We start from the raw sequence: 57,671 nt of genomic DNA on the forward strand, positions 1-57,671 counted from the left end.
TCCCAACGGCGGATACATCTACTTCGGCAACGGCGGCGTCAACAACGGAACCATCTCCGCCGACACCGCCGGCAAGAATATCGAGGTCAATGGCTGGAACGCCTCCGACGCATGGTCCAACGCCGGTACCCTGCGCGCCAACGGCGGCATCCTCTCCATCAACGACACCTGGTCCAGCACCGGATCGCTGCGACTGGACGCCGGCACGATGTTCCTCGCCGGCTCCTTCAATACCGCGTCCTTCAACACCCTGGTCCGCCCCGCCGATGCCGACCGCGGAACGCTCAACCTCGTCGGCGTGCTCAACAACGCCGGCAGCACCCTGCTGCTCAACGGTGCCACCGGCACCCTCAACATCGGCGGCAACTCCACCTCCACCGGCCTCATCTCCGGTGGCACCGTGCGCATCAACAACGCCGACGGCGGCGCGCTGAACACCGGCTACGCCGGCATCTCCGGCACCGCCTTCGGCGGATCACCCTACGCCGTGCTCTCCAACGTCACGCTGGCCAATGTCGCCGGCGTGGCCAACAGTGGCCGCATGACCATCGCCGACAACGGCGACGTGCGCGTGCTCGGCGCACTCACGCTGGACAACGCCGAGATCACCCTCGCCTCCAGCGGCAGTTCGACCTATCTGCGCGGCACCGCCGGCGCGTGGTCCATCAACGGCAACGGCTCCATCCTCTTCGCCGGTTCGCACAACGCCGTGCGCGCCAACAACGTCATCGGCTACACCACCGCGCTCACCCTCGGCAGCGGCGTCACCGTCTCCGGTCCCAACGGCGGATACATCTACTTCGGCAACGGCGGCGTCAACAACGGAACCATCGTTGCGGGGACAGCGGGCAAGGAAATTTCGCTGAACAGCTGGAACTCCTCTGATGTCTGGACAAATGCCGGCACGCTGCAGCTGGCGGGCGGCCGCTTCCACGCGGGCGACAGCTTCAGCAATACCGGCCTGCTGCGCGGCGCCGGAAACTTCGACGCCAGCGGACGCACGCTGACCAATGCCGGAACGATATTCGCCGAGGGCGGCGTGCTGAACCTGACCGGTAATCTGGTACTGACGGCGAACGGAACGCTGCGCTTCGACATCGGCGGCGTCGAACGCGGGACCGGGCACGGCGCCCTCGACGTCAATGGCACGCTGACCTTCGGCGGCACGCTGCAGGTCGCCCATACGAACGGCTTCACGCCGGACAGCAGCGAAGCCTTCCCGCTCATCCGTTACACCACGCGTTCGGGTACTTCGGAGTTCGCCGCGCTGAACGTGCCCGCAGGTTTCGGCTACGACAGTTTCTACGGCGTCGGGACTTATCTGCTGGCCACCGGCGATGCGCTGCCGGGGGAGGTGAACGAATGGGTGTCCAACAGCAACGGCGACTGGAGCACCGGCACCAACTGGTCGCTCGGCTTCGCCCCGAACAGCGCGTCGATGTCAGTGCTCATCGACCGCGTCGGCTACACGCCTACGGTCACGCTCTCGTCCGGCACGTGGACCGTCGGTGAGCTGATTTCGCAGGAACACCTGACCATCAGCGGCGGCTCGCTGACGGTGGTCGACGAAACCTCGATCGCCGGCAACCTCACGCTCAACGGCAACGGACAGCTGATCACGCAGGGACCGCTCGATCTCAACGCGGTGACGCTGAACAGCAGCAGTGCTTTCACGGCGAACGCATCCGGCCACATCGCCAGCTTCGTGCAGAACAACGGCACCAGCACCTTTGCCGGCGCCGGGCTGGCCTTCGACGCGATCGACATCCGCGGCGGCACGGTCAATTACAACGCGGCACTCGCGCTGCCCTCGTCGCTGCTGCGGGTGGCTGGCCACACCGCCAATCTGAACGCCGACCAGGGACAGACGCGGATCGAGGTGGTGTCGGGTACCTTGAACCTCAACCTGAGCAGCTTGAGTTCCGACATCGCGCTCAGCGGCGGCACGCTGAACGTTGCCAGCGCGACCGCAGCGAGCGGCGATTTCGACTGGACCGGCGGCAACATCGGCGGCGGCGGCACCTTCACGCTGAGCGGCGTACTGAACGTGGGCGGCGGCAGCAACTCCTTCGGACTGAACGACACGACGCTGGTACACACCAATGCCAGCGGCAACAGCCGCATCGCCAAGACGGGCGGCTATTTCTACCTGAGCGGAACCAGCGAACTGCGTAATGCCGCCGGTGCCGTGCTGACGGTGGATACCAGCGGCGGCAACTTCGGTACCTACTACAGCAGCGGAGCAGGCGGGACCTTGCACAACCAAGGCACGCTGAACAAGACGGGCAGCGGCGCCCTCTACATCTACAACCCGACCCGCCTGCAGCAGGCCGGTCAGCTCAACCTCCAGCAGGGCAGCATCATCGTCCAGGGCGCCAGCGGTCATCTGCTGTCCGGCAACACCACACTGGCCGACGGTACCGCGCTGCAGCTCACCAGTTCGCACTCCAGCACGATCAGCGCCACGGCGCGCTTCTCCGGTGACGGTCAGTTGCTGCACGAGAGCGGTACGTTGACGCTGGCCGACGGCGCCCGCATCGACGTGGCCTATACGCAGGCATCCGGCACGCTGTCTCTGACCGGCTCGGCAACGATGAACGACGACTTCGTCTGGAACAGCGGCACCGTGCGGGCAGCCGATCTGGCCACCGCGGGTACGCTGACGCTGAATGGCGCATTCATCCAGAGCGGCAACACCACGGTCTATCTGCGCGATGGCCTGCAGATGCTGCACACGAACACGGCCGGCGATAGCCGCATCGCCAATGCGTCGGGCAGCGGCTTCAATGTCGAGAACGGTGCCGTTTTCCGCAATACCGGCGTGCTGACGCTGGATACCGCCGGCGCCGGCAGCATCATGTACATCGACCACGACTCGGGCAGCGGCGGTCGCTTCGAGAACGCGGGCACTCTGGTCAAGAGCGGCAGCGGGCGGATCGATTTCGGCAGTTACGGCTCACTCGCCTTCGACCAGAGCGGCAGCTTCGCGGTGAATGCCGGCACGGTGGAGTTCGGTGGAACATCGATCGCGCTCGGCGGCAGCATGACCATCGCCGACGGTGCTCGCGTGCTGGTGCGCGCGGGCAGCACGACCACCGACACCGGCTTCGCCTTCAATGGCGATGGCGTTCTCGCCGTCGGCGGCGGTACGCTGGTACTGGGCCATGGCACGACGGTGGCAACCGACCTCGAACTGAGCGGCGGCACGCTGTCCATCGGCAGCGCCAACACCGCCGAGGTGACCGGCGACCTGAGCTGGACCGGCGGCACGATCAACGGTGGCGGCACGCTGACGCAACGTGGCCGCTTCCTGCAGACCGGCAACACGACGGTCTATCTGCGCGACGGCACACTGCTCGACCACGTCAATTCGAGCGGTGACAGCCGCATCGCCAACACTTCGGGCAGCGGCTTCAATCTCGAGAACGGCGCCGTGTTCCGTAACAGCGGCGTACTGCGGCTGGACGTGGCCGGCAGCGGCAGCGTCATGTACATCGACCACGACTCCGGCAGCGCCGGCAGCTTCGTGAATACCGGCACACTGATCAAGTCGGGCAGCGGCCGCCTCGACTTCGGCAGCTTCGGTCTGGCCACGCTGACGCAGAACGGTACGCTGCAGATCGAACAGGGGCGCGTCACGCTGGGCGTGAACAGCACGACGGCGCCGGCTCACCTGCTCGCGGGCCACCACGTCATCGGCACCACGGGCAGTCTTGAAATCGTCACCGCCCCGGGCAACACGGTGACGGCCAACGCGACCGCGACGGCAACCTTCTCCGGCAGCGGTCCGCTGGTGATCAGCGGCGGTACGCTGATGCTGTCCGACGGCCTCGACCTCGGCATCACCGTACGTCAGAGCGGCGGCCATCTTGCAGGCAGCGGCAGCAATGAACTGTCGGGGCGCTACGAGTGGACCGGCGGCGATGTCAGCGGCAGTGGCACGCTGACCGTGAGTGGCGTCCTCCAGATTTCCGGCAACAGCTCCTTTGGCCTGGACGGCCGCTCGATGGTGCATATCAACGCCTCGGGCAACAGCAGCCTCTACAAGCCGGGCGGCTACTTCTATCTCGGCGGCAACGCCACCTTCACCAATGCCGCCGGCGCGACGCTGTACATCGATACGGCCAGCAACACCAACGCCGGCGCGTGGTACCAGAGCGGCAGCGCGGGCAGTTTCGTCAATGCCGGCACGCTGGTGAAACAGGGCAACGGCACCTTCAACTTCTGGAGCCCGATCCGCTTCATCAACACCGGCAGCTTCACCGTGGCACAGGGCGCTGTCATGGCCGACGGCTTCACGAACAACCCGGGTGTGCTGCAACTGCTGTCCGGCACGAGCTTCAGCACCAGCGGCAGCGCACTGACCAGCACCGGCACCATCGCCGGCCACGGCACGCTGATCGTCGGCAGCACCGGTCTGCTCAATCGAGGCGTCGTCGCGCCGGGCGGCGCGAACAGCATCGGCACGCTGCGCATCACCGGGCAGTACGTGCAGGGCGCCGACGGCACACTGCAGATCGAGCGCGGCAGTGCCGGCACCGACGCGCTGATCGTCAGTGGCGCGGCCACGCTGGGCGGCACGCTGGCTGTCACCCAGCTGGCCGGCTACCAGCCCACTGGGCTGCAGACCGACATCGTCAGCGCCAACACGCTGAGCGGCAGCTTCGCCAGCGTCACGCTGCCGTCCGGCTACAGCACGCTGACAGTCGGCAACCGCCACGTGCTCAGCTATGCCGGCGCGATCTGCGGCGGCGTCTGCTGGGATGGCGGCGCCGGCACACTGCTGTGGACCGACGCCGCGAACTGGACGACCGATCTGCTGCCGGGCACCACCGACCTCGTGTTCATCGATCTCGAAAACGGCGTCAATGTGCAGCTCACCGGCGGCACGCACACCATTGCATCGCTGACGACGACAGCCGGCAACACCCTCAGTCTGAGCGGTGGCGCCTTGACGCTGAGCGGCGGCGCCTCGGGGCAGGCGGCGTCCGCGCTGGCCGGCGATCTCGTCATCGGCGGTGGCAGCTTCACCGCCAACGCGCCGACCTCGATCGCCCGTCTGCTGCTGTCCGCCGGCAGCTTCGGCGGCAGCGGCGCGGTCACCTTCACCGGCACCGGTTCGAGCTGGACCGGTGGCGACATGGTCGGCAGCGGCAGTTCCATCTTCGCCGCCGGGTCGACCTTCGAATACGCAGCCGGCACGCGCAGTTCGACCCGACGCGTCGACGTCCGCCAGGGTGCGACCGTCCGTAACGCGAGCGGATCGATGACGCTGAGCGGCGGCGCGACCAACGCCGGCGTCATCGACGTCGCGCTCGGTGCCACCGTGCGCTATGGCGGCAGCGCGAGCTACCTGCTCGACACGACCGGCCAGTTCGACGGCGGCGGTCGCATCGAATTCATCGACTCGGCGATGGCCACCGCGGCGTCGACCGCACCGGCGATTGCCGACGGCAGCTTCACCGTGCGCGTGCAGGACGCGGCCCGCTTCACGATGACCGCGCCGACCTCGATCGCCAACCTCGAACTGGCCGGCAACGCCCAGGCGATTGCTCAGGCCGGCTTCCAGGCGGCGACCGTGACGCAGTCCGGCGGCACGCTGACGGTGAATGCGGCATCGGCCATCGGCCGCTACAACTGGAACGGCGGCACCTTCGCCGGCAGCGGCAGCGCCACACTCACCGGACAGAGCAGCTGGACGCGCGGCACCCTGACCGGAAACCTCGTCGTCGCCAACGGCGCGACGCTCACCCTCAGCACCACCGGCAGCGACGACGTACAGGGCACCAGCTACAAGCGCTTCGGCGCCGGTTCACTCAGCAACTTCGGCACGCTGGCCTGGCAGGAAGGCCACATCGACGTCGTCGGCGACGCCCGTGTCGACAACGCGGGGCTGATCGACATCACCGGCAACTTCAGCTTCGGCGACCGCTCGGTCGGCGTCGGCACGCTGACGCTGAACAACCTCGCCACTGGCACGATCAGCAAGAACGGCGGCGGCGAAACCAGCATCGGCACCCTCGGCATCCCCGGCGGCACGGCGAACTACGCAGTCGTAACCAACAACGGCCGGATCGACGTCGCCAGCGGCAGCCTGCGCTTCGGCATCGGCTACGCCGGCGCCCCGGGCGGCGGCAGTTTCACGCACAACGGTCAGATCGACGTGTTCGCCGGCGCGCTACTCGAGTTCGGCGGCAGCCTCACGCACAACGGCGTCACCTTCATCGACAGCGGCGCGACCCTGCGCCGCATTGGCGGCTTCACCAACGCTGCCAGCGGACAGATCGAAGGTTTCGGCACGATAGACGTGGGGGCCGGCAACACACTGCGCAACGACGGCACGCTGCATGTCGGCGATCTGTTCAACGGTGTCTACACGCACGGCACGATGCGGGTGACCGGCCACTTCGTTCAGGCCAGCGGCGGGCGATTGCTGATGGCGGTCGGCGGCAACGCGGCCGGCGAGTACGACCAGCTGGCCGTCAGTGGCAGCGCCACGCTCGGCGGCGCACTGATCGTATCGGAAGCGCCGGGCTACGTTCGCGAAACGGTGGCCATCGACCTGATCACCGCCGGCGCCGGCGTGAGCAACGTCTTCGCCACGGTGACGCTGCCCGACGCCGGTTATGCGACGGCGATTGCCAGCAATGCCTTCCGTCTCAGCTACAACGCGCTCTTGTGCGGCGGCATCTGCTGGGACGGCGGCGCCGGCACCAATCTGTGGACCGATGCCGCGAACTGGACCGGCGACGTGCTGCCCGGCGTGAACGACCTGGTGTTCATTTCGCTGGGGGGTGGTAGCAGCGTGCTGCTGAACAGCGGCTCGCACACCATCGCCGGCCTGAACACGGGCGCCGGCAATCACCTGACGATCAACGGTGCGTCGCTGACGCTGGCCAGCCTCGATTCGACGCTGGCCGGCAATCTCACGCTCGGTGGCGGTGCGCGCGTCACGCTCGGCAACGACGTCGCCGTCGATGTCGGCGGCGCGCTGAACTGGAACAGTGCCGCCACGCTTGCTGGCGGCACGCTCAACCTGCTCGGCGGCTCGACCGCGACACTGAACGCGAACACCAACGGCGGCCACCTGACGCTCAGCGGCATCACCATAAACAACGCGGGAACGGTGAATTACGCCAGCGAAGGCCGCCAGCTGCTGATCAACGACAGCACGACCTTCAACAACAGCGGTCGCTTCAACTTCACGACGGACGGCGACGTCACCGAGAACTCGGGCTTCGGCGGCAACTTCAACAACAGCGGCACCGTCGCCAAGACCGGCGGCAGCGGCAACAGCGCTTTCACCAGCTTCGTCCGCTTCAACAACCTCGACGGCGGTACGGTCGACTCGGGTACCGGCAGCCTGCTGCTGCAGACCGGCGGCGATCATGCCGGCGCCTTCAACATCGTCGGCAGCAATGTGCGGTTCAACGGCGGCGCGCACACCTTCGCCACCGGCTCCACGCTGAACGGCATCGCCAACTTCGGTGGCGCGACGGTCAATCTGTCCGGCGCCACAGTGGACGGTCAGCTCAATCTGCAGGGCGGCACGATCAACCAGGCGGCAGGCACGGCACTGAACGTCGATGGCGCGATGCGCTGGGACGCCAGTGCGACGATCAGCGGTGGCACGCTGAATCTGCTGGCTGGATCCAGCACCACGTTGCGCGCCCACACGAACGGTGGTCACCTGACGCTCAGCGGCGTCACCGTCAACAACATGGGCATCGTGAACTACGCCAGCGAAGGTCGGCAGCTGCTGATCAACGACGGCACGACCTTCAACAACAGCGGTCGCTTCAACTTCACGACGGACGGCGACGTCACCGAAAACTCGGGCTTCGGCGGCAATTTCAACAACAGCGGAACGCTCGCCAAGACCGGCGGTTCGGGCAGCAGTGGTTTCGCCAGCTTCGTCCGCTTCAACAATCTCGACGGCGGGACGGTCGACTCGGGCACCGGCAGCCTGCTGCTGCAGACTGGCGGCAACCACGCCGGCGTCTTCAACATCGTCGGCAGCAATGTGCGCTTCAACGCCGGCACGCACACCTTCGCCACCGGCTCGACGCTGAACGGCATCGCCAACTTCGGCGGCGCGACGGTCAATCTGTCCGGCGCCCGCATTCAGGGCGCATTGAATCTGTCGGGCGGCACGCTCAACCTGGCCCGGAACAGCACGCTGGACGTCGCCGGCACGATGAACTGGGACAGCGCCGCCAGCATATCCGGTGGCGGCGAACTGAATTTGCTGGCCGGCACGATCGCCACGCTGCGCGCGCACACCAACGGCGGCCACCTGACGCTGAGCGGCGTCACCGTCAACAACATGGGCACCGTGAACTACGCCAGCGAAGGTCGGCAGCTGCTGATCAACGACGGCACGACCTTCAGCAACAGCGGTCGCTTCAACTTCACCACCGACGGCGACATCACCGAGAACTCGGGCTCCGGCGGCAACTTCAACAACAGCGGCACAATTGCCAAGACAAGCGGCACGGGTCGCAGCGGCTTTGCGAGTTTCGTCCGGCTGGTCGATCAGGGCGGGAGCTATCGCGCCGACAGCGGCACGCTCGACCTGTCGGCGCTCTCCACACTGAGCGGCCGGATGGACATCGCAGCGGGGGCGCGCATCGTCACCGGGGCCCTGAGCAACGGCGGCATCATCGCCGGCAACGGTACGCTGGACCTCGGCGGTGCGCTGCTGACCAACCGGGGCGTACTGCAGCCGGGCGGCGCCGGCGCAGTCGGCACGCTGACCGTGATCGGCGGACTGCAGCAGGACGAGCTGGGCCGCATCGAAGCGGAATTCGCAGGCACGGCCGCCGGCCAGTACGACGTAGTCGACGTGGGGGGCAATACATTGCTCGACGGCGTGTTGGCGATCCAGGCGATCAATGGCGCCCAACCGACCGAGAGCATGGGGCTGGCGATGGTGACGGCCGGCGGCACGCTGGAGGCGTCGTCGCTGGCGCTGTCTGCACCCAGCGGCAACTACTCGCTGACACGGACCGCGTCGACGGTCCGCCTCGGCTTCACCACCTGCGCCATCGGCATCTGCTGGGACGGTGGGGCTGGCACGTCGAACTGGCTGGATGCGGCCAACTGGACCGGTGACGTGTTGCCCGGCCTGAACGATCTGGTGTTCATCAACCTCGCCGGCGGCGCCGACGTCGTGCTGAACGCGAACCCGGCCCTCACGCTGGCCGGTCTGACCATAGGCGACGCCAACTCACTGACGCTGACCGGTGGCACGCTGAATGCGCCGACCACGATCCTGAATGGCGGCACCTTGTCGTTGACCGGCGGCACGCTGAACTTCGGCGCCGCACTGAACAACGCCGGTACGCTGAACTACGCCGGTGGCACGCTGACCGGAAATCTGTTCACCAACAACGGCACGCTGAACGTGCTGCCCGGCAGCAGCGGCAACCTGACGACGACACGGCTGAACAATACCGGCAGCATCGTCGTCGATGCCAACCGCACGGTCGAGTTCGGCAGCGGCGGCGGCATGATCTTCGCCAACGACGGCAACGTGCAGGTGCGCAGCGGCACGCTGTCGGTGCTCGCTCACGACACCGACCTGTCCGGTCCCGGCGCCGACAGCGGCGACTACACGGTCGACGCCGGTGCCACGCTGCGCTTCCGCGACGCCTTCCGCGACTTCGGTCCGGGTTCGTCGATCACCGGTGGCGGCGACGTCGAATTCACCGCTTTCTCCGGCGGCCTGTTCAACGTCAACGGCGTCTATTCGGTCGGCGGCACCACGCGGGTCAGCGGCAATACGCTGGTCAATTTCAACAGCAACGCCAGCTTCGGCACGCTTGATCTGGCCGGCAACATCGGCGGCACCGGCACGCTGACCGTTGCCGAGAACCTCGTCTGGACCTCGGGTTCGATCGGCGGCGCCGGCCGCAGTGTGATCGTCAATGGCGATGCGCTGCTGGACGGCGCATCTCTCAACCTCGCAGGGGCGCGCCTCACCATTGCCGACAGCGGCCTGATCGATGCCGGCACCCGGGTCAACATGAGCAGCGGCGCGCAACTCATCGTCGCCACCGGCGCGTCGCTGGGCATGGGCAGCAATGCCGCGGTCGGCGGCACTGGCAGTCTGGTAAACCGCGGCACGCTCGAAGGCACGGTGGGTGGCGGCAGCTCGAACATCGGCGTGCTGCTGTCGAACTTCGGTGAAGTCAGCGCCAGTTCGGGCAATCTGGGCCTGACCGGCGGCATCGCGAATACCGGCGCCGGCAGCTTCGTCATCGGTGCTGACGCGACGATGGAACTGGGCGGCGACCTGCCGCCGGACATCTTCGACCGCATCGGCGGCGCCGGCACGCTGAGCTTCTCCCCGACGTCACAGCCGGTGATCAACCGCAGTTACGCCGCGCAGGGCGGCACGCCATTCAGTTTCAGTCTGCGCTCGGGCGCCGTGCTGACCAATGAGCCGCAGAACGGCACAGTCAGCGGCCAAGCCGCCGGTTGGATCTACACAGCGGACGCCGGCTTCAACGGCACCGACAGCGCCCGCTTCACGCTGAGCCTGGGCAGCGGCACGGCCGTGTTCAACATCAGTTTTGCCGTCACGTCGGAACCGGCCGTGACACAGCCGCAGGTGCAAGTGATCGCCACCACGCTGCTGCCCGAAGTGTTCCAGCCGCCGCGCATCGTGCTGCCGTCGACGCCGCCGCAAATCAGCGCGCCGATCAATGTCGCAAGCGTGGATGCACTGAGCGACATCGCCACCGCGTCGGGCCCGCAGTTCGACCAGCCGCTGCGCGACTTCCGCGCCAGCCGCCTGCAGTGCCGTTAAGGAGTCCGTCCATGAACGCCCGCACCCTCAACCCTCGCCTGCTCGCGCTGACCGCGGCAATCGTCGCCGCGCCACTGGCTGCGCAAACCACGCCGACGCCGGCCGCCGGCCGCGTCAGTTATCTGTCCGGCACGATGTACGTACAGACTGCCGACAACAAGACGCGCATCCTCGGTCGCGATTCGTCGATCTACAGCGGCGACGTCATCACCACCGAAAAGACCACGGTGGCGCGCATCGAATTCGGTGACGGCTCGTCGCTGGCGCTGAAACCGCGCAGCCAGGTGAAGATCGACGGTTACGCCTTCGATGAGGCGAAGCCGGAGAAGGACAGTCTGCTGTACAGCCTGGTCAAGGGCGGCCTGCGTGCAGTGACCGGCCTGATCGGCAAACGCAATCGCGAGGGCTACCGCGCGAGCACGGTCACCGCCACCATCGGCATACGTGGCACGCGCTTCGGCATGCTGCTGTGCGACGAGAACACCAAGGACGATCCGGCCTGCATCAAGGCGCTGGAAGAGGCGAAGGACGGCAAGCCGGGCGAGCCGGCGCTGGTGTTCGACGTCGAGGAAGGCAGCATCGAGGTGAAGAACGATGCCGGCAGCAAGACCTTCGAGGTCGGCCAGGCCGGCGTCGTGTCGAGCAGCAAGTCCGCGCCGCAGCCGCTGCCCGAAAATCCGGGTCTGAACGAGTCGTTGCCTTCGTCCACCGCGGCCCGCCCCGGTCCGGCCGGCATGAACGGCAGTACTGGCCTGGGCAGCGATTCTGACGCCTCCTGCACGGTGCAGTAAACGCGCACTTTGGAGAGGGCGCCGTCGGCGCCCTCTCACCCGCAAACAGCCCTTACTTCACGCCCGCCATGCGCTTTTCGAGCTGCGCCACCGGCACGTAGCCCGGAATGCGCTCGCCATTGCTGAGGAAGATGGTCGGCGTGCCGCGCACACGGTACTTCTCGCCCAGCGCAACCGACTTCTGCAGACCCGCGGTGTCGCAGGATGCAGACGCGGCGGCCGGCGCGACGTTGGCGGTCATCCAGTCGCTCCACGCCTTCTGGCGGTCACTGGCGCACCAGATCGCTTCCGACTTTTTCTGCGAATCCGGGCCGAGAACCGGCGTCAGGAAGGTGTATACGGTCACATCGTTCAGCGTCAGCAGTTCCTTCGCCAGCTTCTTGCAGTAGCCGCAGTTCGGGTCTTCGAAAGTGGCGATGACGCGCTTGCCGTTGCCGCGCACCTGCTTGATCGCGACGTCCAGCGGCAGCTCGGCGAAGTTGATCGCCGACAGCTGGTTCACGCGCGCCTGCGTGATGTTCTGGCGCGTCTTCGCGTCGAGGATTTCGCCGAGGATGAGGTAGTTGGCCTTCTCGTCGGTGTAGAGGATTTCTCCGCCGACGCGCACTTCATACAGGCCCAGATAAGGCGTCTTGGTCACGCCTTCGACCTTGGCACCGGCGCCCAGCGTGGACTCGACTGCGGCCTTGATCGTGTCTTCCGGCCCCGCCCAGGCGGTCGATGCAGCCAGTGCGCACAGCAGCGCTGCGGTGTGCTTGATGGACATGTAGTTTCCTTGTGAGGGCGCGCATCGTTGCGCGCCGGTTGTGAGTACTCAGCCGAGTGCGTAGCGTACCAGCGCATTCCTTACGACAGGCAGGCGCCGGGTCAGGTTCAGTCCGCTGTTGCGCAACCAGGACAGCGCCGGCCACTGCGGCCGGAACAGCTCGTGCAGCGCGTGCGTGGTGAGCTGCATCGCATTCACCTCTTCCGCCCGCTTGCGTTCGTAACGACGCAGAAGACGCACGTCGCCGAGCACGCTGCGGTCGGCGTCCGCCAGCACTTCGGCCAGCACGCGCACATCGGCAAACCCCAGATTGACGCCGTGGCCGGACAGCGGATGGATCGCATGCGCCGCGTCGCCCACCAGCGCCACGCTGGGCGCGACCACCTTGGGCACCTGCATCAGCCGCAGCGGAAACCCCGCTGCCGGTGTCACCAGTTCGAGCGCACCGAGCACGTGATCGCCGGCAGCGGCTACCTGTGTTGCCAGCGTAGCGGCGTCGTATTGCAGCAATTCGCGCGCGGTCGCTTCCGGCGCGGACCACACCATGGACATGTGCTGATCGGGCAGCGGCAGGAAGGCGAGCACGCCGTCAGGCCTGAACCACTGCCAGGCGGTGCCCAGATGCGGTTTCTCGCAGCGGAAGTTGGCGACGACACCCAGTTCCTCGTAATCGGTGAAGCGCGCCTCCAGCCCCGATTGCGCGCGCACCCAGGAATTGACGCCATCGGCCCCGACCACCAGCGCGGCGTCGAGTACCCGGCCATCCTCCAGCGCCAGCCGCGAGCGACCGTCGGCAACGGTCAGCGACAGCGGCCGCGCCGGACACAGCAGGGTCACGTTGGCCTGCCGCTTGACGCCTTCCCACAGTTCGCGGGCGATCAGGCTGGATTCGGCGATCCACGCCAGTTCGCCGACCCCGACGTCGAAGGCGGAAAAGTCGAGCCGCGCGCCGCGGTCGCCGAACACCTCGATGCGCGTCATCGGCTGCAGACGGCCGCTGTCCAGATGCGCCCAGGCGCCGACCGCATCAAGAAAGCGCGCACTCGACGGACTGACCGCATACACCCGCGCGTCCCAGCCACCGACCGGCCACTCGGGCATGCGCCCCTCGACCAGCGCCACCGACAACTGCGAGCGACGCAAGGCCGCGCACAGTGCGAGGCCAGGCAGGCCGGCGCCCACCACCACCACATCGAATTCAAGGTCCCGCTGCATCTGTGCGAACCCATCCAGGAGAAATCAACCCGCGATTGTCCGGCCGCTGCGCCGTCCTTGACAAGTACCGGTGTCTAAACGACAATCCGCGTCCTTTCGCGTGGTGATGTAGCTCAGCTGGTTAGAGCGACGGATTCATAATCCGTAGGTCGAGGGTTCAAGTCCCCCCATCACCACCACTCCGGTTGCAGAGAAAAGCCCGATCCGCGGATCGGGCTTTTTTTCGTCCAGCTGCCGCGATCAGGCGCTCAGCACTTCGTCCTGCAGCATGCAGTCGGCGTCCGACAGCTCGCCACGGACCTGGTCGCGCAGCATGTCGTAGAGCGCGTCGAGGTCGAGTGCGGACACCAGCGGGCGGTCGCGGCCAGTGATGATGAGACGGTCGAGCCAGCGGAAGCGCCCGGCGACCATCTCGGGAACCGGCCGGATGTCGTTCGGACCGCACTCGGTCACGCTGATCAGATCGTCCACCACCAGTCCGAGGCGACCACGCGCACAGTGCGTGACGACGACGTGACCGCGGCCGTCTGCGCGCGGCAGGTCGAAGAACACCCGCAGATTGACCACCGGCACGTGTTCCAGCCCGCCCGCATCGTCGAGCGGCAGCACGCCGGCCACCAGTCCTTCGCCACTGCCGATCCGGCGCACGCGATCGATGTCGGCGGCCTCCAGCACCCGGGCCGCACTCACCGCGAGATGCCGGTCGTCGAGGCGGAACACCGCGAACTCTTCGCCCTCGCCGGGGCGGACGCCGCTTTCGGTTTCACCCGGGCCGGCGTCCGTGTCGCGGGCGGTCGCGGAGGCCTCCGGCAGCGCCAGAGCGACGACGGCGACCAGATCGTTACGGTAATCACCGGTCGTCTTGTATTCGCGATAGCCCGCCGACAACGCAACACCGGCCATATGGCGTACGCCGTCGAAATCGATCAGTGCATGGCGGCTGGCGCCCGCATCGAGTCCGGCGGCGAGCTCGCCCAGCTCCAGCCGGCTTCCCGGCTCAAGATCCTGCCGCGTGCTGGCGACAACCCGGCCATCGCGCTCGCAGAAGGCGGCCCACACGCCGTCGCGCGCCGGCAGCAGTTCACTCAGCATGGCCCTGAACTCGCGCGCCGATTCGAACACGATGCCGATGCCGCCGACCACGCGCGTGTCGTCGCCCGGCGCGCGGATGGCCGCGTGGTAGATGTAGGTCGGCGCGTCACGATGCAGCGGACTGGCTTCGAATGGCGACACGGCATAGCTCTGCGTGCTGGCCAGCCGGATCACCGCGTCGACGACACGCCCGTCGACCTGCCGGCCAACGGTGTCGTCCGCCGCGCCGGACAGCGTGCTGGACGCGACGATGTGGCCGTCTGCGCCATATACGAAGAGCCGGTCGTACACCGTGTAGAGCCGGTTGATGTCGTCGAGCAGTGCGCCGAGCGATGCGCGGCCGCGACCGCTGGCGAGCGCCTCGCGCAAGGCTGGCGCCAGCGCCCACCAGCGGCAGTCGTTGGCGCGCTCATACAGATTGCGGTCCATCACGTCCATCATCAGCCGCGACACGAACTGCAGATCCTGCAGCGTCGACGACATGATGGTGTCGGACAGCGCGGCCAGCGCACGCGAAAACACTGCGCGCATGCGCTCGCCGGTTTCGCTGATCTGCTGCAGCATGGACTTCAGCTTCAGCGAATCGCCACGACGTCCGCCAGCCATCACCTGGCCGTTCCAGACGACCCGGTTCAGCGCGTCCTTGATCGCCCCCGCCTGCGCCTCGATGGTCGCCAGTTCGCTGCAGTTCAGGCCGGACGACTGTGCCCCCGCCCCTTGCAGCGCGACCGCCTCTTCGCGGAAGGCCGATTCGGCCGGCACCATGACATGACCGCGCCAGCCCGGGCCCGCGTAGCCTTGGTAGCCGGTCGCCTCGCAGGTGCAGGCAATGTACTCGCGACCGCCGAAGTCGATCAGCGCACCGTCGGCGCCGGTGGCGGCCTCCGGTGTGCGGCCGAGCGGTACGTGGTCGGGATCGCTGCTGGCGATGACGTGTCCGTCGGCATCGAGCAGCAGCATGACCGCCCGATCGCGCGGGCGACGGAAGGTACGGAAGATGCCGGCCATCTCGTCGTCGAAACGGAAGGACAGACAGAGCACGCCAAGCGCCCGCCCGTCGGTATCGTCGATGCGTCGCGCGTACACCAGCGCACGTTCGCGTCCCGGCAGCAGCGCGCAGCGCCCGAAATGTTCGACGTAACCCGGTGCCGCGAGCGCGCGTTCGAGCAGCGCCGGATCGCCCGCCGTCGATTCGGGCAATGCACCAATGGCGGCTCGCACTTCGCCACGCAGATCGAGCACGAAGATGGCGTCGTACACCGAGTACTTGCGGATGTATTCGTGCAGGCGCGCCTCCAGCCGCTCGCGGCCGTTCGCGTTGGCACGCAGGAAACCGCGGATGTCGTCGTCGGTGGCGAGAAAGCCGACGTCGGCCGTGCGCTCGTACAGATTGCGCACCACCACATCGACGACCGTCTGGGCCCGCGCGCGCATCTGCAGCACCACCTTGTTCACGTTCTCGGCGGCCAGCGCACGCACCAGTTCGGTCTCCAGCCTGCCGAAGGCCTCGCGCGTGCTGGCCATGGCCGGCAGGATGGTCTTGGCCTCGGCCGGGCAGACCATCTTGGCCGTGGTCTCGATCAGCCGCCAGGTGAAGCGCAGTTCGGCCAGTTCGCGTTCGCAGGCGAGCACGCTGCGCATATGGGGAAGCAAGGACTGCGGGCAGGACATCGGTCAGCTCCGTTCTAATGGTTTCGAGCTCAGAACGGCAGCGAAAAACAGAAGTTAAGCAATTGATTGAAAATCACTTTCATGGTGCATTCACGCACCACGAAAGCGCGTGAAAAGGCGGTATCCGCGGCCTTGCGCCCCTGATCAGGGCAAAAAAAAGGGCGGCCCCAGGCCGCCCCTTCTTCAGATCCGTCCGGCGGACCTGCCGACCGGCATCACTCCTTGCCGATCTGCCACTTCTCGTCCGACTGCGACACCACTTCACCGGATTCGGTATCGACTTCAAGCTTCACTTCCTTGCCGTCGGCGGTCTTGATGTCGAACTCGTAAGAGCCCTTGCCGTCCGGCTCGATCTCGTACTCGACCTCGACGATCTCGCCCGGCACCTTCTTCAGCGCGATTTCACGGGCCGCAGCCTCGTTCACCTTGGCGCCAGCGAACTTCGGATGATCCTTGGTCACTTCTTCCTCGACCTCGACCACCTTGCCCGACTTGCCGGCGCACTCGACATCCCATGCCTTGCCATCCGGCGTCTCGATATCGAATTCATAGATGTAACCTTCGCCCGCTTCCTTCTTCAGCTCGACCTTGACGATCTGGCCGGCCTTGGCCTTCAGTGCCGCCTTCATGCACTTTTCGAGACCTGCCGAGGTCTTCGGCATGTGATGTTCCGCGAATGCCGGTGCGGCGAGGCCCGCAGTGATGAGCAGGGTAGCCAGCAGGTGAGCGCTCTTCATGGTGTGTTCTCCTTTTTCGGTATGCCAGAATGGGGTCCGCAGCGTGTTGCGCTGCAGTATCCGAAGTCTAGCCTTCGCCCGGGAAAGTTTCCCGGAAGCCGTTCAGAAGGGTGACAAATTGGGATATTTTCCCGGCCATACCGGGAAAATATCCCTGTCGCCCGGCGCACTGTGTTCCCGAGTCGAACAGTGTGCACCCGCACCAATCAATCGCGTCCCCGGCCATTGCCGTTGCCATTTCCGTTGCCCGGACCGCCGCCGTGCCCACGACCGCCCTTGTCGTGCTTGCCGCCGCGGTGATCGTCGTAGCCGCCACGGCGGTGATCATCGCGGTCGTGCCGATCGTAATGCTGATGCGCGTCGTGATGATCGTGGCGCACCTCGCGATAGGCGTGACGCTCGCGATAGCGCGGCACATAGACGTCGTTGTACCAGCTGTCCTGCACGAAGTAGACCGGGCGGCCACAGGCCTCGTAACGACCGCAGTACTTGCGCCAGTTCTTGGCATGGCCGGGCGGTACGTGCATGTAGACCGGCGGCGGCAGATGCGGGCCGGACACGATGACCACCGGCTGCGGGTAGATCAGACGCGGGCGCGGGTAATAGTCGCCGATGTCGATATGGCCATAGAAGCCGGGCTGTCCGATCGAGATCGACACACCGACGTCGGCGGCCAGCGCCGGCAGTGCGGACAGGGCCAGAGCGGCAGTCATCATCATCTTTTTCATCGTCGTGTCTCCGCGTAGTGAACAGTGATTTCAACGGGTGCGGAGGGCTGGGCGCAGACTGCCACGTGTAATCGACATGCTTCAAATCGTTACCGGACGCGCGCCAGACTCCAGACCCGCTGTCACACCCTGCATTCTGGTTGTCGGCCGTCAGCCGGCTTGTAGGAATCGGCGAACCCGGGCGGCGGTGCCGGCCGACGTCGGCGACACGAGTGGCCGACCGGCAATGAGAGCGTCCGAGTTGTCAGCGATGCCGCGCGGCGCGGAAACGCGCCAGTTCGCGCGCGGTGTGCGATGTGGCGGCCTGCGCCAGCAGATCGACCGGAGCCCCGGCCGCCACCACCCGGCCACCACCGTCACCGCCTTCCGGACCGAGGTCGATGATCCAGTCCGCCTCGGCCATCAGGTCGAGATCGTGCTCGATCACCACCACCGAATGACCGGCATCGACCAGCCGGTGCAGCACGCCGATCAGCTTGGCGATGTCGGCCATGTGCAGGCCGGTGGTCGGTTCGTCCAGTACGTACAGCGTGTGCGGGTTGCCGCGGCCCCTCCGGGCATTGGCCGGGTCGTTCGGGTCGGCCGGCGACTTCGCCAGTTCGGTCACCAGTTTCATGCGCTGCGCTTCGCCGCCGGACAGCGTGGGGCTGTGCTGACCCAATGTGAGGTAACCGAGGCCGACCTCCTGCATCAGCTTCAGCGTGTCGGCCAGCTTGCGGTGGGCGGCGAAGAATTCGACCGCCTCGTCCACGCTCATCGCCAGCACGTCGGCGATGCTCTTGCCGCGCCAGACGACGGCGCGCGTTTCCGAATTGAAGCGCGCGCCGTTGCACGCTTCGCACAGCACGCGCACGTCGGGCAGGAAGGACATTTCGATCTGCCGCAGCCCCTGGCCCTCGCACACCGGGCAGCGACCGGGACCGGTGTTGAACGAGAAGCGCGCGGCGGTGAAGCCGCGTTCGCGCGCATCCTGGGTGTCGGCGTAGAGCTTGCGTATCGCGTCCCAGAAACCGATATAGGTCGCCGGGCAGGAACGCGGCGTCTTGCCGATCGGCGTCTGGTCGACTTCGAGCACGCGGCCTAGCGCGCCCCAGCCTTCGATGTCGGTGCAGCCGGTGAGCGCAGCCTTCGGGTCGTTCAGCCGCTGCGCGACGCCGTCGCGCAGCACGTCGCGCGCGAGTGAGGACTTGCCGGAGCCGGACACGCCGGTCATCACCACCAGCCGGCCGAGCGGCACCCGCACGTCCATGCCCTTCAGGTTGTGCAGCGTGGCGCCGCGTACGAGCAGCGACGGCGTGTCGTCGGCGACCGGACGCCGCGGTTTGAAACTGTGGTCCAGCGGACGGGCGAGGAAACGGCCGGTGATGGATTCCGGCTTCTTCGCCAGATCGCTGGCGTGGCCTTCGGCAATCACCTCGCCGCCGAGCCGCCCGGCGCCCGGGCCGAGGTCGATCACGTGGTCGGCGCGCAGTATCGTGTCCTCGTCGTGCTCGACCACCAGCAGCGTGTTGCCCTTGTCGCGCAGCTTCACCAGCGTGTCGAGCAGCACCTGGTTGTCGCGCGGATGCAGGCCTATGGTCGGTTCGTCGAGCACATAGCAGACGCCGCGCAGGTTCGAGCCGAGCTGGGCAGCGAGGCGAATGCGCTGCGCCTCGCCACCCGACAGCGTCGGTGCGGCGCGGTCCAGCGACAGATAGCCAAGTCCGACTTCGCTGAGGAAGTGCAGCCGACTGTTCAACTCCGCGATCACGTCGCGCGCAATCTCGCCTTCGCGGCCTTCGAGCGACCAGCCGGCAATGGCGGTCTGCAGTGCCGACACCGGCTGCGCACTCAGCTGCGCGATCGACTGGCCGAACAGCTTCACATTGCGCGCAACCGGGTTCAGCCGCTCGCCATGGCAGGCCGGGCATTCTTCCGGCTCCCCGTCCTGCCACTCGTTCCAGGTCGCTTCCTCGCCGGTCTGTTCGGCGTCGAAACCCTGCAGCTTGAGGCCGGTGCCCATGCACTTGGCGCACCAGCCATGCTTCGAGTTGAACGAAAACAGGCGCGGATCGAGTTCGGCGAAACCGGTGCCGCAGCTCGGGCAGGCGCGCTGGGTCGAATACACCTCGACGGTCGGCACCGGCGCGTCCGGCTGTCCCAGTCGGTCCAGCGGCGACATCAGGTGCAGCACGCCCTTGCCGTGTTCGAGCGCCTGCCGCACCGCGTCGCGCAGCGTGCGCTCGTCGCGTTCGTTCACGACGAAATCGCGGATCGGCAGTTCTATCGTGTGTTCCTTGAATCGATCCAGCCGCGGCCACGGCGCGGTCGGCAGGAATTCGCCATCGACGCGCAGATGGGTGTGGCCGTGCGACTTCGCCCAGCGCGCCAGTTCGGTGTAATAGCCCTTGCGGTTGATCACCAGCGGCGCCAGCAGACCTATGTGCTGGCCGCGCCGCTCGCGCAGGATGCGCGCCACCATCGCGTCCTCGCTCTGTGGCGCGATCGCGCAGCCGCAGTCCGGGCAGTGCTGCACGCCCAGCTTCACGTACATCAGGCGCAGGAAATGGTAGATCTCGGTCTGTGTCGCCACCGTACTCTTGCGCCCGCCGCGGCTGGTGCGCTGCGCGATCGCCACCGCCGGCGGAATGCCGAACACGCCATCGACGTCCGGCTTGCTCTCCGGCTGCACGAACTGGCGCGCGTAGGCGTTCAGCGATTCGAGGTAGCGCCGCTGACCTTCGCCGAACACGATGTCGAAGGCCAGCGTCGACTTGCCGGAGCCGGAAACGCCGGTCACCACGGTGAAGCGGTCGCGCGGAATATCGACCTCGATGTTCTTCAGGTTGTGCTCGCGCGCGCGGTGCACGACGATGCTGTGCGCGGCGCGGGCGCGCAGCGCGCTGTGCGCCGCGTCCTGCTGCTCGACCGGCACCACCTCGTGCGCGGCCAGCGAGAAGGTATCCACCAGGCGGTATTCCGCCAGCGCGCGCCCGGTGTGCGACGTCTCGCACCCCGTGATCTGCGCCGGCGTGCCTTCGAACACCAGCCGGCCGCCGTCCTCGCCCGCTTCCGGACCGAGGTCGATCAGCCAGTCGGCGGCTGCGATCACGTCGAGGTTGTGTTCGATCACCAGCACCGTATGGCCGGCGTCGAGCAGCTTGGCGAACGCGCCGAGCAGGCGTGCGATGTCGTCGAAGTGCAGGCCGGTGGTCGGCTCGTCGAGCAGGAAGAGTTTGCCACCCTGAGTGCCGCCCTCCGCAGAACCTTTCTTCGCGCCCTTCGCACCCTTCACGCTGGCCGCTTCGGCGAGAAAGCCGGCCAGCTTGAGCCGCTGCGCCTCGCCGCCCGACAGCGTGGGCACCGGCTGGCCCAGCGTCACGTAGTCGAGGCCGACATCGACCAGCGCCTGCAGGCCGGCCACCGCGTTGTCGGCGTGGCGGCGCAGCTTGGGTTCGAGGTCAGCCAGATCGCGCAGCCAGTCCAGCGCGTCGCGCACGGTCATCGCCAGCACGTCGGAAATGCTGCGGCCGTCGAGCCTGATTTCGCGCACCTCTGCGCGGTAGCGTGTCGCGTCGCAATCCGGGCAGCGCAGATACACGTCGGACAGGAACTGCATTTCGACGTGTTCGAAACCGGTGCCGCCACAGGTCGGGCAGCGACCCTTACCAGCGTTGAACGAGAAGGTGCCGGCGGTGTAGCCGCGCTGTTTCGCCTCGGCCTGCAGCGCGAACAGTTCGCGTACCGGGTCGAAGGCGCCGACGTGGGTGACCGGGTTGGAGCGCGCACTCTTGCCGATCGGCGACTGGTCCACCATCACCACGTCGGCGATGTGATCCAGCCCTTCGAGCGCGTCGTGCTCGCCGGCCGTTTCGGTCGGCCGGCCGTAGTGCTTGAGCAGCGCCGGGTGCAGCACATCCTGGATCAGCGTCGACTTGCCTGAGCCGGACACGCCGGTCACCGCGACCAGGCGGCCGAGTGGGATGGCGATATCGACGTTCTTCAGGTTGTGCGCACGGGCGCCGCGCAGCACCAGGCGCGGCGTGGCGGCATCGACCGCCCGGCGGGTGCCGAGCGCGGCATCGACCTTGCGGCGACCGGCCAGGTAGTCGGCGGTCAGCGTGTCGGCGCCGGCCATGGCGGCGGGCGCGCCGTCGAACACGATCTGCCCGCCGCGCGTGCCGGCACCCGGGCCGATGTCGAGCAGGCGGTCGGCGTGACGCATGATCTGCGGGTCGTGCTCGACCACCACCAGCGTGTTGCCAGCGTCCTTGAGCCGCTGCATCACGCCGATCACCCGCTCCATGTCGCGCGGATGCAGGCCGATCGACGGTTCGTCCAGCACGAACAGCGTATTCACCAGCGACGTGCCGAGCGCGGTCGTCAGGTTGATCCGCTGCACCTCGCCGCCGGACAGCGTGCGCGACTGCCGGTCGAGGTTCAGATAGCCCAGCCCGACGGTGCACAGATAGCCGAGCCGGGTGCGGATTTCGGCCATCAGTTCCTCGGTGGCCGAATCAAGCGGCGGCGGCAGGTCGAGCGCGTCCATCAGCGCGCGCAGTTTCACCACCGGCCACTGCATCAGGTCGTGGATTGAATGCCCTTCGATCTTCCACAGCGCCGCATCCGGCTTGAGCCGGCTGCCGCCGCAGGCCGGGCACGGCGTATAGGCCCGGTAGCGCGACAGCAGCACCCGGATGTGCATCTTGTAGGCCTTGGTTTCCAGCCACTCGAAGAAGTGACGCACGCCATACCAGGTACCCGGCCAGGACTTCTGCCAGCTCTTCCACTTCGGATCGCCTTCGAGCACCCACTGGCGGTGTTCAGGCGACAGCTCGTTGAACGGTACATCGAGCGGCACACCGTACTTCGGCGCCAGCTTTTCCAGGTCGGTCTGGCACTCGCTGTAGGACTCGGTCTGCCAGGGTTTCACCGCGCCACCGCGGAGGGTCTTGCGGCCGTCCGGAATGACCAGTCCGAAATCGATGCCGATGACACGGCCGAAGCCGCGGCAGGTTTCGCAGGCGCCGATCGGCGAATTGAACGAGAAGGTGGCCGGCATCGCCGGGCTGTAGGCGATGTCGCAGTCTGCACAGTGCAGCGTGTTCGAGAAGGCCCAGCGCTCGCCTTCGCCGTCGAGCAGCTGCACGTGCATGCGGCCGTGACCCAGCTTCAGCGCCGCCTCGACCGCCTCGGCGATGCGCGATTCGCCGGCGTTGCCGGCGCGAAAGCGGTCCTGCACCACGTGCAGCACAGTGCCGTCGCGCGCGTGGATGCGGGTGTAGCCCTGGCGCTCCAGCCAGCCCTGCACCTCGGCGTCGGTGAAGTTGTCGGGCACGGTGACCGGCGCGGTCACCGCCAGCCGCGGGTCACCCGCTGCGGCGGCACATTCGACAATCCGCTGCGCGATGCGGTCGGCGCTGTCGGCCTGCACCGGCTTGCCGCAGCAGCGGCAATGCAGCGTGGACACGCGGGCGAACAGCAGCTTCAGATGGTCGTTCAGTTCGGTCATCGTGCCGACCGTCGAGCGCGAGGTGCGCACCTGATTGGTCTGGTCGATCGCGATGGCTGGCGGGACGCCCTCGATGCGGTCCACCTGCGGCGCGTCCATGCGGTCGAGGAACTGGCGCGCGTAGGGCGAGAAGGTTTCGACGTAGCGGCGCTGGCCTTCGGCATACAGCGTGTCGAACACCAGCGAGGACTTGCCGGAACCGGACACGCCGGTCACGACCGTCAGCTTGCCGAGCGGGAAATCGACGTCGAGGTTCTTCAGGTTGTTCTGCCGCACGCCGCGCAGGCGGATGGCGGCTTCGGGCACTGCGGCCACGGGACGATAGCTTTTGCGGGACACGATGGACGGAATTCAGTGAGTTGGCCGCGAGCTTAGCAGCGACGACGGATTCTGCAGGCGCGGCGCCGCCGGCGATGAACCACCGACCGCGCGTCGCGGGTCGGGACCACGGCCCCGATCGCGTGCAATCAGCGTTCCTGCGGCCGCAGGAAGTCCGGCATGTCGGCCGGCGCGGCCTTCCAGAACGGCACGGTGCGCGTGGCGTCGATGTCGGCGTCCAGCCATTCGATCGGGATTGCGTAGCGCTCCTCACCCGCCGTCTTCGCGACGAAGGCGAGGATGCCGACCAGTTCGCCGGCCACGTTGAACAGGCCGCCGCCGCTGTCGCCGATGGCAAAGGGCACGCTCACCTGCATCACCGGCGCGCCATCCATCGCGAAGGTGCGGTCCAGCGCACCGACCAGCAGACGTACATCGACGCCGTAGGCGCCGTTGAAACCGAGCAGGCGGTCACCGGGCTTCAGGTCGCCTGCACGGGCGATCTTCGCCGCCGGAGCCACCAGTTCCGGCACCGACAGCACGCACAGGTCGCGCCAGTCGTCGCGACGAACCACGCTGGCCGGCTTGGCCACGTACTGATAACTGGCTTTCAGCGACTTCGCGCCGGCGATCACGTGGCAGGCGGTCGCCACCCGCTGCCCCGGCAGCACGACACCGCTGCCGATCGAGATCGATCCGTCCGGCTGTTCGGCCTGCACCCGCACCGTGGTCTGGATGGCGGTGGCGATGTTCATCGCCTGCGCCGAACAGGCGGCAAGGGCGAATCCGAGGGCGGCGATCGTTGTTCTCATAGCGGGCTCCGGTCGGCAGGCTGAAACGCTGGCTGCGCTTCCGACTGCGGCTCACGCACTTGGTTTCATCGGTGGGCGCCAATGGTATGGTCGGGAAAAATCGCGGAGAAAAGCGCATGCGGCTGACGATGAACACGCAAATCCTGCTCGGCGCACTGATCGGCGTCGGCCTTGGCCTCGCCCTCGGCGCACTGCCGGACGAGGCCACGACGCGCGTGCAGGGGCTTTACCTCGCCGGGCTGATCGGCGGCATCTTCGTCGCGCTGCTGAAGATGGTGCTGGTGCCGCTGGTGTTCTCGTCCATCGTGGTCGGCGTCGCCCACCTGCGCCAGCACGGCAACATCCGCCGCGTCTGGGTGACCACGCTGCTGTTCTACCTGCTCACCGTCACCATCGCGGTCATTCTCGGTATCACGGCGGCGAATGTATTCAAGCCGGGGGCCGGCATGCACCTCGACATGTTCGCCGACGCGCTGGCCGGCTTCCAGGCAAAGCAGCTGCCGTTTCCCGACTTCGTCCAGCAGTTCCTGACCGGTCTGTTCAAGAACCCGTTCTCCGCACTGGCCAACGGCGAAATCGTCGCGCTGGTCGTGTTCGCGCTGATCCTCGGCATCGCGCTGGTGCAGGCGGGCGACCGCTACCCGATCATCAATCGCGGCATGGAAGAGATGCAGGACCTGTCGCTGCGCATCGTCGGCGCCATCATGAAACTGGCCCCTTGGGGCATCGGAGCGCTGCTGGCCAGACTGATCGCCACGCAGGATGTCGCCTTGCTCGAAACGATGGCCCGCTTCGTCGCGGTCGTGCTCGGCACCACGCTGTTCCACGGCATCGTCGTGCTGCCCGGCCTGCTGTGGCTGATCACCCGCGTGACACCGCTGGCGCTGTGGCGCGGCGGTCGCGAATCCTTCCTGACCGCGCTCGCCACCAGTTCCAGTTCGGCGACGATGCCGATCACGATGCGCGTCACGCAGCAGCATTTCGGCGTGCGCCCCGCCACCGTCGGCTTCGTCGTACCGGTCGGCACGACGATGAACATGGACGGCACGGCGCTGTACGAAGCGGCCGCCGCGCTGTTCATCGCCAGTCTGGTCGGCATCGAACTGAGCGCCGGTCAGCAGATCGTCGTCTGCGTGATGTCGATGCTGGCTGCGGTCGGCGCACCGGGCATTCCGAGTGCCGGCATGGTGACCATGGTGATGGTGCTGCAGTCGGTCGGGCTGCCGGCCGAGGCGATCGCCATCCTGCTGCCGATAGACCGGCTGCTCGATGCGGTCCGCACCGTGGTCAACGTCGAGGGCGACATCGTCGGCAGCATCGTGGTCGACCACGTCGCAGGCGCAGACGCACCTCAAGATCCAGCGAATCTTGAGGTGCGCGCCTGAGGCGCGCATTTATGATGCAGTGCACGAACATGCCTTTGCGGTGACCGCCATGGACCCGACCCCCGCCACCTCGCCGGACGCACCGCGCCCCGGCCCGCTCTTCCCCTGGATGCGTCTCGACCCGGCGCTGCAGTTCATGCTGATGATCGGGCTGGCGGCCGTGCTGGCCCTGCTGTCCTGGGCCTTCGCCGATTCGCGCACGCCGCAGGCCATGCGTCTGGGCCTGCTGGCCGGACTGGCCGGCTTCGCCGCGACCGCCATCGGTGCAGCCCCCGCGCTGGGCCTGCGCTCGCTCGGCCAGCGCGGTTCCGACGTGCTGCTCGGCTTCGGCGCCGGCATGATGCTGGCCGCCTCCTCCTTCTCGCTCATCGTGCCCGGCCTGGCCGCCGGCGAAGACCTGACCGGCTCACGCAGCCTGGGCGCAGCGGTGGTGGTCACCGGCATGGCACTCGGCGTCTGGCTGATGATGATGCTCGACGCGATGACGCCGCACGAGCACGAGCACTGCGGCAGTTGCGGCCCGGAAACGCGGATGGGCCGCGTCTGGCTGTTCGTCAATGCCATCGCGCTGCACAACCTGCCGGAAGGCATGGCGATGGGCGTGTCCTTCTCGCAGGCGGACATGACAGTCGGCCTGCCGCTGTCGACCGCGATTGCGATACAGGACATTCCGGAAGGCCTCGCCGTCGCGGTCGCGCTGCGCGCGGTCGGCATGTCGCCGCTGAAGGCGGTGGGCATCGCCGCGCTGAGCGGTTTCATGGAACCGCTGGGCGCACTGATCGGCGTCGGGCTGTCCAGCAGCTTCGCGCTGTTCTACCCCGGTGGGCTCGGCCTCGCCGCCGGCGCAATGATTTTCGTGGTGTCGCACGAAGTCATCCCGGAAACCCACCGCAACGGCCACGAAAAAGCGGCCACGCTGGGGCTGATGGCGGGCTTCATGGTGATGATGGTGCTCGATACGACTCTCGGCTGAGGCGCGGCAACTCAGACCGTCGCCCCGGCGCTGCGTCCCGCGGCCGCCGTCGGCCTCGGACTGCACTTCAGACGACCGTCGAGAGCAAGCTCGCTCCCACAGAAACCCTTGCTCCAGCTCAGTTCCCCGGCGTCACGCCATTCGGCAGCAGCACCCACATCCTTCCCTGCTGCTTCATCTTCCCCGCCTGTGCGCCGGCCTCCGGCCCGAAGCCCCAGAAGAAGTCGGCGCGCACGCCGCCCTTGATGGCGCCGCCGGTGTCCTGCGCCATCATGAGCCGGCGCAGCGGCTGGCTGCTGTTCGGTCGCGTGGTGTCCAGCCACACCGGCGCGCCGAGCGGCACGCTGCGCGGATCGATCGCGATGACGCGACCACCCGCGATCGGCACGCCGAGCGCACCGAGCGGGCCTTCGGGCAGGCCGGGCGCCTGCTTGCCTATCGGCAGTTCGCGGAAGAACACATAGCTCGGATTGGCCGCCATCATGGTCGCGACACGCGACGGATTGGCGCGCGCCCACTCGCGTATGCCCTGCATCGACGCCTGTTCGAGCTTCAGTTCGCCCTGGTCCACCAGCCAGCGGCCGATGGACAGGTAGGGGTGGCCGTTCTGGTCGGCATAACCGACACGCACCCGGCTTCCGTCCGGCAATTCCACCTGACCCGAACCCTGCACCTGCAGGAAGAACACGTCGATCGCATCGGCTGCCCAGAACAGCGCCTTGCGGTCGAGTTCGGCGGCGCGGGCATCCAGTTCGGCGCGCGTCCAGTAGGGCACGACCTTGCGACCATCGAGCCGGCCGCGCAGCCGCATGTTCTTCAGGTCGGGATGCACGCTGGCCAGATCGATCACCAGCAGGTCGTCCGGCACGCCGTGGATCGCGTACTTGTATGCGCCGCCGCGCGTGCGGTTGGCTTTCAGCAGCGGTTCGTAATAGCCGGTGACCAGACCCTGATCGCTGCCGTCGCCATTGAGCAGTTGCCAGGGGCGGAAGAAGGATTCATAGAACGCACGCACCGCGGCGCGGTCTGTCGCATCGAGCATGACCAGCGCGGCGCAGGGCTCCGACCAGCCCGGCTTGTTCGCCACCGCGCTGCACGATGCGCGCAGCGCCGGCAGGGATTCGCGCAGATCGTCGTCGCTCCAGCCTTCGAGCGCGGCCCACTCGGCCGCCACCAGCTTCGGTGGCAGCGGCTTCGCCTCGGGAGCCGGTGGCGGCGGGCACACCGGGCAGGCGGCGCAGGCCGGGCAGGCCGGACAGCTCTGCGGAACGGGCTGCGGCGCAGGCGGACACACCGGGGCGGCGACCGGCGCCGGTTCCACACGGGGCGCCGGCTTCGGCGTGCCGGCACAGGCCGCCAGCAGCAGCGACATACAGATCAGGACACCTGCGCTGCGCAGGCGGATTTGCTGGAACATCGGGATTTATTTAGATTGGTGCGCCCGCGAGCGCCGAGTGCGCAATGATAACGAGCACCTGCCCGACAGGCGGGTGCGACGACAACGAAAGCTTCATTCCCATGTGGTTATTCCTGCTCGAAGCCGGCACCGCGCTGGCGCTTTTCCTGTTCATCCTGTGGTGGACCCTGCCCAAGAAGGAGAAGGACTCCGCCGACGACACCAGCACCACCCCATCCGGCGACAAGGAGGGTGACCGTGAGCAGCCGTGATGGTTTCGAAAGCCTGATCGCGCGTGCGCACGCGCTGTTCGACCGACTGGAGCAGATCCTGCCGCCGGCACCGGTCGAACCGGACTGGAAGGCGATCGCCTTCCGCTGGCGTCGCAGCAACGGCCGCGGCCGGCTGGAGGCGGTCGCCCATCCGCACAAGCTGCGCCTGACGGATCTGCGCGACATCGACGTGCAGAAGGCGCGCATCAAGGCCAACACGCAGCAGTTCGTCGACGGCAAGCCGGCCAACAACGTGCTGCTGACCGGCGCCCGCGGCACCGGCAAGAGCTCGCTGGTGAAGGCGCTGCTGAACGAATACGCGAAGAAGGGCCTGCGCCTGATCGAGGTCGACCGCGACGACCTGACCGACCTGCCGGACATCACCGACCTGATCGCCAGCCGGCCCGAGCGCTTCATCATCTACTGCGACGACCTGTCCTTCGAATCCGGCGAACCCGGCTACAAGGCGCTGAAGAGCATTCTGGACGGCTCGGTGTCAGCGGTGCTCGACAACGTGCTTATCTACGCAACCTCCAATCGCCGCCACCTGATGCCGGAGTACTTTTCGGAAAACCGGGAGGCGAAGCACGTCGACGGCGAAGTGCACCCGGGCGAGGCAATCGAGGAAAAGGTGTCGCTGTCCGAACGTTTCGGGCTGTGGCTGTCCTTCTACCCCTTCGACCAGGACGCCTACCTGAACATCGTGAACCACTGGCTCAAGAGATTCGGCCTGAGCGCGGCCGACATCGAAGCCGCGCGCAGCGCCGCACTGCTGTGGTCGCTCGAACGCGGCGCCCGCAGCGGCCGCGTCGCCTGGCAGTTCGCGCGTGACTGGGCCGGCCAGCACGCCGCGCGGAGCAAGTAATGAGCGAACGCAAGCAGGTGGCCGTGGCGGCCGCCGTCATCTTCCGCGACGGCGCTCAGGGCCACAGCAAAGGCCGGGAGTTCCTGCTCGGCCAGCGCGCGCCCGGCACCTTCTACCCGGGCTACTGGGAGTTTCCGGGCGGCAAGGTGGAAAAGGGCGAGGCGCCGGTCGACGCGCTGAAGCGCGAACTGGACGAGGAACTGGGCATCCGCGTCGAGCACTGCACGCCGTGGATCACGCTGACTCACGAGTACGAGCACGCGCACGTGCGGCTGCATTTCTTCCGCGTCGAGCGCTGGAGCGGCCGCGTGCATGACCACGTGCACAGTGCGCTGGCCTGGCAGTCCGCCGATGCGCTCACCGTGTCGCCGATGCTGCCGGCCAACGGCCCGGTCATGAAATCGCTGCGCCTGCCGTCGCGGATGGCGGTGACGCACGCCTTCCAGATCGGCGCTGCCGCCCAGCTCGACGCGATCCACCAGGCCTGCCGCCGCGGCCGACTGCTGCTGCAGATCCGCGAGCCGGTGCTTGACTCCCCGGCGCTCGGCTTCGCGCGAGAGGCGATACGGATTGCGCGCGACCACGGCTGCCCGGCGGTGCTGAATGGCAGCGTCGAAATGGCGAAGGAGCTGGGCGCCGACGGCCTGCACCTGAAGGCCGCCCAGCTGGCGGGGCTTGCCGTGCGGCCCGATTTCGAGTGGGTCGGCGCCTCCTGCCACACGGCGGACGAGCTGGCGCAGGCGGTTCGCCTGGGCCTGGACTACGCGGTCGCCGGTTCGGTGCTGCCGACCGCCAGCCACCCCGGGGGCGACACCCTGGGCTGGGACGGCCTTGCGGCGCTGATCGCCGGCAGCCCGCTGCCGGTGTTCGCCATCGGCGGCCTCGACGACAGCCATCTTGCGCGCGCCCAGGACTGCGGTGCGCACGGCATTGCCGCCATCCGCGGCGCCTGGGTGCTGTAAACAATGGATCGCCGCCGCTTCCTGCTGCAGTTGGCCGCGCTCGCCGCCCTGCCTTCGCGACTGCGCGCAGCGGAAACGGATTACTCGCGCGGGCTGCTGTGGGCGGTGCGCAGCGGCGACGCGCCGGTGAGCCACCTTTACGGCACGCTGCACAGTGGCGATCCGCGCGTGCTGGCGCGTGCGTCACCACTGCGCGCGCGCATTGCCGAGGCCCGTCTTTTCATGCCGGAACTGGTGACCGACGCCGAGGCGGTGTCCATCTACCAGGCGGCCAGCGTCTACGGCAGCGACGACCTGCCGCGTCGGGTCGGCCGGGCGAAGTGGCCGCGCATCGAGAAAATGCTGGCACTGCACGGCGTCGATCCGCGGGTGGCCGTGCGCCTGCGCCCGTGGGCGGCGCTGCTGACGCTGCTGCAGCCGGTGGCCGCACAGCAACCGTCGCTCGACGAAGCACTGATCACGCTGGCGCGCGCGCAGAAGGTGGCCGTGCGGCCGCTGGAGCAGGTGCAGGAACAGATCGACGCCATCGCGCTGCTGCCGGAGAAGACCCAGATCGCGCTGCTGATCGACGCCGCGCGCCGGCACGACCGCCTGCAGGCCGCCATCGAGCCGATGACCGTCGCCTGGCTGGCCGGCGAGGTGGGCGAACTGTCGCGCATCAACAGCGGGCTGATGTCCGAAGACCTGGCGCTGCGCGAGCATGCCCGGCTGTTCATGCAGTCCCTGCTCGGCGCGCGCAACGCCCGCTTCGCCGAGCGGCTGCTGCCGGAAATCCATGTCGGCGGCGTCTTTGCCGCCTTCGGCGCCTCCCACCTTGCAGGCCCCGACGGGGTGCTCGCGCGCCTCGCTGCGGCCGGCTGTCGAATCGAATCAGTGACTTGACGCTCCAGTTTTTAACAATCGTGCCGTAATCCAGACACGATGAATCGTTCGGCTGGGCATTCCGCCCAGCACGGATGCACAGGAGACGAGCCATGATTTCATTCAACCGTATGTCGGTTGTCAGCCAGCTCTCGATATCGATCGGCCTGCTCTGCGCGGTCATTTTTGTCGCACTGATTGCGGTCGTGTCGGTATCGAGCAATCGCGCTGCGATGGAGCAGACCCAGAGCGCCCTCGGCGATCAGGCCGACGCGACGGCAAAACTGCTCGACTTGAGCTACGAGAACGCACTGGCCAATGCCGCCAAGGGCATGGCCGCCCTGAGGGGAGCGCTGGGCACGGTCACCATCGACGAAGACACGGTAGCCATGGGCAAGTACCCGGCGGTGCGCGTGGCGCGTGCGGGCGGCAACGTACTGAACGGCGACGAAGCCCGGATGAAATCGACGCGCGACCTGATCGGCGCCGATCCGGCCGTGATGGTGCGCGTCGGCGACGAATTCGTCCGCGTGGCGACGCTGCTCAAGGACGCCGAGGGCCGTTCGCAGGCCGGCGTCGCGATCAAGAGCGGACCGGATACCGCGGCGCTGCTCAAGGGCGACAGCTACCAGGGCGTGGTGATGCGCAACGGGCGCTTCTACATTTCCTCGCTCGAACCGATCAAGGACGCCGCCGGTCGCGTGGTCGGCGCACTGTCCGCACGCGTCGACGTGCAGCAGGGCATCGATCAACTGTTCGAATCGCTGAAGTCCATCCGCGTCGGCGAAACCGGCTATATCCATGTGCTCCGGCCGGGCGAAAGCGCCGACGACACGACCATGCTGTTCCACCCGTTACACGCGGGCAAGACGGTGAAGGAGATCGGCAACGACACGCTGACCCGCATCATCGGCGAACAGATCAGCAAGAAGAATGGCGACCACATCTACGACTGGCCGCGCGAAGACGGCTCGCTGGCGCCGAAGATTGCGGCGTACCGCCTGTCGGACAACTGGGGCTGGATCGTGTCGTCCGGCGCTCACGTCGAGGAATTCACGCGCTCGAACATCCAGCTGCGCAATCTGCTGATCGGCATTTGCGTCGCCTCGGCGCTGATGTTCGCCGGCCTGACCTGGTGGCTGGCGCGCAGCCGGCTGAGCCGCCTGAACAAGGTGTCTGCCGCGATGACCCGGCTCGGCAACGGCGACTTCAGCCAGCGCCTCGACGTGGTGACGGGCACGACGCACAACGAACTGGACCTGATTTCGATCCAGATGAACGAAGCGACGCGCAAGACCGCCGCGCTGATCACCGCCACCGCCGAGGCGGCGAGGGCGGTCGGCAATGCGGCGCGCGAACTGCGCGCCGGATCGAGCGAAGTGGTGAATGGTTCGACCGAACAGAGCAGTGCGGCCGCCGGTCTGGCCGCCGCCATCGAGGAATTGTCGGTCAGCATCACGCACGTGGCCGACAGCGCCGGCGTCGCCGACGGCATCACGCGCGAGGCGCGCAGCGCGGCCACCCAGGGCGAACAGAAGCTGTCGAGCATGGTCGAGGGCATGCAGCGCATCGCCGCCGAAATCAGCGATGCCTCGTCGGCGGTGACCGATCTGGCCGGTCGCACACGGGAAATTTCGAACGTCGGTCGCATCATCCAGGAGATCGCCGAACAGACCAATCTGCTGGCGCTCAACGCAGCGATCGAAGCGGCGCGCGCTGGCGAATCCGGCCGCGGCTTCGCGGTCGTCGCCGACGAGGTACGCAAGCTGGCCGAGCGCACGGCCGCGTCGACGCAGGAGATCGCCAATATGGTGAGCAGCGTGCAGGCCGATGCCGACAAGGTGGTACGCCGCATCGGCGAGGTCAGCGGCCAGGTCGGCGCCGGCGTGACGCTGGCCACCGAAGCGGGCGAAGTGCTGCGGGTGATCAGCGAACAGAGCGAGCGCACCGCGGAGGCGATGAAGGAAATTGCCGCAGCGACACGCGAACAGAGCAGCGCCAGCCAGTCAGTGGCACAGGGTGTCGAACGCATTGCCGGCATGGCCGAGCAGAACGCCGACATCACCCGTCGTGCCGACGGTCAGACGCATGGCCTCGAAGTGCTGGCCGGCCAGCTGCAGGACAACGTCGGGCGCTTCGTGGTCTGAGCGCCGCCACCGGTCACCAGCGTCTTGTCCAGCCTGATTCAATCCAGCCTGCGCCGACGCGGCGTCATCTGGATATTCTGCCTGCTGGTCATCGCCGGCAACTCGGCCTGGGTGTTGCAGAGCATGGACACCCTGGTCGAGGCCAAGACCCCGGTCGAACACGTACAGAACCGCCTGCGTACCAGCCGCGTGCTGCTGGAAACGCTGCTCGAAGCGGAATCCAGCCTGCGCGGCTACCTGCTGACCGGTGACCGGCGCTTCCTGCAGCCCTATCACAGCGCTCTGACCACGCTGCAACGCGTGCGCGGCGAGGTTTCGCGGCTGATGTCCGACGATCCGGCACACGCGCGGCGCGTGCCCGAACTGGACCAGGCTATCGACGACAAGCTGGCCGAACTGGACGAGAAGGCGACGCTGTTCAGCCAAGGCGACCGCGACGCCGCATTGATGCGCGTGGCCGAAGGTCACGGCCGCGAGCGGATGGAACGGGTGCGTCGGCTGATGGACGACTACCGGACCGCCGAGCAGGCCATCCTCGACATGCACTTCGGCCGCCAGGCCGAAGCCATCCGCCACGCCTACCTCACCTTCACCATTTCGACCGCGATCAGCGTGCTGCTGGTCGTGCTGGTCGCCTGGCTGATACGCAATTCGGCCCGCAGCAGTGCGCAGGCGGAAGCGGAACTGCAGTCGCGCAACCGCGCACTCGCCGAGGCCCTGGACAGCACGGCACGGCAGAGCGCGCACAGCAACGCGCTGTCCGAACTCGGGCGCTTCCTGCAGTCCTCGCGCGACATGGACGAGGCGATGGCGCTGCTCGACCACTACCTGCCGCAGGTCTTTGCAATATCGGCCGGCGCGCTCTACCTGACCGCCGCATCGCGCAACCAGCTGCGACTGGCCTGCCAGTGGGGCGACATTCCGAACGACGAATTCTTCGAACCGGGCGACTGCTGGGGCCTGCGCCGCGGCCAGCCCTACACGCAACCGGACGCCGAGGCGCCCACCCGCTGCGCTCACCTGCACGCCCCCGAGAACGCCGGCAGCCGCTGCCTGCCGATCACCGCGCACGGCGAGGTGATCGGTCTGATCAGCCTGCATGGCCGTGGCCACGAGTACGCGCTCAGCGAAGAACAGCTGGCGCAGACGCTGGAACAGGTCGCTCTGTCGATCGGCAACCTGCAGCTGCGCGAGACGCTGCGCCAGCAGTCGGTGCGCGACGCACTGACCGGACTGTCCAACCGCCGCTACCTGGAGGAATCGCTGGCGCGCGAATGCGCGCGTGCGCAGCGCAAGAACCTGACGGTCGCGGTATTCATGATCGACGTCGATCACTTCAAGCAGTTCAACGACAGGCACGGCCACGAAGCCGGCGACGCCGCGCTGGCACGCGCCGAAATGCTGCGGGCCGCCGTCGAGAACCTCGAACTGAGCTTTCATGGCAGCGCGCTGGGCACGCTGACCATTTCGATCGGCGTCGCGCTCTATCCGCGACACGGTCACTCGCCGACCGATCTGATGCGTGCCGCCGACCAGGCCCTGTACGTCGCCAAGCGGAACGGACGCAACCGCGCACACCTGGCGGAAAGCGGCAGCCCGGCCATCGCTGCCTGAGCGTCGGCGGCGCAGCGTATACTCGCGCTCGCCCATACATCGACACACCATGCTCAGCTACCGCCACGCCTTCCACGCCGGCAATCCGGCCGACGTACTGAAGCACTTCGTACTGGTCGAACTGCTGCAGTACCTGAACCAGAAGGACAAACCCTACTGGTACATCGATACGCACGCCGGTGCCGGCGGCTATGCGCTGGACAGCGGCTACGCGGCAAAGAACGCCGAGTACGCCGAAGGCATCGGCAAGCTGTGGGCTGCGCCCGATCTGCCTGCCGCGCTCGGCACCTATGTCGACGTCGTGCGCGCCTTCAACGACGGCGATGCGCTGCGCGCCTATCCCGGTTCGCCGATGATCGCGCGCGCCCTGCTGCGCGAGCACGACCGGATGAAGCTGTTCGAACTGCACACGACCGACAACAAGCTGCTCAACGCCGCCTTCGCCGACGCCGGCCGCAGCGTGCGCATCGAGAAGCTGGACGGCTTTTCCAACCTGAGGTCGCTGCTGCCGCCGCCGCCGCGGCGCGCGCTGGTGCTGATCGACCCGCCCTACGAAATGCGCGAGGACTACCGCTACGCCTTCGAAACGCTGCGCGACGCGGTCACCCGCTTCTCGACCGGCACCTACTGCCTGTGGTACCCGCAGCTGCAGCGCATGGAGTCGCGCGATCTGCCGGCCAAGCTCAAGCGCATGAAGATCGACGCCTGGCTGCACGTGTCGCTGACCACGCGCACACCGTCGCCCGACGGTTTCGGCATGCACGGCAGCGGACTGTTCATCGTCAATCCGCCGTGGACGCTGCCGGCGACGCTGAAGGCGACGATGCCCTGGCTCACGAAAACGCTGGCTGCCGATGCCAGCGCGAAGTTCGAACTCGATTTCAAGATTCCGTAAGGCCCTGCCATGGTGCTGCAGACCTCGATCGACGCGATCACCCACGCCATCGGCCTCGCCGTGGCGCCGGTGTTCCTGCTCACCGCCATCGCCACGCTGATCACCACGCTGAACAACCGGCTCGGTCGCATCATCGACCGCCGCCGCGTCGTGCTGGCGCGGGGCGGCCAGCAGTGCGAAGACGAAACGATGAGCAACGCCACCGAGCTCGAACTGCTGTCGCGGCGTGCGAAGCTGGTCTATCTGGCCATCCTGTTCGCCGTCGCCTCGGCGCTGATGGTCTGTCTGGTGGTGTCCTGCGCCTTCTTCGGCGTGCTGTTCACGGTGGTGCTGGCCGACCTGCTGGCCGGCTTCTTCGTGCTCGCCATGCTGGCGCTGATCACCTCGCTGAGCCTCTTCCTGCGCGAAGTGTTCGTCGCGGTCTTCACCGCCACCCACGCCAATCGCTGACACCCCGACACAATCGGCACCTAAAGCCCTCTCCGATGCGGGCCGTTGACCCGGCATAAGGTCGACGGAGGGCTCCATGGCGATCAACACCTGCTACGGCGCCAGCGCGTCGACGGATCCGGTCCGCGCGGTGGCCGAACTGGCGGCACAGACCGGCAGCACCGGCAAGGACGGGCTGCTGTTCTTCTGTTCGCCGGATGTCGACCTCGCGGTACTGGGTCGCGAACTGGCGCGTACTTTCCGGTGCCCGACGGTCGGTTGCACCTCGTCCGGCCACTTCGGCCCCGCCGGCTTCCAGCGCTCGGGCATCATCGGCGTCACCTTTTCGGGCGGCGGGCTGCGCCTGCGCACCTATCCGGTGACCCCGCTGGCCGCCTACGTCGACCAGGTGAGCTGCATCGCGGAGGACATCCGCGCCCGGTCGGACGCGACACCCGATCTGAACCGCTTCGGCATGCTGCTGGTGGACGGCCTGTCGATGGCCGAGGAAAGGCTGGTCGCGGCGCTCTACCAGCACGTCGGCAATCTGCCGCTGATCGGCGGCTCGGCCGGCGACAACCTGAAGTTCGAACACACCCACGTCTACGTTGACGGCCTCTTCCTGAGCGATGCCGCCGTCTTCACGCTGTTCGAGACCACCCATCCGGTGGCCACTATCAAGACCCAGCACTTCGCCGCAGGCAGCACGGAACTCGTCATCACGAGTGCCGACCCCGAGCGGCGCATCATTCATGAAATGAATGGCGAACCTGCAGCCAGGGCCTATGCTGAAGCGATAGGTCAGCGCATCGAGGCACTGACGCCCGCCGTGTTCTCGCGCCACCCCCTGGTGCTGCAACTGGGCGGCGATGCCTACGTGCGCTCGATCCAGAAGGTGAACGATGACCTGTCGCTGTCCTGCTACTGCGCCATCGACGAAGGGCTGATCGTATCGATCGGTCGCGCGCTCGATCCGCTGCAGACCATTGCCAGCGCGATGGCCGAACTCCGGCGCGACGTGCCCGAACCGGCGCTGGTGCTCGGCTGCGACTGCATCCTGCGTCGGCTGGAATTCGAGCAGGCAGCGATCGATGACGACATGAGCCGCCTGATGGCCGCCAACCTGCTGTTCGGCTTCTATACCTATGGCGAGCAGTACAACGGCCTGCACGTGAATCAGACGCTGACCGCTGTGGCGATCGGAGGATAGACATGCCCACCCTGCCGCAACCCGACATCGAGGCGCGCCTGAGCGAACTGGAACACAAGCTGGTCGCGCGCGACAAGACGATAGACGCGCTGAAGCGGCGCCTCGCCCAGCAGGACGAAGGCATGCGCAACTCGCCGTTCGCGCTGCTCGAACAGAACATCAGCCTGGCCAACGTGGTCGCCCGCAAGACCGGCGAACTGGAGCAGGAAAGACAGGCGCTGCAGAAAACGCTGGGCGAGCTGCGACAGACACAGACGCAGCTCCTGCAGTCGCAGAAGATGGAATCGATCGGCCAGCTCGCCGCTGGCATCGCGCACGAGATCAACACCCCGACGCAGTACGTGGCCGACAACATGAGCTTCATCGACATGGCCACCACCTCGCTGCTGGCGCTGGCCGATCGCAGCGTCGCGGTAATCGCGACCCTGCGTGCCGGCGAGCCCGACCCCGCACTGCTGGCGGACTTCGACGCCACCCTGCGCCGGACCAAGCTCGACTACCTGCGCCGGCAGATCCCGGACGCGCTCGCCCAGTCGAAGGAAGGGTTGGCGCATATCGCGCGCATCGTCAGCGCGATGAAGGCCTTCTCCCATCCGTCGGGCGTCGACAAGGTGGCAGTGGACATCCGCGAGGTCATCGCGACCACGGTCACCGTCGCCCGCAGCGAATGGAAGTACGTGGCCGAGATCGATACGCAGGTCGATGACGACCTGCCCGACCTGCCGTGCCGACGCGACCTGATCGGCCAGGCGCTGCTGAACCTGGTGGTGAACGCCGCACACGCCATCGCCGAGACGCTGTCCGAGGGCGTGCGCGACAAGGGGCTGATCCGGATCACCGCGACACGCTTCGGCGACCGGCACATCGACCTCAGCGTGGCCGACGACGGCCCGGGCATCCCGCCGGACATACGCGAACGCATCTTCGAGCCCTTCTTCACGACCAAGCCGGTCGGCAAGGGCACCGGGCAGGGTCTGGCCATGGTCTACACCACCGCGGTCGACCAGCACGGCGGCGAAATCATGTGCGAATCGGACGTCGGCCGAGGCACCCGCTTCACGATGCGTTTGCCGCTGTGCATCGACAACGACGAGGCAACGCCATGCAGGTAGTGTTCGTGGACGACGAAAGCCGCGTTCTGGCCGGCATCGAGCGCACGCTGGTGATGCGCGAAACCGACTGGGCGTGCCGCTTCTTCACCAGCGGTCAGGCAGCGCTCGACGCGCTCGAAGCCGAGCCGGCCGACGTCGTCGTGTCCGACATGCGCATGCCCTTCATGGACGGCGCCGCGCTGCTCGGCGCCGTGCGCGACCGCTGGCCCGGCACGCTGCGCATCATCCTGTCCGGCCAGTGCGACACCGCGTCGACGCTGCGCATGCTCGACGTCGCTCACCAGTTCGTATCCAAGCCCTGCGACAACGCGGTGCTGCTGGCCGCGGTGCAGGCGGCGCTGGCGCTGCGTGCGATGTTCCGCGACGCCTCGGTGATCGACGTGATCGGCCGCGTGAACCGGCTGCCCAGCGCGCCGCGCATCTTTGCCGAACTGACCCGGCTGCTTGCCGATCCGGCCAGCGACAGCCGTCATGTCGCCCGCCTGCTGAGCAGCGACCCCGCGCTCAGCGCGCGCATCATGCAACTGGCCGGTTCCGCCTACTTCACGCTGGGTGCGCGCATCACGAGCATCAACGACGCCATCACCCGCCTCGGCATCGATCAGGTACGGCTGCTCGTGCTCGCCTCGCAGGTATTCGCCGACGCCGCGACCGATCCCTTCGTCGATCACCTGCAACGGCGCGCGCTGCAGGCGTCCTGCCTGGCCGACCGCATCACCGCCGGCCGCCGCGGAGGCGTCGCCGCCACCGCTGCCTTGCTGGCGCGCATCGGCCTGCTGGTCGAACCGCTGCGCAGCGAAACGATGCAGGACGCCACCACCGTCTGCGACACGCCGCTGCACGCCGCGGTCGGCGCCTATCTGCTGGGCCTGTGGGGCCTGCCGATGGACATCGTGGACGCCGTCGCGCGGCACACCCACCCGGACCGCGCCTCCGCCCCCGGCTTCGGCCTGGCTGGCACCGTGCACGTCGCCGTCGCGCTGGCCAACGGCCAGACGCCGGACCTCGCCTATCTCGAACGCGCCGGCGTGAGCGAGCAGTGGCCGCAGTGGCAGGCCTACAACGCAGCACTCACCACGGACCATGACGATGACTGAAGACACCCTGCCTCGCGTGCTCTGCGTCGATGACGAACCCAACCTGCTGGCGGCGATGGAACGCACGCTGCACAGCCGCTTCGACGTGGTGACCGCCAATGGCGGTATCGCCGGGCTGGACGCCATCCAGCTCGGTGAGCCCTTCGCCGTCATCGTGTCGGACATGCGCATGCCGGGCATGGATGGCGCCACCTTCCTCGCACAGGCGCGCGAACAGGCGCCCGATGCCGTGCGCATCCTGCTCACCGGCCAGGCCGACGTCGAGTCGTCGATCGCCGCCATCAATCGCGGCGCCATCTTCCGTTACCTGTGCAAGCCCTGCCCGTCCGACGTGCTGATCGCCACGCTGGACGATGCCGTGCGTCACTACGACCGCGTGCGGGCCGAGCGCGACCTGCTCGAAACCACGCTCACCGCGGCGGTGAACACGCTGACGGAGGTGCTCGCCATGGTGGCGCCCTGGGCCTTCCAGCGAGCCACTTTCGCGCACTCGGCGGTGCAGCACGCGCTGTCGCGGCTGGACTGGGCGGACGGCTGGATCTACAGCATCGCCGCCGCACTGAGCCAGCTCGGCTGCGTCGGCATACCGCCCGAACTGATGCAGGCCGATGCCGCGCAACGTCATCTCGGCCCCGACGAAAAGAAGCTGCTGCGCGAACACCCCGAGGTGGCAAGCCGGCTGGTGGCGGCCATTCCGCGGCTGGATCTGGCCGCCGAGATCATCCGCTACCAGTCGGACAACCCGCCGCCCGACGCGCCGCTCGAAGTGATCCGCGGTGCGCCGCTGCTGCGCGCTGCGCTCGAACTGGAGCGCGACTGGTCACGTACCAAAGCGACGCGCAGCCCGCGCGACGTGCTGCGCACCGTGCAGCCACCGGTGCCCGACTACATCGTCAGGGCACTGGCCGACTTCCGCAGCGAGGTGAACCACCACCGCGCGGCGCGCGTGCGCGACCTGGTTCCGGGCTGGGTGGTGGACGAGGACGTGCGCTGCACGAACGGCATGATGGTGCTGTCGCGCGGCCACGAACTGACCGATACCGCGATCGCCGCGCTCAGTCGCCTGCTCGCCGCACAGGCCATACGCGAACCGATACGGGTGCGCAGCCGCGCCGACTGAAGCGCCGGTCGCCCCGCATCACGGATCGCCGGCCAGCGCATTAAGAACGGTTAACAAATCATGCGCCGATCGGCGCAGCGCGGCGGCCGATCTGCATCACGGGAATTGAACGCGCACTGGCTACCCTGATCGTCACCTTGTCTTCTGCAAGGCGTTCATTCAATCAGGGAGTCCGACAATGCAGCCCCGCAAGCTCGCCATAGCCGCCGCCATTGGCCTGATGGGCGTTTCCGCCCAGCAGGCTTACGCGGCCGACAACACCCACTTCGACAACTTCACCGCCCTGCCCGGCAACGTCGCCGCCGGCTCGCTGCCGGAAAGCGCGCCGCTGCAGCTGTCCTCGCCGCTGTTCTCGCAGAAGGTGCTGGCCGACCGCGTCACGCAGCTCGCCAACGGCCAGTCGAACAGCGGCAACTGGGACATGATCACCGCCAACGAGACCGGTACCGACGCCGGTCGCTACCTGTTCATGCCCTTCGAAACCGGCGCCGGCGGCGTGCAGCGCACCGACCTGTGGACCGGCATCACCAAGACCATCGTCCAGTCCGGCACCCAGGGCTTCGTGGCCGGCGACTTCTCGCGCTGGACGCCGTGGGGCACCTACATGACGGCTGAAGAGTCATGGGGCACCAACAGCACCTACGGTCGCCTGTTCGAAGTGACCAACCCGCTGGCCGACACCTCCAGCGCCAACTTCATCCACCGCAACGTGGTACCCCGCGTGTCACACGAGGGCGGCGCGTTCGACAAGAACAACAGCTTCTACTTCATCGACGAATTCAACGGCGGCTCGATCTACAAGTACGTATCGGCGGCGCCGGGCGCGACCACCGGTGACAGCTACTTCGACAAGGGCCAGACCTTCGTGTTGAAGGCCAATGGCGGCAACAACGCCAACGCCGTCGGCGCTGCCAGCTGGGAAGCAATCACCACCGCGACCGGCACCCCGCTGGCCAGCACCGTGAACGCCATGGTGAACGTCGGTGGCGGCACCTTCTCGATGGATGGTCGTGCCGCAGCCGACATGGTCGGCGGCACCAACTACCAGCGTCCGGAAGACCTCGAACTGCAGGTGCTGGCCAATGGCGACGAAGTGCTCTACATCGCCACCACGACCACCAACGAGGTGTATTCGCTGAACCTCGCAACCAACGAAATGAAGCTGTTCGCCAGCCGCGCGACCTTCAACTCGGTCACCGGCGACGCCGTCGGCAGCGAGTTCACCAGCCCGGACAACCTGGCCATCGATGCCAACGGCAACATCTACATCATCGAAGACCAGCCGGGCGGTCGTGCCGACATCTGGTTCGCGCAGGATGCCGACCGCGACGGCGTCGCCGAATCGCTGAGCCGCTGGGCCTCGCTGTCGACCGAAGGTGCCGAACCGACGGGCCTGTACTTCGACAAGTTCAACCCGAACGTCGCCTACGTGAACATCCAGCACCCGAACAGCGGCAACGACACGCTGCTGCAGATCACCGCGGTGCCTGAGCCGGAGAGCTACGCCATGTTCCTCGCCGGCCTCGGTCTGCTGGGCATGATCGCGCGCCGTCGCAGCCGCGTCTGAGCATTGCTGCCGGGGTCGGCCGACACCCGATCCATGCGTCGCACGCGGATGAATACGGTGTGAGGCACGGACCGGACATTGGTCGATCCCGACAGGCAAGACGACAGGGAGGGCTTAGTCCCTCCCTTTTTTACGCCTTCAGCAGATCCTCGCGCCCGGCCAGCCAGCGTTCGAGATGGCGGTCGGCGGCCGCGACGTGGTCACGCAGCAGCGTGTCGGCCGCTTCGCGTGCCAGTTCGACCAGCGCCTCGTCGATCACCAGGTCGGCGAAGCGCAGCAGCGGCTGACCGGACTGGCGGCTGCCGATGAACTCGCCGGGGCCGCGCAGCTTCAGGTCCTCGGCGGCGATCATGAAACCGTCGGTATAGGCATGGATGACGCGCAGCCGCTCGCGCGCGGTCTGCGACAGCGGGCCTTCGTACAGCAGCACGCAGGCCGATTCGCGGCTGCCACGGCCGACCCGGCCGCGCAGTTGGTGCAGCTGCGACAGACCGAAGCGCTCGGCGTGCTCGATCACCATCAGGCTGGCATTGGGCACGTCGACACCGACCTCGATCACCGTGGTGGCGACCAGCAGATGCGTGTCGCCGGCGACGAAGCCCGCCATCACCGCCGCCTTCTCGTCCGGCTTCATGCGGCCATGCACCAGCCCCACCTTCAGTTCCGGACAGGCGATAACCAGCTGTTCATAAGTGTCGAGCGCGGTCTGCAGCTGCAGGGTTTCCGATTCCTCGATCAGCGGGCACACCCAGTAGGCCTGGGCGCCGGCGGCACACGCGTCGCGCACGCGCTCGATCACCTGTTCGCGCCGTGCGGCGGCGATGAGCTTGGTCAGCACCGGCGTGCGACCAGGCGGCAGTTCGTCGATCACCGACACGTCGAGGTCGGCGTAGAAACTCATGGCCAGCGTGCGCGGAATGGGTGTCGCGCTCATCATCAGCTGATGCGGGCTCACGTCGCCAGCCTTGGCGCGCAGAGCGAGCCGCTGGCGCACGCCGAAGCGGTGTTGTTCGTCCACCACAGCGACGCCCAGGCGCGCGAAATCGACCGCGTCCTCGATCAATGCGTGCGTGCCGACCGCGATCGACGCCGCACCGCTGGCGATGGCTTCCTTCATCGCCCGCTTGTCGCGTGCCTTCAGGCTGCCAGACAACCAGGCCACCTGTATCCCCAGCGGCGTCAGCCAGTCGGCCAGTTTGCGGTAATGCTGTTCGGCGAGAATTTCGGTCGGCGCCATGAAGGCCGCCTGGTAGCCGGCCTCGACCGCGCGCAGGCAGGCCAGCGCCGCCACCACCGTCTTGCCGGAACCGACGTCACCCTGCAGCAGCCGCTGCATCGGATACGGCTGCGACAGGTCGGCGGCGATTTCCGCCCAGGCGCGCGCCTGCGCGCCGGTCAGCGCGAACGGCAGCTGCTGCAGGAAGCGGTCGATCAGCGAGCCGGTGGTCTGCGTGGGCTGCGGCAGCACCGGCGCGTCGCGGCTGCGCCGTGCGGCGTGAGCGCGCTTCAGGCTCAGTTGCTGCGCCAGCAGTTCGTCGAACTTGATGCGCCGCCAGGCCGGCGCCAGACGTTCGTCGAGATCGCGCAGCGATTCGCCCGGCCGCGGCCGGTGCAAGGCCTGCACCGCGGCGCCGAAAGGCACCAGCGCGTAGTGGCGGCGCAGCGCCTCGGGCAGGCTGTCGGCAAGATCGGTGCGCTCCAGCGCGTCGTCGATCGCGCGGCGCAGGCTGGCCTGCGACAGGCCCGCGGTGGCCGGATAGACCGGCGTCAGCCGGTCCGGCAATGGCGTGTCCTCGCCGACATTGCGCACCCGCGGGTGCAGCATTTCGGCGCCGAAGAAGCCGGGGTTGATATCGCCGAACAGGCGCACCCGCTTGCCGGGTGCGAGCTGTTTCTGCTGCGACGGATAGAAGTTGAAAAAGCGCAGCGTGACGGTGCCGCTGTCGTCGGCGGCGGTCACGACCAGCTGGCGACGCGGCCGGAATTTCACTTCCGCCTGCGTCACCTCGACCTCGACCTGCACCGGCTGGCCGGCGCGCGCGAGCGCCACCGGCGTGATGCGCGTCTCGTCCTCATAGCGAAGCGGGAAGTGCAGGACGAGCGCGGCATCCGAGCCGAGGCCCATCTTGTCGAGCGCGGCCGAAAGCGCTTCGCTGCGGGTACTCATGCGCGAAAGGGAGGGGCCGGGATGGCCCGGCCGGTCGGTGTCAGTCGATCACCAGTACGGCATCGACCTCGACCAGCGCACCACGCGGCAGCGCGGCCACGCCGACCGCCGCACGCGCCGGGAAGGGCTGGTTGAAGTAGCGGGTCATCGCCTCGTTCACCTTGGCGAAGTTGCCGAGGTCGGTCAGGAACACGTTCACCTTGACCGCGTTATCCAGCGTGGCGCCGGCAGCAGCGGCCACCGCCTTCAGGTTGTCGAACACGCGGGTGATCTGCGCGTCGATGCCGTCGGCCATGGTCATGGTGGCCGGATCGAGGCCGATCTGGCCCGACATGTAGACGGTGTTGCCAACCTTGACCGCCTGCGAATAGGTGCCGATGGCGGCGGGTGCGTCGGTCGTCGAAACGATGGTGCGCGACATGCGAAGTCTCCGGAAACGTTGTGGATGAATGCTGCGCAGCACACCGGCCACGGGAGGCCAGTGTGCGGGACGTCGCCGGATTATCGCGGATTCGGTGCCGCCGGGGTTGCCGACGGACGCGTCGGTACGGATCAGGTGTGCGCGTGCGCCCGCTGCTGCGCTGCGGCGTCGCTCATGCGATCGAGTTCGCCGATCACGTCCAGGCTCAGCGTCTCCATCCGTGCAATCGCCGCCAGCGCCTGCTCGTGACGGCCATCCTTCGCGTGCTGCAACGCCTCGATGCCGACCCGGTGAAAAGCCTCGTGCGGCGCATCCAGCTCGCGGAAGCCGGGCAGGTGGCTGTGGCAGCGCCGGCCTTCGCCTTCGTGATACCACTTGCCGAGGCGACAGGCCGTATGCGAAGCGAAACTGTCCGGCGTGCGATCGGAGTGACCGGACACCACCTGGTAGATGTCCATCTTGTAGGCCAGATGATCGACCTTGGCCAGTTCGGCGAAGGCGCGCAGCGAGGTGACGGCCATCTGTTCGCCATTGGCGCTCGCCTGCTGGCTGAGCGCATCGAGCTGGTTGCTCGCGCCGAGACCGTCCTGCGAATAACCTGCGGCATCAGCGGCATTCGCCTGCATGCGCTCGGTCGCCTGACCGGTGTCCTCCTGGATGCCGCCAACCAGCGTCGCAATCTCCGTGGTCGCCGCACCGGTGCGCTCGGCCAGCTTGCGCACCTCGTCGGCGACGACGGCGAAGCCGCGGCCCTGCTCGCCGGCGCGCGCCGCCTCGATTGCGGCGTTCAGCGCCAGCAGATTGGTCTGGTCGGCAATTTCGCGGATCAGGCGCACGATGCCGCCAATGCGTTCGGCGCGGTCGCGCAGCGTATCGACGCTGTGCGCGGTGTCCTTCAGGCGGTCGGAATAGCCGGACAGGTTGCCGGCGACGGCCCGGCTGTCGCGCGCCGTCGCGGCACAGCGTTCCGCCGTCTCGGCCGCTCGCCCGGCCTCGGCGGTCACGATCTCCGCCAGTCCGGCCAGGGTCGTGCGGAAGCGCTGGAAGGAGGTGGCATAGGCGGTGAGGCTGGACAACAGGCCGGCGTTGAAGGCGCAGCGCTTCTCCGTCTGCTCGCGCGCCTCGTTGAGCGCGCGGCACTCGTCACCCAGTCGCGACACATCGGCGCGCAGCGCACCGACCTCGTCCTTCAGGCGGTCACGCTCCGACGCCAGCGCGTCGAATTCCGCTCGGCTCACCCACCCCATGAAGGCCATTTCGCGACTCCCGTTCTTGTGTGTTTGGATCACAGCTAACGGTCGCGAATCGATACCACTTGAGCGGGGTCAGCGCTGCGCCGCAGCAGGCTTGAGCGCAGTCGGCGGCCCGCTGTCCATGCCGAGCGCGCGCAGGCGCTGCCGTGCCTGGTCGGCCTCGGCGCGCGACTTGAACGGCCCGATGTGCACGCGCGCCTCGATCTGCGACGGAATGCCGTTCAGCGCAAGCCGGGCGCGGATCTCTTCTGCATTGGCGACGTTGCTGAATACACCCACCTGCACGACATAACCGGAGCCGGCGACCGCCGGCGAGCGGGCGATGGTCGGTGCCGGCTGCGGCGCTGCGTCAGCCGGCGCGGCGGCCGGCCTGGACGGCGCTGCAGCCGGAGGCGCAGCAGCAGAGGGCGCTGCACGGGGCGGCAGCGGCGCACCCGGGCGCGCGGTCGATTCGGGCACCGCCGGTTCCGGCGATGCAGCCGGAGTCGGCTGCGCATCGGTGGCGGCATCGGGCAGCGGCGGCGGGGTGTCCTGCATCGACGCCGTCGTCGCGTCGACCGCGGGCGTCTCCTCCGGCGGCAGCGTGGGCAGGGCGGTGGCCTCCTCGGCCGCCGGGGCTTCGGCGGGCGGCGGCGTGACCGCGGCCACCGGTTCGTCGTCGATCTCCGGGGCGCGGCGGCTGGCGTCGAACAGGGCCAGCCCGCCGATCAGCATCGCGATCAGGCCGCCGGCGACGATCACCCGGCGCAGCAGCGCGCTGCGCTGTTCGGCCGCCTCCTGCTCGTCGTTGCCGCGCACGGTCACGCTGTCGGTCGCACTCATGTCCTGTCTCCCATGCCACGGCTCTGCGCCAGCGTACGTACCAGTTCCGCCTCGCCGACCGACATGTCGCACTGCTCAGCGATGTCCTCGGCACTGAGGCCGCGCGCTGCCAGCGACAGCGCCTCGCTGTACTGCGGCGCGACCGGTGGAAGCTGATTGACGGTTTCGAGCCGGCGGCTGACGCCGTCCAGCCTGTCCTCGATCAGGTCGAGCCGGGTTTCCAGCGCCTGCATCAGCGGCGCCAGCCGGGCATCGAGCAGCATGTCGAGTTCGGCCTGCAGGTCCACCGGTGGTGGCGCCGGCACGGGTGCCACCGGTACCGGCGGCGGTGCGGCTTCGGCGTTGCGGCGGGCGTTGAGCATGGACAGGCGCACCAGCGCATAGCCCATGTAGCCGGCGAGAATGACCAACGCGACCAGCGCTGCTTCCTTCCAGCCGATTGCCGACAGATCGATCAAATCCCCGCTCCGTGTGGTCTGCGCGCATGTCCGGCGCGTCGCAGCATGCATGCGACGCCGCCGTGCGGCGTGTTGGCCCGGATAATAAGGCTTTTTCACTGGCACGCGCCCATGCCGAGTTCTCTGCTGTTCCTGCTGAAGAAGACCGTATCGGTCCTGCTGCTGCCGCCGACCAGCCTGCTGCTGCTGGCCGTGCTCGGCCTGCTGCTGATGCGCCGCCACCGCCGCATCGGCATGACGCTGGCGGCGACCGGCGTGCTGACGCTGTATGCATTGTGTCTGCCGGCGCTGGCCGGATGGCTGGAGCGCACGACCTATTACACCGGCGCGGCCCAGCCGCTGGCTGGCGCCGGCGCCATTGTCGTGCTCGGTGCAGGCACCGCGGACAACCTGGTCGACTATGACGGACAGACGGTGAATGGCTGGGCGCTGGAGCGCGTGCGCGCCGGTGCGCGGCTGGCGAAGGACACCGGTCTGCCGGTGCTGGTCAGCGGTGGCGTGGTGTGGGACGGACGCCCGGAAGGCGAACTGATGCGCGAAGCGATGAGCGACTTCGGCGTAGACGTGCGCTGGGTCGAATCGGCTTCGCGCGACACCGCCGACAACGCCCGGCTGTCGGCGGTGCTGCTGCGCGACGCCGGGATCACCCGCGTCGCGCTGGTGACGCATGCGATGCACATGCGTCGTTCGATGGAGGAATTCCGCCGCGCCGGACTGGACCCGGTCGCTGCGCCAACGATGATCCGCCGCCCCGGCACATGGGCGTTCAGCGACTTCATACCGTCGTCGCGCGCGCTGCAGCAGTCAGGCTGGGCGCTGCACGAATGGCTGGGCTGGCTGGCGCTGAAACTGCGCCCCTAGCCCCTAGCCCCTAGCCCCTCATCAAAGTTTGGTCCCACCGCTGACGTCGATCACCTGACCTGTGGTCCAGGCGCCATCCGGGCCGACCAGGAAGGACACGACGCCGGCCACGCGGTCGGGCGTGCCGACGCCGGCCAGTGCCTGCATCGACTGCACCGCTTCCGCGCCGCCATTCTCCAGCAGGCCGGTGGTGAGCCGCGTCTCGATCACGCCGGGCGCCACCGCATTGACCGTGATGCCGCGTTCGCCGAGCGAGGCGGCCAGTTGCAGCGTCAGCACATCGACGAAGCCCTTGGTCGCCGAGTAGGCCGGAATGCCAGGAAAGGCAGTGCGGGCGACGATGCTGGACAGGTTCACGATGCGGCCGCCGTCGCGCAGCTTCGGCAGCAGGTATTTGGTGACGAAGAACAGCGAGCGCATGTTCACGTTCGACAGGCGGTCGTAACTGCCTTCGCTCATGTCCTCGATGGCCTCGAAGGGCGCGATGCCGGCGTTGTTCACCAGCACGTCGATGTGCGGTTCGGCCAGCGTGTCCGCCAGATACTGCGGCCCGTCGGACATCGACAGATCGGCCTGCAGCAGCGTGGCGCTGCCGCCTGCGCGTTCGATCGCCGCGCACACGTCGCGCGCCTCTGCGGCACCGTGGGCGTAATGGACGACGACGTGAAAGCCGTCGCGTGCCAGCCGCTGCGCAATCGCCGCGCCGATGCCGCGCGAGGCGCCGGTGACCAGCGCGACACGGCGCTTCTTCGATGCAGACATGGTGATTCCTCCCTTATGTTTATTGGATGAGGCCGGTCTGCGGCGACGAGGCCGCGGCCCGGTAAGGCAGCTTTTCCATGCGGCCGGCGAGGAAGGCCTCGCGGCCGGCAATGACGCCGTGGCGCATCGCCGCGGCCATGCGCACCGGGTCGCGCGCGTGCGCGATGGCGGTGTTCATCAGCACGCCGTCGCAGCCCAGTTCCATCGCCACCGCGGCGTCCGACGCGGTGCCGATGCCGGCGTCGACAATGACCGGCACCTTGGCGTCGTTGATGATGATTCCGATGTTCCACGGGTTCAGGATGCCCATGCCGGAACCGATCAGGCTGGCCAGCGGCATGATGGCGACACAGCCCATGCTCTCCAGCACGCGCGCCTGTATCGGGTCGTCCGAGCAATAGACCATGACGCGGAAGCCGTCGCGGATCAGCGTTTCGGCGGCGCGCAGCGTTTCCGGCATGTTGGGGTACAGCGACTTCGGATCGCCCAGCACTTCGAGCTTGATCAGGTCGTGGCCGTCGAGCAGTTCGCGCGCCAGGCGCAGCGTGCGCACCGCGTCGTCGGCGGTGTAGCAGCCGGCCGAATTGGGCAGCAGCGTGTAGCGCCCGGTCGGCAGCACGTCGAGCAGGCCGGGTTCGCCGTTGTTGCGGTTCAGCGGCGTGCGCCGGATCGCCACGGTGACGATATCGGCGCCGCTGGCGTCGAGCGCACGGGCGGTTTCGTCCAACGTGCGGTACTTGCCGGTGCCCACCAGCAGGCGCGACGCAAAGGGCTGGCCGCCGATCACCAGCGGATCGGTCAGCGGCGTATCAAGGGGTGCATTCATGGTCTAGCCGCCTCCGACGGCGATGACGATTTCGACGCGGTCGCCCGGGCTCAGCGCCGCATGGTCGAACACGCTGCGCGGCACGATTTCGCCATTGCGCTCGACCGCGATGCGCTTGCCGCGCAAGGCCATGCGGTCGAGCAGATCGCCCACCGTGCGCGCATCGTCGAGCGGCTCGTGCTGGCCGTTCACGATGACGGTGTGGGCGCTGGCGTCAGCCATGGTTCTCATGGGCGGCGTGCAGCACGTCGGCACGATAGGACGAGCGCACCAGCGGGCCGGCGGCGACTTCGCTGAAACCCAGTTCGAGCGCGATGACACGCAGCGCATCGAAGCGCTCCGGCGTGATGTACTCGATCACCGGCAGATGGGCCGGCGACGGCCGCAGGTACTGGCCCAGCGTCAGCAGGTCGCAGCCATGGGCGCGCAGGTCGCGCATCACCTCGACCACTTCCGCCTCGGTCTCGCCGAGGCCCAGCATCAGGCCGGTCTTGGTCGGCACGCCGGGGAAGCGCTGGCCGAAGTCGCGCAGCAGCCTGAGCGAGCCTTCGTAGTTCGCGCCCGGCCTGACTTCGCGGTACAGGCGGGGCACGGTTTCCATGTTGTGGTTGAACACGTCCGGCGGCGACACCGCCAGCGCGTCCAGTGCGGCCGCCTCGCGGCCACGGAAATCGGGGGTGAGCACCTCGATCGTGATGTCGGGGCTCAGTGCGCGGATGTCGGCCATGCACTGCGCGAAATGTGCAGCGCCGCCGTCACGCAGGTCGTCGCGGTCCACCGAGGTGATGACCACGTAGCGCAGCTTCATCGCCGCCACCGTCCGCGCCAGGCGCTGCGGTTCGTCGGCATCGGGCGGCAGCGGCCGGCCGTGCGACACGTCGCAGAAGGGGCAGCGGCGCGTGCAGATGGCGCCGAGAATCATGAAGGTCGCCGTGCCACGGCCGAAGCACTCGCCGATGTTCGGGCAGGCCGCCTCTTCACACACCGTATGCAGCGCGTGATCGCGCAACACGCCCTGCAGCGCGCGCACCGCCGGCGTGTCCTGGTCGCGGCCGCGCAGCCAGGCGGGCTTGGTCGGCGAGGCGACATCCTCGCGCACCTTGACCGGAATGCGGGCGAGCTTGTCGCGTCCGCGCAGGCCTTCGCCTGCAACAGCTGTGCTCATGATGGAATCCGTAAAAATGGCCGCCGCAGGAGAGGCTGCGGCGGCCGGTGGTGCATCAGCCGATGAACTCGCCGATCAGCTTGTTCACTTCGCCTGCCGCTTCGAGCTGGACCATGTGGCCCTGGCCCGGCATCACCTTCACGGTCGCGCCCGGGATCGCCGTGGCGTGAGAGGACGGGATGACACGGTCGTTTTCGCCCCAGATCACCAGCGTCGGCTTGCCGGCCGCGGCCGAAGCAAGCTGCTCGGCCTGACGGCCGCCGGCGAACAGGCCGCCGGCCAGCGTGGCGAGCGCGCTGTCGACGCCTTCGAGGCGCTTGAACTTGAGCATGTCGTCGATCATCGAGCGGGTGACCAGCGACTCGTCGGAATACAGCTGCGCCAGCACCGGCTTCAGCGCGTTGCGCGAAGCGGCGGCGACGAAGCCGTCGATGTAGGCACCGTTGATCTCGTTGCCCAGACCGGCGCTGGCGATCAGCGACAGCGACTTCACCTTGTTCGGCGCGCGCTTGGCGATCGCCAGGCAGACGCCGCCACCCATCGAGTGGCCGGCCAGGTGGGCGCATTCGAGACCGACGGCGTCCATGAAACCGATCACCACTTCGGCCAGACCGTCGAGCGAGGCGACGCCGGTCACCTTGGTCGTGCTGCCGTGACCCGGCAGGTCGAGCGCATACACCGCACGCGACTCGGACAGCGGCGAGTGGTTGAACAGCCAGTTGTTCAGATCGCCACCGAAGCCGTGAATCAGCAGCAGCGGGTCCTTGCCGGCCACGTCTTCGCCGAGCTTGAGGTAGCGCACCTCGACATTGCCGACCTTGACCGTCTGCGTCTGCGGGCCGGAATCGGCGTCGTCGGCGGACGGCGGCACGAACTCGGCCTGGAAGCGGGCGATCACCGCGTCGATGTCGGCATCGGACGCGCCCTTCTCGGCGACGATGCCGAGCAGCGCGCCGACCGGCAGCACTTCGTCCGGCTGGGCGACCTGACGGCGCAGCACGCCGGACACCGACGCCTCGACGGCGCCGGAAATCTTCTCGCTCTCGACCTCGATGATTTCCTCACCCGGGTCTATCGTGTCACCGACTTCCTTCAGCCACAGGTTGACCTTCCCCTCCTGCATGGAAAGGCCCCACTTGGGCATGGTGACGGTATGGATTGCGGACATCAGCGATACTCCTTGACCTTCATCACGGCTTCTTCGATGCGTGCCGGACTGGGGATGTAAAGATCTTCAAGCGAAGCGGCGAACGGCACCGGAACGTGCGGTGCCGTCACCATCTGGATCGGCGCCTTCAGTGCGCCGAAAGCTTCCTGTGCAACGAAGCTGGAAATGTCCGACGCCATGCTGCAGCGCGGGTTGGATTCATCGACGACGACCAGACGGCCGGTGCGCTCGACGCTTTCCAGAATCGTGTCGGTGTCGAGCGGCGAGGTCGTGCGCGGATCGATGATTTCGCACTGGATGCCCTTCTTGCGCAGGTTGCCGGCGGCTTCCTTCGCGTAATGGACCATGCGGCCCATCGCGACGATGGTCACGTCATCGCCTTCCTGCACCACGGCGGCTTCGCCGAAGGGGACGATGTAGCTCTCGGCCGGCACGTCGCCTTCCATCGTGTAGAGCGCCTTGTGCTCCAGGAAGATGACCGGGTCGTTGTCGCGGATCGACTGGATCAGCAGACCCTTCGCGTCGTACGGGTTCGACGGGATGACCACCTTCAGGCCGGGGATGTGCGTGAACACGTTGTACAGGCACTGCGAGTGCTGGGCGGCGGCGCGGAAGCCGGCGCCATACATGGCGCGGATGACGACCGGGGTCTTGGCCTTGCCGCCGAACATGTACTTGAACTTGGCAGCCTGGTTGAAGATCTGGTCGAAGCAGACGCCCATGAAGTCGATGAACATCAGCTCGGCGACCGGACGCAGGCCGTTGCAGGCCGCACCGACGGCGGCGCCGACATAACCCGATTCCGAGATCGGGGTGTCGAGCACGCGGCCCGGATGCTTCGCGTACAGCCCCTTGGTCACGCCGAGCACGCCGCCCCAGGCGTCGTTCTCGCCGGGCGAGCCTTCGCCACCGGCGACGTCCTCACCCATGATGATGACGCTCGGGTCACGCGACATTTCCTGATCCAGCGCCTCGTTGATGGCCTGCTGGTAAGTGATCTTTCTTGCCATTCTGTTTTCTCCTGTCGGCGTATGGCGCGGGTTCAGTAAGAGATGTAGACGTCGGCCATCAGGGCCTCGGGCGGCGGCAGCGGATCCGACTTCGCCTTCACCACCGAGTCGTCGATCATCGTCTTCACTTCGCGGTCGATGGCTTCGATGTCAGCCATGGTCAGTTCGCCGCGCGAAGTCACGCGCTTGGCGAACTGCATCAGGCAGTCCTTGGTTTCGCGCAGCTTCTGCACTTCGCCCGGCGCGCGGTAGGTCTGCTGGTCGCCTTCGAAGTGGCCGTAGTAGCGCGACAGCTTCACTTCGAGCAGGGTCGGGCCGCCGCCTTCGCGGGCGCGCTTGATCGCCTCGCCGGCCGCTTCGTACACCGCGAAGAAATCGAAACCATCGACGATGACGCCCGGCATGCCGAAGGCGCTCGCGCGGTCGGCGATGTTCTCGACAGCCACCGAGAAGGTGCTGGAGGTCGCTTCGGCGTAACCGTTGTTCTCGGCCACGAAGATGACCGGCAGCTTCCACACCGAAGCGAGGTTCATCGCTTCGAAAATGGTGCCCTGGTTGGACGCGCCGTCACCGAAGAAGCACACGCCGACGTTGTTCTCGCCGCGGATCTTGGACGCAAGTGCGGTACCGCAGATCAGCGGGCCACCGCCACCGACGATGCCGTTGGCGCCGAGCATGCCCACCTCGAGGTCGGCGATGTGCATCGAGCCGCCCTTGCCCTTGCAGGTGCCGGTGGCCTTGCCCCAGATCTCGGCCATCATGCCGACGGGATCAACGCCCTTGGCGATGCAGTGACCGTGACCGCGGTGGGTCGAGGCGATGTAGTCGTTGCGGTTGAGGTGCATGCAGATGCCGGTCGCCGAAGCTTCCTCGCCTGCATACAGATGGACGAAACCGGGGATCTCGCCGGTGGCGAAATCGACGTGCACGCGCTCCTCGAAATCGCGGATGGTGCGCATGGTCCGGTAAGCCTGCAGAAGGGCTTCCCTGTTCAAAGGACTGGTCATGAGTGCTCCTCTTTGTTGTGGACAGAAATGCCCGCGGTTCTCCGGCAGCTGCGGGCGGATGGCTGATCGAGCCTGGGGCGGAGCGCGGCGCCGTCGTTGGCGCCGGCTCCGTGGAGAGCGATGAGCAGGAGCGCGCGCGTCATGCGGCACCTCCCGCGTAGTGGCGCAGCAGTCGGTGCTGCGCCGCGTGGGTGAGCGTGGCGGCGACGTCGATGGTCTGCGGGCCGTGCGGGTCGAGGCTGATTTCGATGCGGCTGCCGGTGTGGAACTCGATCTCGCGCTCGCCATCGAGCGCGATGGTTCCGCTGCGACCGGTCAGCACCACCGGCTCGTGCGGCGACAGATGCGCGTAGTCGCGCACCCCGACTTCGGCCACCAGGCCGGGCGCGATCGCCGCGTGCACGCGGCGCGGCGTGTCGCCGGTCGGCGCGCAGCGCACGTGCAGGCCGTGTGCTGCGGCACGCGTGACCGGTTCGAGCTGACCGGCGATGGCCGACAGGCCGATGCCGTCGGCCGCGGCGAAGGTAACGAACAGTTCCTCGACCAGCGCGCTGTCCCAGACGGCGCGCGAGCCGACGTACTCATGACCGGTGAAGCAGGCGTCGACCAGCGCGATGTCGTCGCGGTCGTCGCAGCGCACGCGCAGCAGCTTGTTGCGGCGAAGGCCGGCCGCGGCCGGCACCGCGCCGGTGGCGATCAGGCCGGCCGCCAGCCCGGCCACGGTCGCCTCGCGCATTTCCGGAAAGGCGTTGTTGGTGCCCGTGGACAGCGCCAGCAGCGGCACCTGGCCGCACCGCTTGGCCACCGCGCGATGGGTCCCGTCGCCGCCGAGCACGATGATGGCGGACACGCCCGCCGCGCACATCGCCTCGGTGGCATGCAGCGTGTCGTCGATCGACTCGGACACGGTCATGTCGATGAAGCGCACGCGCCGCCCTTCGGTCGACCGGCCGTCGAGGCCGAGCGCGCGATACACCAGGCCGGAGATCGAGCCCTTGTCCGGCATGAGCAGCACGTGCTCGACACCGGCCGCTTCGAGGCCGGCGATGGCGCGCACGATCATGCTGGCCTTCTCCGCGTTCGGAAACACCGATGCACGGGAAGTGAGACGACGGATGTCCCTGCCTGATGCCGGGTTGGCGATGATGCCGACGCTGATCGGGCGGGAAGGACTGGGCGACACGACGATGCGACTCCTGAACGAGGTTTGAGCCCTCATTGCATCTGTCGTGCCAGCGCCTCGTCGCCAATCGGCGTTCTGGCGACAAGCCGATGATTCGTAAGAGGTCTGTCACGCCCATCGTCATAGGCCGTCGTTGAACGACCGGCACACGCCGGCCGATGAGACGCCGGACACCCGGCGCACTGAGACAGCTGTCTCAGTTTTCGGAGACATTCGTCGCGTTGCTTTCGGACGCGGCAGGGCCTAACCTCACGCAACAAAAAGGGAAACCTGCCCGCACACGGCAACAACCGGTGACGGGGGGTTCGAAAGTCCACCACGGAGGAGACGGACATGAGACAAGGTCGAGAAATCGCCGACCATGTCGGACGCGTGATGAACATCGTCGAAGGACGATCGCGCCCGGCACAGACTGACCCCGCTTACGAGCGCCTCGCGCGCTCCTGGCGCAGGTCGCTCAACAAGCACTCCATCGATCCGGGGCTGTCATCGGTACCCAAGGTCGTCACCGCCTACGAGCTGCGCGAGCACCGCGAGCGCATCGAAACCTTCATGCGCATCGCCCGCGAAGGCGTCGAGCGGCTGCACCACGAGCTGCTGCCGGCCAACTACTGCGTGCTGCTGACCGACGCCACCGGCGTCACCGTCGATTACCGCACCGTGCCGGCGCTGGAGAAGGAGTTCAAGGACGAGGGCTTCCGCAACGGCACCTGCTGGGCGGAAGAACACGAGGGCACTTGCGGCGTCGGCACCACGCTGGCCGACCGTCAGCCCACCCTGGTCCACCGTGGTGAGCACTTCCGTTCGCACAACACGCAATTCACCTGCAGTTCGGCACCGATCCTCGGGCTGCAGGACGAGCCGATCGCCGTGCTCGACGCCTCGGCGCTGTATTCGCCGGACGCCCGCGAGAGCCAGCTGCTGGTGTTCCGCATGGTGTGCGACAAGGCGCGCCTGATCGAGGACGCCTACGCGCACTACAGCCTGCGCACCTACTGGACGCTGCAGCTCGGCCAGGTCGCCGAATTCATGCCGGTCGAAACCGACTACCTGATCGCCTTCGACGACGACGGCCGTATCGTCGGCGGCAACCGTCGCGCGCGCCAGGAACTGATCAATCACAACGGTCGCCACGCCGAGTTCCTGCACGACCTGTTTGAGTGCACCGCCAGCGACATCATGGTGTCGGCGCACGCCAGCCCGGGCACGCCCTTCCCGCTGCGCATGATGGCCACCGGGCGCCGCCTGTTCGCCGTGCTGCGCGCGCCGAACGCGCGTTCGCTCGCCCAGGTCACGCTGGCGAAGCCGGTCATCACCGCCGACGACGTGACCGCTCCGCGCGGCTTCCGTCACCTGGCGCTGGGCGATCCGCGGGTCAAGGCCAACGTGGCCTGCGCCGTGAAGGTGGCCAACCGCGACATCCCGGTCATGCTGCTGGGCGAGACCGGCACCGGCAAGGAAGCGTTCGCGCGCGCCATCCACGACTTCAGCGACCGCGCCAAGCAACCCTTCGTCGCGCTGAACTGCGCGGCGATTCCGGAAAGCCTGATCGAGAGCGAACTGTTCGGTTACCGCGACGGCGCCTTCACCGGCGCCCGCAGCAAGGGTGCCAAGGGCAAGATCCTGCAGTCGGACGGCGGCACCCTCTTCCTCGACGAAATCGGCGACATGCCGCTGTCGCTGCAGAGCCGCCTGCTGCGTGTGCTGGCCGAAGGCGAAGTGGTGCCGCTGGGCGCCGAACAGCCGACGCCGGTGAACCTGCACGTGGTCTGCGCCACCCACCAGGACCTGCCGGAACTGGTGCGCCAGGGACGCTTCCGCGAAGATCTGTTCTACCGCCTCAACGGCGCCAGCTTCATGCTGCCGCCGCTGCGCAACCGCGAGGACAAGCGCGAGCTGATACAGCTGGTGCTGCGCGAGGAATGTGCGGCGATGGGCCGCGAAGAACTGCGCATCCCGGAAGAGACGATGACCCGGCTGCTGAGCTACGACTGGCCGGGCAACATTCGCCAGCTGCGCCACGCCATCCGCTACGCCTGTGCGATCGCCGACGGCACGCAGGTCACCATCGAGCACTTCCCGCAGGAACTGCGCACCAACAACCACAGCCCGCGCGTCGCGCTGCAGCCGCCACCGCAGCAGCAGATTCCGCAACCGGCGCAGCAGCAGGCAGCCGCGGTCGCGTCACCGCAGCCTGCCGCGCCGCGCGGCATCGGCGGTGCAGTGCCC

General features: G+C 67.6%; 40 protein-coding genes and 1 tRNA gene (1 of these 41 cut by a window edge). 20 read left to right on the forward strand and 21 right to left on the reverse strand.

The window, feature by feature from the left end:
• Together IV112_RS00950 and IV112_RS00955 are read left to right on the forward strand one after the other, a co-directional pair.
• Positions 1-10,813: Ig-like domain-containing protein (locus IV112_RS00950; protein ID WP_304000528.1), on the forward strand; the 10,813-nt coding region annotated here is incomplete at its 5' end.
• A gap of 11 nt (positions 10,814-10,824) precedes the next feature.
• Positions 10,825-11,604, forward strand: a complete 780-nt coding sequence (locus IV112_RS00955; RefSeq protein WP_304000530.1) for a FecR family protein — start codon at positions 10,825-10,827, stop codon at positions 11,602-11,604.
• A gap of 52 nt (positions 11,605-11,656) precedes the next feature.
• Here the strand turns inward: IV112_RS00955 and IV112_RS00960 are convergent, their stop codons facing one another.
• Both IV112_RS00960 and IV112_RS00965 read right to left on the reverse strand, forming a co-directional pair.
• A complete protein-coding gene (locus tag IV112_RS00960) occupies positions 11,657-12,370 on the reverse strand; it encodes a DsbC family protein (RefSeq protein ID WP_304000531.1) in 714 nt (237 codons plus the stop codon).
• 48 nt (positions 12,371-12,418) lie between these two features.
• Positions 12,419-13,585 carry a UbiH/UbiF family hydroxylase gene (locus IV112_RS00965; RefSeq protein ID WP_304000532.1) on the reverse strand — a complete coding sequence of 389 codons (1,167 nt, stop codon included), beginning with the start codon at positions 13,583-13,585 and terminating at the stop codon, positions 12,419-12,421.
• 102 nt (positions 13,586-13,687) lie between these two features.
• Here IV112_RS00965 and IV112_RS00970 point away from each other — a divergent pair.
• A tRNA-Met gene (locus tag IV112_RS00970) sits at positions 13,688-13,764 on the forward strand.
• A 61-nt stretch (positions 13,765-13,825) separates the two neighbouring features.
• On the opposite strand, the gene IV112_RS00975 is transcribed toward IV112_RS00970, so the two are convergent.
• From IV112_RS00975 to IV112_RS00995, 5 genes are all read right to left on the reverse strand, one after another.
• Positions 13,826-16,348, reverse strand: coding sequence for a chemotaxis protein CheW (locus tag IV112_RS00975; RefSeq protein ID WP_304000533.1), 2,523 nt, complete (start codon positions 16,346-16,348; stop codon positions 13,826-13,828).
• A gap of 215 nt (positions 16,349-16,563) precedes the next feature.
• On the reverse strand, positions 16,564-17,085 hold the full coding sequence (locus tag IV112_RS00980; protein ID WP_304000534.1) for a PepSY domain-containing protein: 522 nt from the start codon (positions 17,083-17,085) through the stop codon (positions 16,564-16,566).
• 206 nt (positions 17,086-17,291) lie between these two features.
• A complete protein-coding gene (locus IV112_RS00985; RefSeq protein WP_304000535.1) occupies positions 17,292-17,813 on the reverse strand; it encodes a hypothetical protein in 522 nt (173 codons plus the stop codon).
• A gap of 244 nt (positions 17,814-18,057) precedes the next feature.
• Complete coding sequence (gene uvrA / locus IV112_RS00990) at positions 18,058-23,619, reverse strand: excinuclease ABC subunit UvrA (RefSeq protein ID WP_304000537.1); 5,562 nt, start codon at positions 23,617-23,619, stop codon at positions 18,058-18,060.
• 152 nt (positions 23,620-23,771) lie between these two features.
• Complete coding sequence (locus IV112_RS00995; protein WP_304000538.1) at positions 23,772-24,434, reverse strand: S1 family peptidase; 663 nt, start codon at positions 24,432-24,434, stop codon at positions 23,772-23,774.
• A 116-nt stretch (positions 24,435-24,550) separates the two neighbouring features.
• On the opposite strand from IV112_RS00995, the gene IV112_RS01000 reads away from it, so the two are divergent.
• Entirely contained in the window at positions 24,551-25,819 is a 1,269-nt protein-coding gene (locus tag IV112_RS01000; RefSeq protein ID WP_304000540.1) for a dicarboxylate/amino acid:cation symporter, read from the forward strand.
• 49 nt (positions 25,820-25,868) lie between these two features.
• Entirely contained in the window at positions 25,869-26,792 is a 924-nt protein-coding gene (locus tag IV112_RS01005) for a ZIP family metal transporter (protein WP_304000541.1), read from the forward strand.
• Between the two features lie 118 nt (positions 26,793-26,910).
• On the opposite strand, the gene mltA is transcribed toward IV112_RS01005, so the two are convergent.
• Positions 26,911-28,209 carry a murein transglycosylase A gene (gene mltA / locus IV112_RS01010; RefSeq protein ID WP_304000542.1) on the reverse strand — a complete coding sequence of 433 codons (1,299 nt, stop codon included), beginning with the start codon at positions 28,207-28,209 and terminating at the stop codon, positions 26,911-26,913.
• A gap of 101 nt (positions 28,210-28,310) precedes the next feature.
• On the opposite strand from mltA, the gene IV112_RS01015 reads away from it, so the two are divergent.
• From IV112_RS01015 to IV112_RS01075, 13 genes are all read left to right on the forward strand, one after another.
• The gene (locus IV112_RS01015; RefSeq protein ID WP_304000543.1) at positions 28,311-28,460 is read left to right on the forward strand and encodes a hypothetical protein; all 150 of its coding nucleotides are present in this window, start codon (positions 28,311-28,313) and stop codon (positions 28,458-28,460) included.
• Entirely contained in the window at positions 28,447-29,325 is an 879-nt protein-coding gene (locus IV112_RS01020; RefSeq protein ID WP_304000544.1) for an ATP-binding protein, read from the forward strand. The genes IV112_RS01015 and IV112_RS01020 overlap by 14 nt, the downstream gene beginning before the upstream one ends.
• Positions 29,325-30,287: a Nudix family hydrolase gene (locus tag IV112_RS01025; protein ID WP_304000546.1), complete on the forward strand. Its 963-nt coding sequence runs from the start codon at positions 29,325-29,327 to the stop codon at positions 30,285-30,287. The genes IV112_RS01020 and IV112_RS01025 overlap by 1 nt, the downstream gene beginning before the upstream one ends.
• Before the next feature lie 3 nt (positions 30,288-30,290).
• Positions 30,291-31,169, forward strand: coding sequence for a TraB/GumN family protein (locus tag IV112_RS01030; RefSeq protein ID WP_304000547.1), 879 nt, complete (start codon positions 30,291-30,293; stop codon positions 31,167-31,169).
• Between the two features lie 92 nt (positions 31,170-31,261).
• Positions 31,262-33,295, forward strand: coding sequence for a methyl-accepting chemotaxis protein (locus IV112_RS01035; protein ID WP_304000549.1), 2,034 nt, complete (start codon positions 31,262-31,264; stop codon positions 33,293-33,295).
• Positions 33,296-33,319: 24 nt separating this feature from the next.
• Entirely contained in the window at positions 33,320-34,909 is a 1,590-nt protein-coding gene (locus IV112_RS01040; protein ID WP_304000551.1) for a diguanylate cyclase, read from the forward strand.
• 49 nt (positions 34,910-34,958) lie between these two features.
• Positions 34,959-35,804 (forward strand): 23S rRNA (adenine(2030)-N(6))-methyltransferase RlmJ, encoded by an 846-nt coding sequence (locus IV112_RS01045; RefSeq protein ID WP_304000553.1) that lies wholly within the window; start codon positions 34,959-34,961, stop codon positions 35,802-35,804.
• Positions 35,805-35,813: 9 nt separating this feature from the next.
• Positions 35,814-36,254, forward strand: a complete 441-nt coding sequence (locus IV112_RS01050) for a DUF2721 domain-containing protein (RefSeq protein ID WP_020166027.1) — start codon at positions 35,814-35,816, stop codon at positions 36,252-36,254.
• A gap of 76 nt (positions 36,255-36,330) precedes the next feature.
• Positions 36,331-37,443, forward strand: coding sequence for an FIST N-terminal domain-containing protein (locus IV112_RS01055; protein WP_304000554.1), 1,113 nt, complete (start codon positions 36,331-36,333; stop codon positions 37,441-37,443).
• Positions 37,444-37,445: 2 nt separating this feature from the next.
• Entirely contained in the window at positions 37,446-38,555 is a 1,110-nt protein-coding gene (locus IV112_RS01060; RefSeq protein WP_304000555.1) for a sensor histidine kinase, read from the forward strand.
• Positions 38,546-39,652, forward strand: coding sequence for an HDOD domain-containing protein (locus IV112_RS01065; RefSeq protein ID WP_304000556.1), 1,107 nt, complete (start codon positions 38,546-38,548; stop codon positions 39,650-39,652). The genes IV112_RS01060 and IV112_RS01065 overlap by 10 nt, the downstream gene beginning before the upstream one ends.
• Positions 39,645-40,772 carry a response regulator gene (locus IV112_RS01070; protein ID WP_304000557.1) on the forward strand — a complete coding sequence of 376 codons (1,128 nt, stop codon included), beginning with the start codon at positions 39,645-39,647 and terminating at the stop codon, positions 40,770-40,772. The genes IV112_RS01065 and IV112_RS01070 overlap by 8 nt, the downstream gene beginning before the upstream one ends.
• Positions 40,773-40,950: 178 nt before the next feature.
• Positions 40,951-42,339: an alkaline phosphatase PhoX gene (locus tag IV112_RS01075; protein ID WP_304000558.1), complete on the forward strand. Its 1,389-nt coding sequence runs from the start codon at positions 40,951-40,953 to the stop codon at positions 42,337-42,339.
• A gap of 130 nt (positions 42,340-42,469) precedes the next feature.
• On the opposite strand, the gene recG is transcribed toward IV112_RS01075, so the two are convergent.
• The 5 genes from recG to IV112_RS01100 form a co-directional block, all read right to left on the reverse strand.
• Positions 42,470-44,506 carry an ATP-dependent DNA helicase RecG gene (gene recG, locus IV112_RS01080; protein WP_304000559.1) on the reverse strand — a complete coding sequence of 679 codons (2,037 nt, stop codon included), beginning with the start codon at positions 44,504-44,506 and terminating at the stop codon, positions 42,470-42,472.
• Between the two features lie 40 nt (positions 44,507-44,546).
• Positions 44,547-44,927, reverse strand: a complete 381-nt coding sequence (locus IV112_RS01085) for a Rid family detoxifying hydrolase (RefSeq protein WP_304000560.1) — start codon at positions 44,925-44,927, stop codon at positions 44,547-44,549.
• 131 nt (positions 44,928-45,058) lie between these two features.
• Positions 45,059-46,183: a methyl-accepting chemotaxis protein gene (locus IV112_RS01090; protein WP_304000561.1), complete on the reverse strand. Its 1,125-nt coding sequence runs from the start codon at positions 46,181-46,183 to the stop codon at positions 45,059-45,061.
• A gap of 69 nt (positions 46,184-46,252) precedes the next feature.
• On the reverse strand, positions 46,253-47,002 hold the full coding sequence (locus IV112_RS01095; protein WP_304000562.1) for an SPOR domain-containing protein: 750 nt from the start codon (positions 47,000-47,002) through the stop codon (positions 46,253-46,255).
• On the reverse strand, positions 46,999-47,460 hold the full coding sequence (locus IV112_RS01100; RefSeq protein ID WP_304000563.1) for a DUF2802 domain-containing protein: 462 nt from the start codon (positions 47,458-47,460) through the stop codon (positions 46,999-47,001). Before IV112_RS01100 ends, IV112_RS01095 begins: the two co-directional genes overlap by 4 nt.
• 111 nt (positions 47,461-47,571) lie before the next feature.
• Between IV112_RS01100 and IV112_RS01105 the strand changes: the two genes are divergently transcribed.
• The gene (locus IV112_RS01105; RefSeq protein WP_304000564.1) at positions 47,572-48,321 is read left to right on the forward strand and encodes a YdcF family protein; all 750 of its coding nucleotides are present in this window, start codon (positions 47,572-47,574) and stop codon (positions 48,319-48,321) included.
• A 21-nt stretch (positions 48,322-48,342) separates the two neighbouring features.
• Here the strand turns inward: IV112_RS01105 and IV112_RS01110 are convergent, their stop codons facing one another.
• From IV112_RS01110 to IV112_RS01145, 8 genes are all read right to left on the reverse strand, one after another.
• Positions 48,343-49,083, reverse strand: coding sequence for an SDR family NAD(P)-dependent oxidoreductase (locus tag IV112_RS01110; protein ID WP_020166038.1), 741 nt, complete (start codon positions 49,081-49,083; stop codon positions 48,343-48,345).
• 19 nt (positions 49,084-49,102) lie between these two features.
• The gene (locus IV112_RS01115) at positions 49,103-49,909 is read right to left on the reverse strand and encodes a thiazole synthase (RefSeq protein WP_019916558.1); all 807 of its coding nucleotides are present in this window, start codon (positions 49,907-49,909) and stop codon (positions 49,103-49,105) included.
• Positions 49,910-49,912: 3 nt separating this feature from the next.
• Complete coding sequence (gene thiS / locus IV112_RS01120) at positions 49,913-50,131, reverse strand: sulfur carrier protein ThiS (protein WP_019916557.1); 219 nt, start codon at positions 50,129-50,131, stop codon at positions 49,913-49,915.
• Entirely contained in the window at positions 50,124-51,074 is a 951-nt protein-coding gene (lipA, locus tag IV112_RS01125; protein WP_304000565.1) for a lipoyl synthase, read from the reverse strand. Before lipA ends, thiS begins: the two co-directional genes overlap by 8 nt.
• Before the next feature lie 55 nt (positions 51,075-51,129).
• Entirely contained in the window at positions 51,130-52,242 is a 1,113-nt protein-coding gene (locus IV112_RS01130; protein ID WP_304000566.1) for an acetoin dehydrogenase dihydrolipoyllysine-residue acetyltransferase subunit, read from the reverse strand.
• Positions 52,242-53,252 carry an alpha-ketoacid dehydrogenase subunit beta gene (locus IV112_RS01135; protein WP_304000567.1) on the reverse strand — a complete coding sequence of 337 codons (1,011 nt, stop codon included), beginning with the start codon at positions 53,250-53,252 and terminating at the stop codon, positions 52,242-52,244. The genes IV112_RS01130 and IV112_RS01135 overlap by 1 nt, the downstream gene beginning before the upstream one ends.
• 32 nt (positions 53,253-53,284) lie before the next feature.
• Positions 53,285-54,259 (reverse strand): thiamine pyrophosphate-dependent dehydrogenase E1 component subunit alpha, encoded by a 975-nt coding sequence (locus tag IV112_RS01140; protein WP_304000568.1) that lies wholly within the window; start codon positions 54,257-54,259, stop codon positions 53,285-53,287.
• Between the two features lie 139 nt (positions 54,260-54,398).
• Complete coding sequence (locus IV112_RS01145; protein ID WP_304000569.1) at positions 54,399-55,478, reverse strand: ATP-NAD kinase family protein; 1,080 nt, start codon at positions 55,476-55,478, stop codon at positions 54,399-54,401.
• A 297-nt stretch (positions 55,479-55,775) separates the two neighbouring features.
• Between IV112_RS01145 and IV112_RS01150 the strand changes: the two genes are divergently transcribed.
• Positions 55,776-57,671 carry the 5' portion of a sigma-54-dependent Fis family transcriptional regulator gene (locus tag IV112_RS01150; protein ID WP_304000570.1) on the forward strand. 219 nt of this gene lie beyond the right edge of the window, so the window shows 1,896 of its 2,115 coding nt (coding positions 1-1,896); it begins with the start codon at positions 55,776-55,778; the stop codon falls past the right edge of the window.

Origin of the sequence: Methyloversatilis discipulorum, assembly GCF_018780585.1 — a bacterium.
In the GTDB taxonomy this organism is placed as follows: domain Bacteria; phylum Pseudomonadota; class Gammaproteobacteria; order Burkholderiales; family Rhodocyclaceae; genus Methyloversatilis; species Methyloversatilis discipulorum_B.

Bases quoted from the DNA above. Each gene is read 5' to 3' on its own strand.
- IV112_RS00955 (WP_304000530.1), top strand. From the start codon at position 10,825: ATGAACGCCCGCACCCTCAACCCTCGCCTGCTCGCGCTGACCGCGGCA.
- IV112_RS00960 (WP_304000531.1), bottom strand. From the start codon at position 12,370: ATGTCCATCAAGCACACCGCAGCGCTGCTGTGCGCACTGGCTGCATCG.
- IV112_RS00965 (WP_304000532.1), bottom strand. From the start codon at position 13,585: ATGCAGCGGGACCTTGAATTCGATGTGGTGGTGGTGGGCGCCGGCCTG.
- IV112_RS00975 (WP_304000533.1), bottom strand. From the start codon at position 16,348: ATGTCCTGCCCGCAGTCCTTGCTTCCCCATATGCGCAGCGTGCTCGCC.
- IV112_RS00980 (WP_304000534.1), bottom strand. From the start codon at position 17,085: ATGAAGAGCGCTCACCTGCTGGCTACCCTGCTCATCACTGCGGGCCTC.
- IV112_RS00985 (WP_304000535.1), bottom strand. From the start codon at position 17,813: ATGAAAAAGATGATGATGACTGCCGCTCTGGCCCTGTCCGCACTGCCG.
- IV112_RS00995 (WP_304000538.1), bottom strand. From the start codon at position 24,434: ATGAGAACAACGATCGCCGCCCTCGGATTCGCCCTTGCCGCCTGTTCG.
- IV112_RS01000 (WP_304000540.1), top strand. From the start codon at position 24,551: ATGCGGCTGACGATGAACACGCAAATCCTGCTCGGCGCACTGATCGGC.
- IV112_RS01005 (WP_304000541.1), top strand. From the start codon at position 25,869: ATGGACCCGACCCCCGCCACCTCGCCGGACGCACCGCGCCCCGGCCCG.
- mltA (WP_304000542.1), bottom strand. From the start codon at position 28,209: ATGTTCCAGCAAATCCGCCTGCGCAGCGCAGGTGTCCTGATCTGTATG.
- IV112_RS01015 (WP_304000543.1), top strand. From the start codon at position 28,311: ATGTGGTTATTCCTGCTCGAAGCCGGCACCGCGCTGGCGCTTTTCCTG.
- IV112_RS01025 (WP_304000546.1), top strand. From the start codon at position 29,325: ATGAGCGAACGCAAGCAGGTGGCCGTGGCGGCCGCCGTCATCTTCCGC.
- IV112_RS01030 (WP_304000547.1), top strand. From the start codon at position 30,291: ATGGATCGCCGCCGCTTCCTGCTGCAGTTGGCCGCGCTCGCCGCCCTG.
- IV112_RS01035 (WP_304000549.1), top strand. From the start codon at position 31,262: ATGATTTCATTCAACCGTATGTCGGTTGTCAGCCAGCTCTCGATATCG.
- IV112_RS01045 (WP_304000553.1), top strand. From the start codon at position 34,959: ATGCTCAGCTACCGCCACGCCTTCCACGCCGGCAATCCGGCCGACGTA.
- IV112_RS01050 (WP_020166027.1), top strand. From the start codon at position 35,814: ATGGTGCTGCAGACCTCGATCGACGCGATCACCCACGCCATCGGCCTC.
- IV112_RS01055 (WP_304000554.1), top strand. From the start codon at position 36,331: ATGGCGATCAACACCTGCTACGGCGCCAGCGCGTCGACGGATCCGGTC.
- IV112_RS01060 (WP_304000555.1), top strand. From the start codon at position 37,446: ATGCCCACCCTGCCGCAACCCGACATCGAGGCGCGCCTGAGCGAACTG.
- IV112_RS01065 (WP_304000556.1), top strand. From the start codon at position 38,546: ATGCAGGTAGTGTTCGTGGACGACGAAAGCCGCGTTCTGGCCGGCATC.
- IV112_RS01070 (WP_304000557.1), top strand. From the start codon at position 39,645: ATGACTGAAGACACCCTGCCTCGCGTGCTCTGCGTCGATGACGAACCC.
- IV112_RS01075 (WP_304000558.1), top strand. From the start codon at position 40,951: ATGCAGCCCCGCAAGCTCGCCATAGCCGCCGCCATTGGCCTGATGGGC.
- recG (WP_304000559.1), bottom strand. From the start codon at position 44,506: ATGAGTACCCGCAGCGAAGCGCTTTCGGCCGCGCTCGACAAGATGGGC.
- IV112_RS01085 (WP_304000560.1), bottom strand. From the start codon at position 44,927: ATGTCGCGCACCATCGTTTCGACGACCGACGCACCCGCCGCCATCGGC.
- IV112_RS01090 (WP_304000561.1), bottom strand. From the start codon at position 46,183: ATGGCCTTCATGGGGTGGGTGAGCCGAGCGGAATTCGACGCGCTGGCG.
- IV112_RS01095 (WP_304000562.1), bottom strand. From the start codon at position 47,002: ATGAGTGCGACCGACAGCGTGACCGTGCGCGGCAACGACGAGCAGGAG.
- IV112_RS01105 (WP_304000564.1), top strand. From the start codon at position 47,572: ATGCCGAGTTCTCTGCTGTTCCTGCTGAAGAAGACCGTATCGGTCCTG.
- IV112_RS01110 (WP_020166038.1), bottom strand. From the start codon at position 49,083: ATGTCTGCATCGAAGAAGCGCCGTGTCGCGCTGGTCACCGGCGCCTCG.
- IV112_RS01115 (WP_019916558.1), bottom strand. From the start codon at position 49,909: ATGAATGCACCCCTTGATACGCCGCTGACCGATCCGCTGGTGATCGGC.
- thiS (WP_019916557.1), bottom strand. From the start codon at position 50,131: ATGGCTGACGCCAGCGCCCACACCGTCATCGTGAACGGCCAGCACGAG.
- lipA (WP_304000565.1), bottom strand. From the start codon at position 51,074: ATGAGCACAGCTGTTGCAGGCGAAGGCCTGCGCGGACGCGACAAGCTC.
- IV112_RS01130 (WP_304000566.1), bottom strand. From the start codon at position 52,242: ATGTCCGCAATCCATACCGTCACCATGCCCAAGTGGGGCCTTTCCATG.
- IV112_RS01135 (WP_304000567.1), bottom strand. From the start codon at position 53,252: ATGGCAAGAAAGATCACTTACCAGCAGGCCATCAACGAGGCGCTGGAT.
- IV112_RS01140 (WP_304000568.1), bottom strand. From the start codon at position 54,259: ATGACCAGTCCTTTGAACAGGGAAGCCCTTCTGCAGGCTTACCGGACC.
- IV112_RS01145 (WP_304000569.1), bottom strand. From the start codon at position 55,478: ATGAGGGCTCAAACCTCGTTCAGGAGTCGCATCGTCGTGTCGCCCAGT.